The sequence below is a fragment of the Nannocystis bainbridge genome, from assembly GCF_028368995.1.
Lineage (GTDB): Bacteria > Myxococcota_A > Polyangia > Nannocystales > Nannocystaceae > Nannocystis > Nannocystis bainbridge.
Genome location: NZ_JAQNDL010000002.1, coordinates 1902135 through 1959805 on the forward strand (window position 1 = coordinate 1902135; position 57671 = coordinate 1959805).

Annotated in this window: 45 protein-coding genes (2 of these 45 cut by a window edge); 24 read left to right on the forward strand and 21 right to left on the reverse strand. The window is 72.1% G+C overall.

Features of this window, described 5'->3' with window-relative positions; translation table 11 throughout:
• A protein-coding gene (acs, locus tag POL25_RS25135; RefSeq protein ID WP_272088698.1) for an acetate--CoA ligase crosses the window boundary here: on the reverse strand, window positions 1-257 show its beginning. 1696 nt of this gene lie to the left of the window's left edge; only the first 257 of its 1953 coding nucleotides appear in the window; its start codon is at window positions 255-257; its stop codon lies beyond the left edge, outside the window.
• A 99-nt stretch (window positions 258-356) separates the two neighbouring features.
• The gene (locus POL25_RS25140) at window positions 357-1169 is read right to left on the reverse strand and encodes a DNA-processing protein DprA (protein WP_272088699.1); all 813 of its coding nucleotides are present in this window, start codon (window positions 1167-1169) and stop codon (window positions 357-359) included.
• Window positions 1170-1421: 252 nt separating this feature from the next.
• Here POL25_RS25140 and POL25_RS25145 point away from each other — a divergent pair, with 252 nt between their 5' ends.
• The 5 genes from POL25_RS25145 (at window position 1422) to POL25_RS25165 (ending at window position 11772) form a co-directional block, all read left to right on the forward strand.
• The gene (locus tag POL25_RS25145) at window positions 1422-1976 is read left to right on the forward strand and encodes a hypothetical protein (protein ID WP_272088700.1); all 555 of its coding nucleotides are present in this window, start codon (window positions 1422-1424) and stop codon (window positions 1974-1976) included.
• A 10-nt stretch (window positions 1977-1986) separates the two neighbouring features.
• The gene (locus tag POL25_RS25150) at window positions 1987-3099 is read left to right on the forward strand and encodes an S-(hydroxymethyl)glutathione dehydrogenase/class III alcohol dehydrogenase (protein WP_272088701.1); all 1113 of its coding nucleotides are present in this window, start codon (window positions 1987-1989) and stop codon (window positions 3097-3099) included.
• Window positions 3100-3313: 214 nt separating this feature from the next.
• Window positions 3314-7570 carry a serine/threonine-protein kinase gene (locus tag POL25_RS25155; protein WP_272088794.1) on the forward strand — a complete coding sequence of 1419 codons (4257 nt, stop codon included), beginning with the start codon at window positions 3314-3316 and terminating at the stop codon, window positions 7568-7570.
• A 94-nt stretch (window positions 7571-7664) separates the two neighbouring features.
• Window positions 7665-8501, forward strand: a complete 837-nt coding sequence (locus tag POL25_RS25160; RefSeq protein WP_272088702.1) for a hypothetical protein — start codon at window positions 7665-7667, stop codon at window positions 8499-8501.
• Between the two features lie 208 nt (window positions 8502-8709).
• Window positions 8710-11772, forward strand: coding sequence for an NAD(P)-binding protein (locus POL25_RS25165; protein ID WP_272088703.1), 3063 nt, complete (start codon window positions 8710-8712; stop codon window positions 11770-11772).
• A gap of 158 nt (window positions 11773-11930) precedes the next feature.
• On the opposite strand, the gene POL25_RS25170 is transcribed toward POL25_RS25165, so the two are convergent.
• Both POL25_RS25170 and POL25_RS25175 read right to left on the reverse strand, forming a co-directional pair.
• Window positions 11931-13661 carry a serine/threonine protein kinase gene (locus tag POL25_RS25170; protein WP_272088704.1) on the reverse strand — a complete coding sequence of 577 codons (1731 nt, stop codon included), beginning with the start codon at window positions 13659-13661 and terminating at the stop codon, window positions 11931-11933.
• Window positions 13662-13750: 89 nt separating this feature from the next.
• Window positions 13751-15955: a serine/threonine-protein kinase gene (locus POL25_RS25175; protein ID WP_272088705.1), complete on the reverse strand. Its 2205-nt coding sequence runs from the start codon at window positions 15953-15955 to the stop codon at window positions 13751-13753.
• 211 nt (window positions 15956-16166) lie between these two features.
• Between POL25_RS25175 and hutH the strand changes: the two genes are divergently transcribed.
• Both hutH and POL25_RS25185 read left to right on the forward strand, forming a co-directional pair.
• Window positions 16167-17720 carry a histidine ammonia-lyase gene (gene hutH / locus POL25_RS25180; protein WP_272088706.1) on the forward strand — a complete coding sequence of 518 codons (1554 nt, stop codon included), beginning with the start codon at window positions 16167-16169 and terminating at the stop codon, window positions 17718-17720.
• Between the two features lie 584 nt (window positions 17721-18304).
• A complete protein-coding gene (locus tag POL25_RS25185; protein WP_272088707.1) occupies window positions 18305-19096 on the forward strand; it encodes a hypothetical protein in 792 nt (263 codons plus the stop codon).
• A 342-nt stretch (window positions 19097-19438) separates the two neighbouring features.
• On the opposite strand, the gene POL25_RS25190 is transcribed toward POL25_RS25185, so the two are convergent.
• Window positions 19439-21124, reverse strand: coding sequence for a sodium-dependent transporter (locus POL25_RS25190; RefSeq protein WP_272088708.1), 1686 nt, complete (start codon window positions 21122-21124; stop codon window positions 19439-19441).
• Between the two features lie 103 nt (window positions 21125-21227).
• Window positions 21228-22829, reverse strand: a complete 1602-nt coding sequence (locus tag POL25_RS25195; protein ID WP_272088709.1) for an aldehyde dehydrogenase family protein — start codon at window positions 22827-22829, stop codon at window positions 21228-21230.
• 99 nt (window positions 22830-22928) lie between these two features.
• Here POL25_RS25195 and POL25_RS25200 point away from each other — a divergent pair, with 99 nt between their 5' ends.
• The gene (locus POL25_RS25200) at window positions 22929-23768 is read left to right on the forward strand and encodes an arylamine N-acetyltransferase (RefSeq protein ID WP_272088710.1); all 840 of its coding nucleotides are present in this window, start codon (window positions 22929-22931) and stop codon (window positions 23766-23768) included.
• Here the strand turns inward: POL25_RS25200 and POL25_RS25205 are convergent.
• Window positions 23758-24564, reverse strand: a complete 807-nt coding sequence (locus POL25_RS25205; RefSeq protein WP_272088711.1) for a hypothetical protein — start codon at window positions 24562-24564, stop codon at window positions 23758-23760. The genes POL25_RS25200 and POL25_RS25205 overlap by 11 nt on opposite strands.
• A gap of 260 nt (window positions 24565-24824) precedes the next feature.
• On the opposite strand from POL25_RS25205, the gene POL25_RS25210 reads away from it, so the two are divergent.
• On the forward strand, window positions 24825-26153 hold the full coding sequence (locus tag POL25_RS25210) for a hemolysin family protein (protein WP_272088712.1): 1329 nt from the start codon (window positions 24825-24827) through the stop codon (window positions 26151-26153).
• A gap of 64 nt (window positions 26154-26217) precedes the next feature.
• Here POL25_RS25210 and POL25_RS25215 read toward each other — a convergent pair whose 3' ends face one another.
• Window positions 26218-26736, reverse strand: coding sequence for an NUDIX hydrolase (locus tag POL25_RS25215; protein WP_272088713.1), 519 nt, complete (start codon window positions 26734-26736; stop codon window positions 26218-26220).
• A gap of 171 nt (window positions 26737-26907) precedes the next feature.
• Here POL25_RS25215 and POL25_RS25220 point away from each other — a divergent pair, with 171 nt between their 5' ends.
• Genes POL25_RS25220 through POL25_RS25230 form a run of 3 tightly spaced genes read left to right on the forward strand, consistent with a single transcriptional unit; the run spans window position 26908 to window position 28641 of the window.
• Window positions 26908-27714, forward strand: coding sequence for a hypothetical protein (locus POL25_RS25220; RefSeq protein WP_272088714.1), 807 nt, complete (start codon window positions 26908-26910; stop codon window positions 27712-27714).
• Complete coding sequence (locus POL25_RS25225; protein ID WP_272088715.1) at window positions 27711-28256, forward strand: RNA polymerase sigma factor; 546 nt, start codon at window positions 27711-27713, stop codon at window positions 28254-28256. The genes POL25_RS25220 and POL25_RS25225 overlap by 4 nt, the downstream gene beginning before the upstream one ends.
• Window positions 28234-28641 carry a hypothetical protein gene (locus POL25_RS25230; protein ID WP_272088716.1) on the forward strand — a complete coding sequence of 136 codons (408 nt, stop codon included), beginning with the start codon at window positions 28234-28236 and terminating at the stop codon, window positions 28639-28641. Before POL25_RS25225 ends, POL25_RS25230 begins: the two co-directional genes overlap by 23 nt.
• 43 nt (window positions 28642-28684) lie before the next feature.
• On the opposite strand, the gene POL25_RS25235 is transcribed toward POL25_RS25230, so the two are convergent.
• The 3 genes from POL25_RS25235 to POL25_RS25245 are packed head-to-tail and all read right to left on the reverse strand — an operon-like array spanning window position 28685 to window position 30952.
• On the reverse strand, window positions 28685-29536 hold the full coding sequence (locus POL25_RS25235; RefSeq protein ID WP_272088717.1) for an HTTM domain-containing protein: 852 nt from the start codon (window positions 29534-29536) through the stop codon (window positions 28685-28687).
• Window positions 29529-29978 (reverse strand): hypothetical protein, encoded by a 450-nt coding sequence (locus POL25_RS25240; RefSeq protein WP_272088718.1) that lies wholly within the window; start codon window positions 29976-29978, stop codon window positions 29529-29531. The genes POL25_RS25235 and POL25_RS25240 overlap by 8 nt, the downstream gene beginning before the upstream one ends.
• A 38-nt stretch (window positions 29979-30016) precedes the next feature.
• Window positions 30017-30952 (reverse strand): YihY/virulence factor BrkB family protein, encoded by a 936-nt coding sequence (locus POL25_RS25245; RefSeq protein ID WP_272088719.1) that lies wholly within the window; start codon window positions 30950-30952, stop codon window positions 30017-30019.
• A gap of 116 nt (window positions 30953-31068) precedes the next feature.
• Between POL25_RS25245 and POL25_RS25250 the strand changes: the two genes are divergently transcribed.
• Complete coding sequence (locus POL25_RS25250; protein WP_272088720.1) at window positions 31069-31941, forward strand: 23S rRNA (adenine(2030)-N(6))-methyltransferase RlmJ; 873 nt, start codon at window positions 31069-31071, stop codon at window positions 31939-31941.
• Between the two features lie 12 nt (window positions 31942-31953).
• On the forward strand, window positions 31954-32544 hold the full coding sequence (locus POL25_RS25255) for a hypothetical protein (RefSeq protein ID WP_272088721.1): 591 nt from the start codon (window positions 31954-31956) through the stop codon (window positions 32542-32544).
• A gap of 154 nt (window positions 32545-32698) precedes the next feature.
• On the opposite strand, the gene trpA is transcribed toward POL25_RS25255, so the two are convergent.
• Window positions 32699-33496: a tryptophan synthase subunit alpha gene (gene trpA / locus POL25_RS25260; RefSeq protein ID WP_272088722.1), complete on the reverse strand. Its 798-nt coding sequence runs from the start codon at window positions 33494-33496 to the stop codon at window positions 32699-32701.
• A complete protein-coding gene (trpB, locus tag POL25_RS25265) occupies window positions 33493-34809 on the reverse strand; it encodes a tryptophan synthase subunit beta (RefSeq protein ID WP_272088723.1) in 1317 nt (438 codons plus the stop codon). The genes trpA and trpB overlap by 4 nt, the downstream gene beginning before the upstream one ends.
• Before the next feature lie 259 nt (window positions 34810-35068).
• Between trpB and POL25_RS25270 the strand changes: the two genes are divergently transcribed.
• The 3 genes from POL25_RS25270 (at window position 35069) to POL25_RS25280 (ending at window position 38251) form a co-directional block, all read left to right on the forward strand.
• Window positions 35069-36514 (forward strand): ATP-binding protein, encoded by a 1446-nt coding sequence (locus POL25_RS25270; protein ID WP_272088724.1) that lies wholly within the window; start codon window positions 35069-35071, stop codon window positions 36512-36514.
• A 664-nt stretch (window positions 36515-37178) separates the two neighbouring features.
• Window positions 37179-38051 (forward strand): SPFH domain-containing protein, encoded by an 873-nt coding sequence (locus tag POL25_RS25275; RefSeq protein WP_272088725.1) that lies wholly within the window; start codon window positions 37179-37181, stop codon window positions 38049-38051.
• Window positions 38048-38251, forward strand: a complete 204-nt coding sequence (locus POL25_RS25280; protein WP_272088726.1) for a type II toxin-antitoxin system antitoxin — start codon at window positions 38048-38050, stop codon at window positions 38249-38251. The genes POL25_RS25275 and POL25_RS25280 overlap by 4 nt, the downstream gene beginning before the upstream one ends.
• A 135-nt stretch (window positions 38252-38386) precedes the next feature.
• Here POL25_RS25280 and ygfZ read toward each other — a convergent pair whose 3' ends face one another.
• The gene (gene ygfZ / locus POL25_RS25285; protein ID WP_506417451.1) at window positions 38387-39190 is read right to left on the reverse strand and encodes a CAF17-like 4Fe-4S cluster assembly/insertion protein YgfZ; all 804 of its coding nucleotides are present in this window, start codon (window positions 39188-39190) and stop codon (window positions 38387-38389) included.
• Between the two features lie 425 nt (window positions 39191-39615).
• Here ygfZ and POL25_RS25290 point away from each other — a divergent pair, with 425 nt between their 5' ends.
• The 4 genes from POL25_RS25290 to POL25_RS25305 all read left to right on the forward strand — a co-directional run bounded on the left by POL25_RS25290 (window position 39616) and on the right by POL25_RS25305 (window position 45237).
• Window positions 39616-41181 carry a TolC family protein gene (locus POL25_RS25290; RefSeq protein WP_272088728.1) on the forward strand — a complete coding sequence of 522 codons (1566 nt, stop codon included), beginning with the start codon at window positions 39616-39618 and terminating at the stop codon, window positions 41179-41181.
• 69 nt (window positions 41182-41250) lie between these two features.
• Complete coding sequence (locus POL25_RS25295) at window positions 41251-41886, forward strand: MlaC/ttg2D family ABC transporter substrate-binding protein (protein WP_272088729.1); 636 nt, start codon at window positions 41251-41253, stop codon at window positions 41884-41886.
• A 62-nt stretch (window positions 41887-41948) separates the two neighbouring features.
• Complete coding sequence (locus POL25_RS25300) at window positions 41949-43835, forward strand: hypothetical protein (protein WP_272088730.1); 1887 nt, start codon at window positions 41949-41951, stop codon at window positions 43833-43835.
• A gap of 121 nt (window positions 43836-43956) precedes the next feature.
• Complete coding sequence (locus POL25_RS25305; protein ID WP_272088731.1) at window positions 43957-45237, forward strand: protein-disulfide reductase DsbD family protein; 1281 nt, start codon at window positions 43957-43959, stop codon at window positions 45235-45237.
• A gap of 306 nt (window positions 45238-45543) precedes the next feature.
• Here the strand turns inward: POL25_RS25305 and POL25_RS25310 are convergent, their stop codons facing one another.
• Both POL25_RS25310 and POL25_RS25315 read right to left on the reverse strand, forming a co-directional pair.
• On the reverse strand, window positions 45544-47106 hold the full coding sequence (locus POL25_RS25310; RefSeq protein WP_272088732.1) for an N-acetylmuramoyl-L-alanine amidase: 1563 nt from the start codon (window positions 47104-47106) through the stop codon (window positions 45544-45546).
• A gap of 139 nt (window positions 47107-47245) precedes the next feature.
• Window positions 47246-47932, reverse strand: coding sequence for a glutaredoxin family protein (locus POL25_RS25315; RefSeq protein WP_272088733.1), 687 nt, complete (start codon window positions 47930-47932; stop codon window positions 47246-47248).
• Between the two features lie 58 nt (window positions 47933-47990).
• On the opposite strand from POL25_RS25315, the gene POL25_RS25320 reads away from it, so the two are divergent.
• The gene (locus tag POL25_RS25320) at window positions 47991-49691 is read left to right on the forward strand and encodes a C45 family autoproteolytic acyltransferase/hydrolase (protein WP_272088734.1); all 1701 of its coding nucleotides are present in this window, start codon (window positions 47991-47993) and stop codon (window positions 49689-49691) included.
• Between the two features lie 241 nt (window positions 49692-49932).
• Here POL25_RS25320 and POL25_RS25325 read toward each other — a convergent pair whose 3' ends face one another.
• A complete protein-coding gene (locus POL25_RS25325; protein ID WP_272088735.1) occupies window positions 49933-51189 on the reverse strand; it encodes a cytochrome P450 family protein in 1257 nt (418 codons plus the stop codon).
• 70 nt (window positions 51190-51259) lie between these two features.
• On the opposite strand from POL25_RS25325, the gene POL25_RS25330 reads away from it, so the two are divergent.
• Entirely contained in the window at window positions 51260-51841 is a 582-nt protein-coding gene (locus POL25_RS25330) for a TetR family transcriptional regulator (RefSeq protein ID WP_272088736.1), read from the forward strand.
• A 195-nt stretch (window positions 51842-52036) separates the two neighbouring features.
• On the opposite strand, the gene POL25_RS25335 is transcribed toward POL25_RS25330, so the two are convergent.
• The 3 genes from POL25_RS25335 to POL25_RS25345 form a co-directional block, all read right to left on the reverse strand.
• The gene (locus POL25_RS25335; protein ID WP_272088737.1) at window positions 52037-52651 is read right to left on the reverse strand and encodes a DUF6151 family protein; all 615 of its coding nucleotides are present in this window, start codon (window positions 52649-52651) and stop codon (window positions 52037-52039) included.
• 87 nt (window positions 52652-52738) lie between these two features.
• Window positions 52739-53359 carry a phospholipase D family protein gene (locus POL25_RS25340; RefSeq protein WP_272088738.1) on the reverse strand — a complete coding sequence of 207 codons (621 nt, stop codon included), beginning with the start codon at window positions 53357-53359 and terminating at the stop codon, window positions 52739-52741.
• A 264-nt stretch (window positions 53360-53623) separates the two neighbouring features.
• Window positions 53624-54817, reverse strand: coding sequence for a hypothetical protein (locus POL25_RS25345; RefSeq protein WP_272088739.1), 1194 nt, complete (start codon window positions 54815-54817; stop codon window positions 53624-53626).
• Window positions 54818-55011: 194 nt separating this feature from the next.
• Here POL25_RS25345 and POL25_RS25350 point away from each other — a divergent pair, with 194 nt between their 5' ends.
• Entirely contained in the window at window positions 55012-57321 is a 2310-nt protein-coding gene (locus POL25_RS25350; protein WP_272088740.1) for a spermidine synthase, read from the forward strand.
• Between the two features lie 263 nt (window positions 57322-57584).
• Here the strand turns inward: POL25_RS25350 and POL25_RS25355 are convergent, their stop codons facing one another.
• Window positions 57585-57671 carry the 3' portion of a hypothetical protein gene (locus POL25_RS25355; protein WP_272088741.1) on the reverse strand. 117 nt of this gene lie beyond the right edge of the window, so only the last 87 of its 204 coding nucleotides appear in the window; the start codon falls outside the window, past its right edge; its stop codon occupies window positions 57585-57587.

The following is a 57671-nucleotide window of genomic DNA, read 5'->3' on the forward strand; positions in this document are numbered from 1 at the left end:
GCGGCGTGGCGATCGACGCAGTTGTAGCTGACGTTGAGCTGGCCGCCGGTGAACCACGCGATCTCGCCGGGCCGCGGATCGGCCTCGCAGACCGCGTCGTAGGGCCGATGCCAGGCGATCCGCGCCGCCTGCTCGCCCCAGAAGCCGGCCGGGTCGTCGACGCTGCGGCGGTAGAGCTCGTCGTAGGCGGCGCGCGACGACACGAGGGCGCCGGCGGCGAACGAAGGCGACGGCGGGACGAGGGACGTCTCGGACATGAGCGGCAGGATAGCGGCTCGCCGCGGCGCGCGGAGGACTTCACGCAGGACGGCGTTGGCGGGGCGCGGGGGCCGATCGGGGCCGCCCGCCCGGGTCGGTCAGCCGACGCGGCGGTAGCGACCGGGCGGCGATTCGACGACGAGCCCGAGGCGCTGGGCCGTCAGCAGATCGACCAGGCGCGTCAGTGGATCGGGGATGGCGTCGAGGCCCAGGCCGTGCGGTCCGGCCGCTGCGAGCGCCGCATCGAGCCAGGCGAGCTCGGGCGGGAAGCGCCGCACCGACGCGGCCTCGCCGGCGAGCCAGCGCGTGAACGCCGGGGCGAACGCGTCCGGCTCGCCCGGCAAGCCCGTGGCGCCGCGAGCCACCAGATCGGCGCAGCCAGGGCTGCCGAGCACGACCGCGAGCCGACGCTTGCGCTTCAGGGCGCACAGCCCGGTGCCGTGGCTGCCCGAGCGCGCGGCGGCCTCGACCACCAGCACCGCCGCGGCGAGCTCGACGACGACGGCGTTGCGACTGGCGAACATCGGCCGGCAGAACTCGGTGCCGGGCGGGTGACAGAACAGCAGGCCCGAGCCCGCGGCCCCGGCGATCGACCTGTACCAGGGGACATGTTGCGAGGGATAGGGCCGATCGGCGCCGCACGGCAGGACCGCCAGCTGCGGCACGCCGGCCGCCAGCGCCGCGCGGTGGGCCGCGATGTCGACGCCGATGGCGCCGCCGGAGACCAGGGCGAGGCCGGCGGCCCGCATGGCGGCGATCGTCGGCTCGAGCAACGCGAGGCGATCACGCCGCGCGGCGCGGCTGCCGACGATCGCCAGGCGCGGCGCGGGCGGCAGCTCGCCGGCGAGGAAGTAAGGGCCCGCGCTGGCGAGGCCGAGGTCGACGGGAGGGACAGGTCGCGGCGTGAACACAAGGAGAGGTCGCTGCGAGGGCGCCTTCTTTTGCACGCGGCCGCGGGCGAGCTTTGGCAGGCTCGCAGGCTTCGCGCGAACGGGCGGCTCCGCGACGCGCCCGGATCCGCGTTGCGAGCGCGTGTCCGGCCCCCTGACAGGGATGTCCCAACGGCGGGCCGCTCGCCGCGGTGAATATCTTCATAACGCCGAGATCGTTGGATTTTTCCCAGCCGTTCGGCGCGCCCGTGACGTGCATCGTCAGCCCTCGTCATGGCTCGCCACGCCCGACTCCTCGTCACGCTCCTCGCGCTCGTACCTGCCTGCGCGGAGGCCACCGCCGGCGACTACGTCCAGGAAGGCGGCGACAGCTCCGCCACCGGCGATCCCGGCGAGGGCAGCGGCGGCGGGATGATGGAGCCGCTGCCGCGCCATCTGCTCGAGTGCGAGCTGGCGGCGCCGTGCGAGTTCCCGTTCCTCGGCTTCGACTTCGACAAGAGCCTGACGCCGCCGGGCTTCAGCCCCAGTGATCTCTGCGTGTTCACCAGCCTCGCGCGCGGCGAGCCGGGCCTCATCGAGACGGTCGCCGAGTTCAGCGACGCGACCGCGCGGCTCGACTACGCGGTGGTCGGTCCGGGCGTCGCGCTGCGCCAGGCGTCGGGCGAGAGCGACGCGGGCGGCCGCTGGCTGAAGGGCGTGTTCCGCTGCGAGCTGCAGCCCAGCGCCTGGTTCACCGCGTGCCTGCAGGCGCCCTCCGCGGACTGCCTCGACCCCGAGCAGTGGGTCGTGGACTGCGAGCCTCTCGACAACCTGGTCTGCCCGGGCTAATCGTCAGCGGGTGAAGGTCAAGGCTGCAGTCGCTCACCGGGCCGGCGCGCCCCTCTCGATCGAGACCGTCGATCTCGAAGGACCACGCGCCGGCGAAGTTTTGCTCGAGATCAAGGCGACGGGGGTGTGCCACACCGACGCCTTCACCCTGTCCGGCAAGGACCCGGAGGGCCTGTTCCCGACCATCCTCGGCCACGAAGGCGCCGGCGTGGTGGTCGACGTCGGCCCCGGCGTGACCTCCGTGAAGAAGGGCGATCACGCGATCCCGCTCTACACGCCCGAGTGTCGCCAGTGCAAGTTCTGCCTGTCCGAAAGGACCAATCTGTGTCAGGCGATCCGGTCGACCCAGGGCCAGGGCCTGATGCCCGACGGCACCAGCCGGTTCTCGATCGGCGGCAAGCCCCTGTTCCACTACATGGGCTGCTCGACGTTCGCCAACTACACGGTGCTGCCCGAGATCGCGGTCGCCAAGATCCGCGAGGACGCCCCGTTCGACAAGGTCTGCTACATCGGCTGCGGCGTGACGACCGGCGTCGGCGCGGTCATCAACACCGCCAAGGTCCGCCCGGGTGACAACGTCGTGGTGTTCGGCCTCGGCGGCATCGGCCTCAACGTGATCCAGGGCGCGCGTCTGGCCGGCGCCAACATGATCGTCGGCGTCGACCTCAACCCCGCGCGCAAGGACATCGCCGAGCGGTTCGGCATGACCCACTTCGTCGACGCCAGCCAGGTGCCCGGCGGCGAGCTCGTGGCCCACATCGTCAACCTCACCGGCGGCGGCGCCGACTTCTCGTTCGAGTGCGTCGGCAACGTCCACGTCATGCGCCAGGCGCTCGAGTGCTGTCACAAGGGCTGGGGCACCTCGGTGATCATCGGCGTGGCGGGCGCGGGCGAAGAGATCAGCACGCGGCCGTTCCAGCTGGTCACCGGGCGGGTGTGGAAGGGCTCGGCGTTCGGCGGGGCCAAGGGCCGGCGCGACGTGCCGAAGATCGTCGACTGGTACATGGACAAGAAGATCAACATCGACGACCTCATCACCCACGTGCTCCCGGTCGAGAAGATCAACGACGCCTTCGACCTGATGCACCACGGTGACTCGATCCGCACCGTCGTCACCTTCTGAGCCGCCGCGCGGCCCCGGCCGGAGCGGTCACGGACGGCCCCCCGCGGGGCCGTTTTCGCGTTTCGAGCGGACGTCCGACAGCGGTCCGCCCGCCCTGCACCGCCGCCGCGCGCGGGGGTGATCCGGCGCGCGGAGGTGGGTGGGCCCGCAAGTCTCACGGGCTCGCCGCTGCGGGTGAAACTCGCGGGCTGCTACACTGCGCGCGCTCGTGCCCATGACGCCGCAGATCTTCGGCCGCTACGCGCTGATCGAGCAGATCGGCGAGGGAGGCATGGCCGACGTGTTCCTCGCCGAGGCCGGCGTCGCCGAGGGCCTGAAGAAGCGCGTCGTCATCAAGAAGATCCGCAGCGACGTCGCCGACCAGCCCGAGTTCATGCGGATGTTCGTCGCCGAGGCGGAGGTCGCCCTCGGCCTCAACCACGCCAACATCGTCCAGGTGTTCGACTTCGGCCGCGTCGGCGGGGCCTTTTACCTCGCCATGGAGTTGGTCGAGGGCGTCGACTTGATGCGCATGGTCCGGCTGGTCGGCCAGCGCGGCGAGCGGGTGCCGATCGTCATCGCCGCGTACATCGCCCACCAGGTCGCGGCCGGCCTCGCCTACGCGCACGCCAAGCGCGACGACTTCGGCCGCCCGCTGGCGATCGTCCACCGCGACATCAGCCCGCACAACATCATGCTGAGCCTCGCCGGCACGGTGAAGATCCTCGACTTCGGCATCGCTCGCACCGCCGCCAAGGCGCGCCGCGACGGCGGCGCCGAGGACAGCACGATCCAGGGCAAGATCGCGTACATGTCGCCCGAGCAGGCCAACGGCTGGCCGCTCGACGCCCGCTCCGACATCTACTCGCTCGGCGTGGTCCTCTACGAGCTGCTGACCGGCGAGCTGGTGTTCCGCGACGCCGACCGCATGGCCGCGCTCGAGCAGGTCCGCACGCGCCCGCTGCCGCCGCTGCGCCGCGTCGCGCCCGAGGTGCCCGAGGTGCTGGCCGCGGTGGTCGACCGCGCCCTCGCGCGCGAGCCGGCCGAGCGGTGGGACAGCGCGCGCGCCATGCAGAGCGCGCTGGCGGCGTTTCTTCACCGCGCCGATCCGGTCGTCGACGACGAGGTGCTGTCGGCCTTCGTCGCCGCGCGCGTGCCAGAGCAACTGTACGACCGCGGCTCGGGCGACGCCGAGGTCACGCGCGAGCTCGAGGGCTCGCAGTCGCAGCTGCACGCGCCGCCGCGGCCCGAGGTGCGGCGCGTCGTGCTGCTCAAGGCCGCGCTGGCGCCGGCGCTCGGCGTCGAGGATCCGCTCGAGCCGGCCCGGTTCTTCGCGCTGGCCCGCGACATCGCCTACAAGCGCGACGCCCAGGTGAGCGAGCTCGGGGCGCGCGGCCTCTTGCTCGTGTTCGGCGCCGTGCTCGATCCCGGCGACGTCGACGAGGCGGCGCTGCGGGCCGCGCTGGCCCTGCGCGAGGCGGCCAGCGAGGCGGCGCCCGGGCACCAGATCGGCGTGGTCCTGGCCGCCGCGCCCTTGCCGATCCGACATGTCCCTTCGGGCATGCCCGCGGTCGAGGTCGGCCACGATCTGCGGCGTCACCTGCAGACGATGGCCGACGGCGTGCTCGACGGGCCGGTGCTGGTCGCCGGCGATCTGGCGGCGCGGCTGGCCGGGTCGTGGCAGTTCGGGCCGCCGCGGGCGATCGAGGTCGTGCGCCCGCGTCGCGCCGCCGACCTCACCGGCGGCGTGCTGCCGCCGTGGGCCAGCGCGCTCGCGCAGGCGGTGCCGCTGCTCGGGCCGGTGGTCGCGCCGCGGCTCGTGACCGTCGGCGGGCGCCAGCCGCTGTACGGCCGCGAGCTCGAGCTCAAGCTGCTGCGCGACAGCTTCGCCGAGGCGATCCGGGCCCGGGTCGCGCGCACGGTGCTGGTCGTCGGCGGCCCGGGGATCGGCAAGCGCGCCCTGCTCGACCGCTTCCTCGCCGCCCTGCCCCGCGGCGGCTGCGTGGTCCTGCGCGCGCGCGGCCAGTGGCGCCGCCGCAACGTCCCGTTCGGGGTGTTCCAGGAGATGCTGCGGCAGTTCCTCGACGCCGGCCCGGAGACCACCACGGCCGACATCGAGTCGCGCCTGGCCAGCGAGCGGGTGGTCGGCGCCGGCGAGCTGGCGCAGGCGCTCGCGCGCGCGCTCGGCGTGTCCCCCGGGACAGGTCTCAACGTACATGTCCGAACGGACAGCGACGGCGCCGGCGATCCGCGGTCGCGGCGCGAGCGGCTGTGGCGACCGATCCGCCGCCTGATCCGCGCCCTCGCCCAGCGCCGGCCGGTGCTGATGGTGGTCGAGGACCTCCACTTCGTCGACGCTCACAGCCTCGGCCTGCTGCACGAGTGGCTGCAGGAGCCGCACAGCCTGCCGCTCATGGGCCTCGCCACCGCCCGCCCCGGCCCGCGCGCCGACGAGCTGCGGGCGCTGCCGGGCGTGCACGCGATCGAGCTGCGCGAGCTCGACGACCACGCCCGCCGCGAGCTGGTGGTCCGCCGCTTCGACGACCCCGCCGAGGCCGAGGAGCTGGCCGCGGCGATCGTCGCGCGCACCGGCGGCAACCCGCTGTTCATCGAGGAGACCCTGGCCGAGCTGCTGCGCCGCGGCGTGGTCGGCCCCGGCGACGACGGTCGGATGTGGCGCGTGCACCAGCGCGGCGCTCGCATCGAGGTCCCGCCGAGCGTCGAGGACGCGCTGCTGGCCCGCCTCGACGCGCTCGACCCCGAGGCGCGCGCGCTGATCGACGGCGCGGCCGTGCTTGGCCTGACCTTTCGGACAGGTGAACTCGCGGCCCTGCTGCAGCGCCCGCAGGCCGAGCTCGTCGAACCTCTGGCCGCGCTGGTCGACGCCGGCCTGCTCGAGCGCCCGCCGCTGCCGGCCGGCACGCCCGCGGCGGCCCGGTTCGCCACCCTCAGCCTGCACGAGGTCGCCCGCGGCAACCTGTCCTCGGGGACATGCGAGGGCATGCACGCGCGGGCCGCCGAGCTCAAGGCGGCCCGCGCCGACTACCAGCCCGGGCGCGACGACGGCCCGATCGCCGATCACTGGGCCCAGGCGCGCCGGCCCGAGGCGGCGATCGAGCCGGCCCTGCGCGCGGCCCGGTTCGCCCGCGACGTCGCCGGCAACGTCGAGGCCTACTACTACCTGTCGCTGGCGCTGCGCTCGATGCGGCCCGAGGCCGATCCGCGGGCCTGGGACGCGCTGCGCGAGCGCGAGGCGATCCTGGCCGCGTGGGGCCGCCGGCGGGCCCAGGGCGCCGATCTTCGGGCGCTCTTGCGGCTCGCGCTCGGCACCAACGAGCGCGAGGTGTTCGCGCTCGGCCGCCTGCTCCGCTTCTACCTCGACTGTGGGCGCATCCAGCGGGCCCAACAATTGTTCCCGCGCCTGGCCCGTCAGACCGAGGCCCTGCCCGACGCCGACCCGCACCGCGGCCTCGTCGGCGAGCTCGGCTCGGCGCTGATGCTGGCGCGCGACCGGCCCGAGGAGGCCGAGCGCCTCGCCGCCGCCGGCCTGGCCCACTGCCCGCCCGAGGCCGCCGCCCAGCGCTGCCGCCTCCACGCCGCGTTGGGCCGGGCTCAGCTCGCGCAGGGTCGGCTGGCCGAGGCGGTGGTCAACTTCGAGGCCACGCTGCACCTGGCCCAAAAGACAGGTCTCCTGCGGCTCGAGGGCGAGGCGCTCAACAGCCTCGGCGAGGTCGCCGGCCGCGGCACCCGCTATCAGGAGGCGGTCGACTACTTCCGCGCCGCGCTGCAGGTCGACCGCGACCTCGGCGACCGGGCGGCGACCGGCACCAAGCTGGCCAACCTCGGCATCGTCTACACCGCGATCGGCCTCTATCGCCGCGCCGAACGCTACCTCCGCAAGGCGCTCGAGCTGCACGAGGCGATCGGTCACCCCGGCCTGCTGCTCGAGGTCGTCGTCAACCTCGGCGAGGTCTCGGCCGAGCACGGCGACGTCCAGGCCGCGCGCGCGCTGCTGCTGCACGCCGCCGACATGGCCGCCGCCCGCGGCGACGCCCGCACCGAGCTGCGGGCCCGCGCCCGCCTGGCCCGCGCCCTCGTCGACGGCAGCCCGCCCGACCTCGAAGAGGCCCGGGTCCTCGCCGAAGCCGTGCTGGCCCGCGCCCGCGGCCTCGGCCTGCGCACCGCCACCTGTCGCGCGCTGCATGTCCTTTCGCGCCTGTCCGAACAGACAGGCGACCTCACGACCGCGCGCGCGCTCGAGGAGGAGGCGGTCGAGCTGGTCCGCGCCGGCGCGGCCCCGATCGACGGGGTGCTTTCGATCCACCACCTCGGCCACCTGCTGGCCGAGGTCCGCCCGGCCGAGTCGGCGGCCCTGCTCGCCGACGCCGCTGCTGCCGTGCGCGCCCGCCTCGAGGGCCTGCGCGACGAGGACCTGCGCCGCGGCTACCTGGCCCAGGCGAAGGTCCAGGAGATCCTCGGCGAGGCCGAGTGAGCGCCCGCGTTCGCGTCGTGAGGACATGACTGATGGGACAGGTCCGCGAGCCGGCTCTCGCGGCCGCGACCCGACTCGCCTATCCTCGGTCTGCGTGATGCGTCCCTCGGACCTGCTCGACCACGCCGAATTCTGGCGCGCCCATTACTCGTTCTGTCTGTCTCCCGCCGCCCAGCAGGCGCTCTTTCCGGGCCCCGACCAGGACACGCCGATCGAGCGCACGCCCTTCTACCTCGACCTGTTCGGCCTGACGAAGCAGGCCGCCGAGCTCCGCGTGCAGCAGATCCGCGCCGCCGGGAGCGTCGAAGCGGCGATCGAGCGCGCCCTCGCGGCCGACCCCCTGTGCGACCTCTGGCCCGAGCTTACCGACGCGATTCGGGCCGACTTCCGCGACGCCGAGGCCCGCGCGCGTGAGCCCGACGCCGCGCTCGTGCTGCGCTTCCCGGCGGGCTGGTCGATCGAGGTCCGCTACCACCCGGGCGCGGTGAAGTTCGTGCTCTCTGGACCTGGACGCAGCGCGCCGCTCCTGCTCGGCGCCGACGCTGGAGATGGATCGATGCCGATGTTGCGCTGGGAAGAGCTCGAGCTCCTCACCCGCCGGGTGCAACGGATCGACGACGCCTCGCCGAGCGACGTCGCCGGCATGAGCGGCAGAGTCCTGGCGATCGGCGCGTGCGGCTCGATCACCGACGACCCGGCGGCCGCCGAGGAGCTCGTGGCCGGCTTCTGGGGCGGTGCTCCCGACGCCGCAGCCCTCGCGCGTGAGCTCGTGCGACGGCCTCACTTTCGCTGGTCCGAGGACGCGGAGCTGGGTTGGCTGTGCGAGGGCCGCCACGGCCATCGCCAGCGCCCCGCCGTCGACCGACCCGGTTGGTCGACGCGCGAGCTGACGTTCGTGCGGTCGTTCTTCCGCGCGATCGAAGGCGCGTAGGAGCCTCGCCCCTTCGTCTTCGGCCTGCATCTCGGCGACCACCTCGATCGCAGACAATCCGAGAACTCTCGATCGACCGGTGAAACTTCCCTGCCGGTGCTTCCGTGCGCGGCAACACCGGCCGCTCCGGTTCGCGCCGTGCGAGCGGACTTTCCTCGCGTCTCGCCGCGCTGATCTGCCAGCCCACGGCGCGCCGCTGACTCCGGCGATGGTTATTCACATAAATAAGCCCGAGCGGATCGTGATCGTCGGTGGTGGCATGGCGGCCCTCACCACCGCCTTCGAGTTGACCTCGCGTCCCGACTGGCGCGAGCGCTACGACATCACCGTCTATCAGATGGGCCATCGGCTCGGCGGCAAGGGGGCCAGCGGGCGCGATCAGGAGCGCTTCGATCGCATCGAGGAGCACGGCCTCCACCTCTTCTACGGCTTCTACGACAACGCCTTCTCGGTCCTGCGCCGCTGTTACGACGAGCTCGCGCGGCCCGCCGGCGCCCCGCTGCGGACCCTCGAGGACGCGTTTCATCCCCACTCGCTGGTCGTGTTCGAGGAGCAGCGCGGCGGGCAGTGGCACCACCAGCCGCTGCTGTTCCCGCGCAATCACGAGCGCCCGGGCCTCGGCGCCGCCACCCCGACCCCGGCGGCGCTGATCCCCAAGATGCTCACCTTCCTGCTCGATCTTTTCGACGAGCAACCACTGCTCAAGAACCCCGCCGCCACTCGCAGCGATCGCGCCGCGCTGCGGCTGCTGCGGCGCGGCGTCTCCGGCCTGCTCGGCGAGCTCGGCGAGTTCCTCCAGCGCCCCGGCGACGGCCTCGTGGTCGTGCGGCGCGAGGCCTTGCTCGGCCGCCTGCTCGCGTTCTCGCGCTGGACCTGGCGCCTGTGCGCGCCGCTGCTCGCTCGCCGGCCCGACCTGCGCGTCGCCTGGACCGCCGTCGACGTCACCCTGGCGATGATCCGCGGCATGATCGCCGACCGCCTGGTCGAAGAGACAGCCGTCGACTGGCTCCGCCTCGACCACGAGGACTTCCGCGCCTGGCTGCGCCGCCACGGCGCCAGCGACGAGGCCGTCGCCGCTTCCACCGTCGCGGGCGTCTACGCCGGGGCCTACATGGCCGACCAGGAGCTCGGCGCCGGCACGGCCCTGCACTGGACGCTGCGCATGCTCTACACCTACCGCGGCGCGCTCTTCTACAAGATGCAGGCCGGCATGGGCGACGTCGTGTTCGCGCCGCTGTACCTGGTGCTGCGCGCTTGCGGCGTCAAGTTCCGCTTCTTCCACCGCGCCGACGCGCTGCGCCTGTCGGCCGATCGCAGCCGGATCGACGAGGTCGTGTTCGGGCGCCAGGTCGCCGTCAAGGGCGGCCGCGACTACGAGCCGCTCTACGACGTGAAGGGCCTGCCGTGCTGGCCGAGCGAGCCGCTCTACGACCAGCTCGAGCACGGCGACGCGCTGGCGCAGAGCGGCGAGAACCTCGAGGACTGGGGCACGCAGTGGCCCGACTCGCAGGAACCGCTGGTGCTCGCGGCCGGCCGCGATTTCGACCGCGTGCTGCTCGGCATCGGCCTCGGCGCGGTGCCGGCCCTGTGCGCCGAGATGATCGCCGACCCGAACAACCCGCGCTTCGCCGCGATGGTGCGCGCCGTCAAGACCACCCACACCGCGTCGGCGCAGCTGTGGTTCCGCGGCGACCTGGCCTCGACCGGCTGGCGCTTGCCGCCGCCGGTGATGATCCCCCACGCCATGCCGCTCGACACCTGGGCCGACATGAGCCACCTCCTGCCGCGCGAGAGCTTTCCGGGACATGTCCCTACGGCCAGCTGCGCCTACCTCACCGCGGCGATGGACGACGACGAGACGCCGCCGGTCCGCCGCGAGGACGCCGAAGGTTATTGCGCACGCCAGACCGCGCGGATCCGGACCCTGCTCGCGCAGCACCTGCGCACCAACAGCGCGCACCTGTGGCCGGCCGCGCAGAAGCCCGGCGGCGGCCTCGATCACCGCTGCCTCGTCACCACCGACGCCGGCGCCGATCCGCTCGACTGGCAGCACGTCAGCCCGTGCCTCAATCCGTCCGACCGCTACGTGCGATCGATCCGCGGCAGCACCCTCCATCGCCTCGACGCCGGCGCCTCCGGCTACGACAACCTGGTCCTGTGCGGCGACTGGACCCTCAACCCGATGAACCTCGGCTGCGTCGAGGGCGCGACGATGTCGGGCATTCGCGCGGCCCAGGTCATCAGCGGCGAGGCCATCGCCCTGCACGACGACTGGCTGGCCGCGCGCCACCCGGCCCTGCGCACGCCCGCGCGCGAGCGGCCGCGCTACATCCAGCGGGCGCTCAACGAGTCGACCTCGCCGCCGTACGAGGCGCGGGCCACCGCGATGTACGCCTCGGTCCTCGCCGCCGAACCCGAGCGCCTCGCCGACCTGTGCCAGCGTCACCTCGGCCTCAACCCCGAGCGCTGCTACCTCCCGCTCGGCCCCTCGGTGGTGTTCTACGCCCAGCACAACCACGCGCTGTCGGCCGTCGACGCGCCCGGCGTGGTCCCCGAGCGCGACTTCGGCTTCCTCGTCCCCGTCGCCGTGTGCGAGCGCCGGGCCGGCAAGCTGACGCCCGTCGGCGTCGCCGTCTACATGCCGTACCTCTGGGTCGACCTCGGCGCGGCGCTGCTCGGTGGGCGCGAGGTCCTCGGCTTCCCCAAAGGCCAGGCGACGCTCGGCTTCCCCGGCGCGCCCACCGGCGCCGTCGAGCTGCGCGTCGATGCCTGGATGCCGCCCGCGAGCGGCCGCGGCGACGCCTGGCGCGAGGAGCGGCTGATCGACGCCCGCCTCGACGACAGCGCCAGGAGCCGCGTCCGCTCGCTCGCCGACGCCCTGCGCTCCGGCTTCGACCCCTCCTGGCTGGCCAGCCGCGGCGTCGACCTGGCCGGCCAGCTCTGCCTGCTGCGCGCCATCACCATGACCCTTCGGACAGGTGGCCTGCGTATGGTGTTCCTCAAGCAGTACCGCGACGCCGCCGCCTGCGATCGCGCCTGCTACCAGGCGATCGTCGAGGCCCCGTGCACCCGCGCCGGCACCCCGCGCGTGGCGGCCCAGCTGCCCGGGGCGCTGCAGCTCCAGATCTTGCGCCGCTCCGGCCTGCTGGCGGAGCTCGGCCTGCGCACCAGCGGGGGCGACGCGGAGCGCGCCCGGGTGCCGGCGCTGGCGACGTTCTACACCGAGCTCGACTTCACGATCGGCGCGGCCGACGTGGTGTGGGCGGCCTGACGCGCCCCAGCGGGCATGCCCTTCACGACATGTCCCCGTGCCCCCTGCCTGGAGCTAGTTCTACCGCCCGCCCCACATGGCACAAGGGGCATGTCCTCTCGAACATGCCCCTTCCAACAGGCCCTTTCAGACATGCCCTTTCGGACCTGTCCGAAGCCTCAGCCGCCCATCTTCTTGAACGGATCCTTGAGCCCGAACTTGGTCCCGCTGCCCGGGTTCTCCGGCTGCGGCGTCTCGACCGGCGGCTTCTTGGCGCCGGGGTCCTTGGGCGGCTTGGTCGTCTTGGCGACGCCCTGCTTCTTGGCCTTCGGCTTGAGCGTGAACTCGAACTGCTGGCCCTCGGCGGCGTCCTTGAGCTCGATGGCCAGGTCCTCGTGCTGGGCCGCGCGCAGCAGCAGCTGGTGCGGGCCGGCCCCGGTGAGGGCCACGCCGACGGCGCCGCTCATGCCGAGGCGCGAGGTCCCGGCGGCGTCGAACACCTCGGCCGGCGTGTTGGTGGTCAGGACCACGCGCACCGGCCCGGGCGCCACCGGCGGCGCGTCGACCTTGGTCGGCGTCTCGCCCAGCGGCGGCGGCTCGACCTTCGGCGGCGCCTCGACCGGCGCCGGCCCGGCCACCACCTGCGGGGTCGGCGAGGGCATGTCCTTCGGGACAGGTTGCTCCGTCGCCTCCGCGGCGTTCATGCCGTACAGCGCCACCGCGCCGCCACCGAGCATCGCCGCGATGGCCAGGGCCACGCCGAACACCCCGCTGCGGCGGCGCGTCGGGGTCTCGACCGTCGGCAGCGTGATCGGGGCGGTGCGCGGGCGGAACTGCGTCGGCCCGGTGTTGGGTCGGCTGCGCCGCTCGGGCACCACGAGCACCGGCGCGGCGTCGGTGCCGACGTCCAGGATCGCGTCCATCAGCTCGCGCAGGCTCTGGAACCGCAGCCCGCGGTCCTTCTGCATCGCCTTGAGGATCAGCGCCTCGACCTCGGGCAGGACCCCGGCCTCGGGCGCCGCCTCGCTCGGCGCCGGCGGCTCCTCGAACATGTGCTTCGTCAGGATCCCCATGAAGTTGTCGGCCGTGAAGGGCACCTTGCCGGTCACGAGCTCGTAGAGGATCACCCCGACCGCGTACACGTCGGAGCGGTGATCGACGCGCTCGCCCTGGGCCTGCTCCGGGGACATGTACGTCGGCGTGCCGAAGATCATCCCGGTGCTGGTGAGCCGGCCCGAGCTGCCGTCCTCGGCGGTCAGCTTGGCGATGCCGAAGTCGAGCACCTTGATGAAGTCGGGGTTGCCGCTCCGCTCGATGCGGTAGCAGTTCTCCGGCTTCATGTCGCGATGGATGATGCCCTTGTCGTGCGCGGCCTGCAGCGCGCGGCAGATCTGCATCGTGATGCCGGCGACCCGCGACCACGGCAGCGGCGCCGAGCGCTTGATCGTCTCCGACAGATCCTCGCCGACCAGCATCTCCATCACGAAGAACACCGAGCCGGTCGGCGTCGCGCCGAAGTCGGTGATCTCGACGACGTTCTCGTGCCCGATCATCGAGGCCGCGCGGGCCTCTTGCAGGAAGCGCTCGACCAGCTCGCTGCGGTGCGCGAACTCGGGGTTCAGGATCTTGATCGCGCAGCGCTTCTTGATCGTGACGTGCTCGGCCTCGTAGACGGTGCCCATGCCGCCGACGCCGAGCTTGCGCAACAGGCAGTAGCGGTCGAGCAGCAGCGTGCCGGTCAGGTCGGGCGCCGCGGGCATCACTGGCAGCGCCGGGTCGGACAGCGCCTCCAGCGGGCTCGCGGGCGCCGAACCGATCAGGCTCGTCAGCGATGGAACGAGCGGGCTGTCCTCAGAGACAGCCTCCGAACCGCTCCTGCCGTAGATCAACGTCGCCGCCTGTTTTGACACGTCCGCAATGCTCCGGCTGTCCGCGTGCTTACCACCTTACTGCCCGAGCCGGGTACTGGGCCGTTCGCCCCCGGACTCACGCAGGCCCGTCACTTCTTCTTGGGAAACGGGTTCTTCAGCTCGCCGATGTCACTCTCGTCGGCCTCGGACTCCGCCGGCTTTTGCTCCGGTTGAGGCGACGGGGTGGTGTCCGACGCCGGGGTCTTGGACGCGGACGGCGGCTTGGGATTCCCTCGCGGCGGCTTCACACCCGTCTTTGCATCGGCGGGCGACGGCAGCGGCGAACTCGGCGGCAGCGTCGGCGACTCGACCTCGCCCGCGGGGCTCGGCTCCACGATCGGGCTCGCTGGCGGCGCCGGAGGCGGCAGGGGTCGCATGACCACGCGTACCTTCTCGTGAGACTTGCCCGGTGCGACCTCGGTCGCCGTGTCCTGGTGATCTGCGAGGCGAAACACGTATCGGCGCAGCGGCCCCTGGGGATCGACGGCGAGCACGAACGGCGTCACGCCGAGCTCCTCGACCCCGTCGCGCAGCACCTTGGCGCCCGGCGGATCTGACTCGAAGGTCAGGTTGATGCGCTCGGGCGGCTGCGGCAGCACGGCCGGCGCGGCCACGGCCGGCGGCGCCTGCGGCTTGCGGTAGTACTGCTTGTAGAGCGTCACCGTCAGCGCCGCGCCGATGCTCGCCGCGGCCGCGACGATCAGCAGCGTCGGCGGCGCGCTGCTGGCCGCTCGCGGCGCCGGCATGAAGTTGGTGATCGGCGCTCGCGGGATCTCGCCGGTCGGCGCCCTCGTCGGCGGCGCCGCGATCCGCTCGACGTGCGTACCGTGCTGCACGATCACGCTGGGCCGCCGCTCGATCCGCCCCGACGGCGACACCGCGCGGGTGGTCGCAGCGTCGCCCGGCTCCTCGTCCGCCGATTCCGGGACCGCCGGCGGCACCGGCGTCTCCCCGCGCGCGGTGGTCGGCGCGTTGCCCTCGGCCACGCCCCACGAGCCGAGCGTCACTGTCGGCCGCCGCCCGCGCGGCGAGTTCGACGAGGTGTCGAGCTCGGCCGCCGCCCTGAGCAGGCTCAGCGCCTCACCGGCGGACTGCGGCCGCTCGTCGCGGTTCTTCGCCAGCAGCAAGCGGATGAAGCGCTCGATGTTCGGCAGATCGGGCGAGGCCGGCTCGACCTCTCGCAGGCCCGGCGGCGTGTCGAAGATCTGCGCCGACAACACCATCGCCACCGTCGCCAGCTTGAACGGCACCCGCCCGGCCAGCATCTCGAACAGGATCACGCCGAACGCGTAGAGGTCGGACCGCTCGTCGGCGTCCTGGCCCTGCGCCTGCTCGGGCGACATGTACGCGGGCGTGCCGATCAGCGCCCCGTTGGCGGTGAGGCGGGTCTTCTTGTCGCGCAGCCGGGCGATGCCGAAGTCGAGGATCTTGATCTGCACCCCGCCGTCGGGCCCGTCGCAGAGGAAGATGTTCTCGCTCTTGAGATCGCGGTGGATGATCTTGCCGGTGTGCGCCGCGTTGAGCCCGGCCAGGATCTGCGCCGCGACCTCGAGCGCCACCTGCGGCTCGAGCCGACCGCTGCGATCGATGCGCGCCGCCAGCGTCTCGCCGGTCAGGAACTCCATCGCGTAGTAAGCGGTGCCGCCGGGGATCTGGCCGTAGTCGCTGATGTCGACGATGTTCGGGTGCTTGACCCGCGACGCCACCTGGGCCTCGAGCAAGAAGCGCTTGATGATGTCGGCCTGTGTCGCGTGCTCTTGACGCAGCAGCTTGATCGCCAGCGGCTTGTCGATGATGACGTGGCGCGCCTTGTAGACCACGCCCATGCCGCCGAACCCGATCGGCTCCTCGATGCGGTAGCGCTGATCGAGCACGCGACCGACCAGCGCTTCCTCCTGCGGGGCCGCCTTGATGGACTCGCTCTTCGGCCGCGACAGCCCGCCCGCGGGGAAGAACGCGCCGTTCGGCAGCGCCTGATCGACCGGCACCGCCGCGGCCGTCGGCGCCTGCAACAGGCCCGCGACGCCGCCGCTGCTGGCCTTTGCGCCCTGCCCCTGCGGACCTGGCCCGACGGGCGGGCGCAACGCCAGCACGGTGCGCGCCGGCGAGCGGGAGTCCATCAGCGGGACCGGGGCCGGCGCCTCCGCGGGCGCACTCTCGGGCGCCCGTGCAGGGATTCGCCAGTCCTGGTTCGTGCGCCCGCTCGAGTCCTCGGCCGACAGCGGGCTGCCGTCCATCGGGCAAAAGCCTTGAGACACGGGGTACTCCGTGCCGCAGACCGGGCAGCGCTTCATGTCCGGCCCAGCCTAAGCGGGCGGCGAGGCGCGGTCAACGCAGACAGGGCCCTGCCCGAGCGCCGCCGCCGCCGCCCGCCGGGCCCCGGCGGCGCTCGCCAGGGCGCCGCGAACGTGCATCCACTGCGCTGGCGCGTGCACGTCTCCACGTGCGGCACCTCCCTGGCGGGCCGACACGCGGTTCGGGGTCGTCGGGAGTAGGCTCCGCGCCATGACCTCCGGGAGCCCTGTTTCGGTCGTGATCGGCCACACGATTGCCCTGCGCGACGTGGACGCTGTCGCCCGCCGCGGCGCCGCCGTCTCGCTCGCCGCCGAGGCGCGGGACGAGCTGCGACAGACGCGGGATCACCTCGAGCGAGCGCTGGCCGCCGGCGCGATCATCTACGGCGTCAACACCGGCTTCGGCGCCCTGTCCGACGCGAAGATCGCCCCCGACGAGCTCGGGATCTTGCAGCAGAACCTGCTGCGCAGCCACGCGGCCGGGGTCGGCCCGGCGTTCTCCGCCGACGTCGTGCGCGCCCTCTTGCTGCTGCGCGCCCACACCCTCGCGCTCGGGGCCAGCGGCGTGTCGCCCGGCGTGCCCGAGTTCCTGCTGCAGATGCTGGCCCGCGATGTCCTCCCGGTCGTCCCGTGCCAGGGCAGCGTCGGCGCCAGCGGTGACCTGGCCCCGCTGGCCCACCTCGCCCTGGTCGCCATCGGCGAGGGGTTCGCCTGGTCCGAAGGACAGATCATCTCCGGCGCCGACGCCCTCGCGCGCGCCGGCCTGACCCCGCTGCGCCTCGGCCCCAAGGAGGGCCTGAGCCTCATCAACGGCACCCAGGTCACCACCGCCGTCGGCGCGCTCGCGCTGTGCGACGCCGCCGAGCTGATCGCCGCCGCCGACATCCTCGGCAGCCTCAGCCTCGACGCGCTGCTCGGCACCGTCACCGCCACCGACCCGCGGATCCACGCCGGCAAGCCACACGTCGGCCAGCGCGAGAGCGCCGCCGTCTCGCGCGCCCTGCTCGTCGACTCCCCGCTCCGCGCCTCGCACAGCGACTGCGGCGAGGTCCAGGACGCCTACGCCCTCCGCTGCATGCCGCAGGTCCACGGGGCCGCGCGCGACGCCCTCGCCTACGTCGCCGGCGCCGTGCAGGTCGAGCTCAACAGCTTCACCGACAACCCGCTGGTGCTGGCCCGCGCGGACGGCGGCTTCGACGTCCTCAGCGGCGGCAACTTCCACGCCGGCACCGTCGCCCTCCCGCTCGATCACATGACCGCCGCGCTCACCACCCTCGCCACCATCAGCGAGCGCCGCACCGATCGCATGCTCAACCCCGCGACCTCGCGCGGCCTCCCGGCCTTCCTGGCCGAAAGGCCAGGTGTCGAGAGCGGCCTGATGATGGCCCACGTCACCGCCTCGGCGCTCGCCAGCGAGTGCAAGTCGCTCAGCTTCCCCGCCTCCGTCGACACCATCCCGACCTCGGCCGGCAAGGAGGACCACGTCAGCATGGGCCCGATCGCCGCCCGCAAGCTGCGCAGCGTGGTCGACAACCTCGCCCGCGTGCTCGCCATCGAGGCCATCGCCGCCGCCCGCGGCCTCGACCTGCGCGGGCACCCGACCAGCGCCCCGCTCCAGCGCGTCCACGCGGCCATCCGCGCCCACGTCCCGCCGTGGACCGGCGACCGCAGCCCGGGCGGCGACACCGAGGCCCTCGCCGCCGCGATCCTGCGCGGCGAGCTGCGCCGCGCCGCCGAGGTCGCCTCCCCGCTCGATCGCGGCTGAGCAGCCGCGCAACGGCGCGCCCGGAGAGCGCATCACCGGGCAGTCATTCATCGTGGCGCTCGCTCTCGTGTCGCCACACGAAAGGACATGTCCAGGCCACCCTGCCCTCATGGACATGTCCTTCTCGGCATGTTCCATTGAACATGTCCGTACAGACATCCTCACTACGGAGCGGGTCCGCGACTCCTTCGGCCCTGCTCTCGACTGTCGGGAGCAGCGAAGTGCCGGCGCAGCAAAGATTCGGCGCAGCGAACAGCCATCGCCGATCGAGCTGCCCCGGCTCGAAGCGACCTCACGGACCTCGCCTGTCCGACTCGTCCGCTCGCGCCCGCCCTCACATGTCCTCAAAGACAGCCGACGAGCGTCGGCGCCCCTCACTCCGGCCGAGCGGCCCGTCGACGCTCCTTCACTCGCCTGAGCCCGCCGTGCGGCCACACGTCCTCGACCGCTCCACTCACTCGGCGTCCCCGCTCCCCATCGTCGTCGGGCCGTCGGCTGTCGCTAGCCCATCATGTTCGCCCCGACGCGAACCGCCGCTCCTCCCCCGCCTTGCGACCCGGTCCGCGGCCGCCTACGCTCCCGGCATGCGCTCGCTTAGCTTCGCCTCCGTCCTCGCCGCGCTGCTCGCCTGCACCCCGACCGAGCCCGGCACCACGGACACCGGCACCGCCTCGGGCACCGCCACGAGCACGACCACCGGCACCACGGCCGGCACCACCGCTCCGACCGGCGACCTCACCACCAGCACCACCGGCGGCACCGCGACCGGCGGCATGACCACCGCGCCGACGACCTCGACCTCCACCACGTCGACGACCTCGACCGCCACCACCGAGCCCGCGACTTCGACGTCGACCACCTCGACCACGAGCCCCGGCACCGCGACCACCGACGACACCGGCGCCGTCGACCCGCAGTGCGCCCCGGCCACCGGTGACTACGGCGACTGCGAAGCCGTGCTCGGCTTCGCCTTCGACGGCACCGAGTGCACCCTGCGCTCCGGCTGCGGCTGCGGCCCCGACTGCGACAAGTTCTTCCCCAGCGCCTCCGCCTGCGCCCTCGCCTGCGCCGCCGCCGACCACTGCAACCCGGACGAGTTCGACGGCGCCGGCCTCGTCAAACCGCCGATCCAGCCGGGCACCCACTGCGACGGCGTCTACGTGTGCCCCGGCGCCGACGCCGAGCTCAAGCAGGCCTACGTGGACATCTTCGGCCTGCTGACCTGCGAGCCGGGCGATTTCCCCTGCAGCGAGAACGGCGAGGTCTGCACCGGCCTGCTCGCGGGCACGCTCGGCCCCGAGGAGTGGGCCAAGCTGTGCGCCGCCAGCCTGCTGCCGAACTCCGGCCCCTTCATCTGCACCGTCTTCGGCCCCTGAGCCCGCGAGGGCGACCTGTCCCTACGAACAGGTAGACGCTCCGCCGGCGACCTGTCCCTACGAACAGGTAGCGGGCTCCGCTCCGACCCGTCCCCACGAACAGGTGCCGGATCCGCCCGACGGCCTGTCCTTGCGAACAGGTAGCGGGCTCCGCTCCGACCTGTCCCCACGAACCAGCTCCGCCCCGCGACCTGTCCCCACGGACAGGCACCATCCGGCGGCGGGTTCCTGCCCCGCCCCCTCACGGCCGGGGCGGCGTGCGCAGCACCTTGGCGACGAGATAGATCGTCATCCCTCCGACCAGCAGCCACGTGCAGCTCAGCATGATCCACGCGCTCGTGCTCACGAGGCACCTCCTTCGGTCTTCGGCGGGTGTTGCGTGCTCGCCTCGATGTTGCGGCCGCGGAACGCTCGCCACACCAGCGCCGCGATCAGCGTGAACACCGTCAGCAGGACCACCCGCGTCAGGTCCTTGACGAACATCGGCGTGATCTTGCCCGCATCGTCGAAGTAGCCGCCCGTCTCGCCGACGTGGAGCAGCTTGCCGAGCACGCTGTCGGCCGCGAACGGCCAGCTGCCGGTGCTCAGCAGCTGCGACATCGCCTCGCCCCACGCCACGCTCGGCTTCACCATCGCGCCGAACAGCACCACCAGGATGAACAGCGGCGTCACGTACTTGATGACGTACTTGTAGATGCCCGGCAGGCGCAGGTCGGCGCCCCGGTTGAGCTCCGCCCAGCCGCGCTCGATGCCGAAGATCCAGCCGAAGATCAGCACCTCGGCCAGCGCGAACACGATCAGCGAGAACGTCCCGGTCCAGAAGTCGAACTCGTCGAAGGTCCCGCCCGGATACAGGATGACCACCATCGAGCCGAGCAGCAGCGTCGCCAGACCGCAGAGGAGCGCCGCCTTCTCGCGGCTGACCTTGAACTCGTCCTGCAGGAACGCCAGCACCGGCTGGCCCATCGCCAGCGACGAAGTGATGCCGGCGAAGAACAGCAGCCCGAACCACATCGCCCCCGCGATCGGCCCGAACCAACCCCATTGGTTGAACAGCGTCGGCAGCGTCAAGAACCCGAGGCCGAAGCCCGAGCCGCCGGCCGTCGCCGCCTGCACCGCCGCCAGCCCCAGGTACGCCGTGGCGATCGGGATCAAGATCGATCCGCCGAGGATGACCTCGACGAACTCGTTGACCGTCCCGGCCGTGGTCGCGTTGAGGGCGATGTCGTCGCGCTCGCGCAGGTAGGCCGCGTAGCAGTGGATCGAGCCCATCCCGACCGACAGCGTGAAGAAGATCTGGCCGGCCGCCGCCAGCCACGTGCTCGGATTGAAAAGGCCCGAGCCCTGCGGCTCCCACACGAAGTTGAGGCCGACCAGCGGGCTCTCGACCACCCCCGGGTCACCTGGCCCGAGCATCAGGCCCTTGATCGCCAGCACCGCGCCGAAGCCGAGCAGCAGCGGCATCCCGATCTTCGCCGCCAGCTCGACCCCGCGGACCAGCCCGCGCGACAGCAGCCACACGTTGAGCGCCAGCGTGGCGAGGAAGAACCCGGCCGCCTCGTACGGGATCGCGGCGATGTCGTCGGACGTCGTGCCGAGGTACTCCGGGAAGAACGTCGTCGGTGGGGTCGCCTCGAACGTCCCGCGCAGCGAGTGCCACACGTACGCCAGCGTCCACGACTCGATGTAACAGTAGTAGGCCGCCACCGTCAGGTTGGTGAACAGCCCGAACACGCCGACGTACTTGAGCCAGCGCGCGCGGCCGAGGCGGGCGAACATCCCCGGCGCGCTGTGGTGGCCGTACTGCCCGCCGTGGCGGCCGATCGCCCACTCGACCCACAAGAGCGGCAGGCCCATCAGCACGAACGAGATCAGGTACGGCACCAGGAACGCGCCGCCGCCGTTCTGCGCCGCCTGGGCCGGAAAGCGGAGGAAGTTGCCGAGGCCGACGGCGTTGCCGGCGACCGCCAGCACCAGCCCCACGCGGGTGCCCCACTGCTCCTTCTTCGCCCCTGGACCTGACGCCATCGCCGCGAAGGTACCCCGGGGAGCCCGGCTTCTTCAACCGCCGGCGCCGGTCCGGCGCGGCCCCGACCTGTCTTCCAGGACAGGCGGCCGGCCCGCGCGCCTGTCACTTCGGCCGCGTCATCTTCTTGCGGAGGCCGAGGAAGCCCTTCACCAGGCTACCCAGGCTGCTGCCTGCGATCCCCTTGAGCAGCTCGAACCCGTGCGAGACCTTGCCCGCGTACGGGAACCACAGTGGTTCCTGATTCAGCCAGCCGCGGTCGACCATGATCCCGCGGGTGTTCATGAACGCCAGGATGCCCTCGTCGCCGTGGTAGCGGCCGATCCCCGACGAGCGCACCCCGCCGAACGGCAGCGCCGGGTGGCCGACCGACTGGATCACGTCGTTGATCGACACTTGCCCGCTCTCGAGGCGCGAGGCCAGGCGCAGCCCCTTGTCGATGTCTCGCGTCCACACGCTGCCGGCCAGCCCGTACTCGCTGGCGTTGGCCAGGCGCACCGCCTCGTCCTCGTCGCGCACGCGGATCACCGGCAGCACCGGCCCGAACGTCTCCTCGCGGAAGATCTCCATCTCCGGCGTCACCCCGGTGAGCAGCGTCGGCGCGAAGAACTGGCCCTCGCGCTGCAACCTCTCGCCCCCGAACACCAGCTTGGCCCCCGCCGCCACCGCCGAGTTCACGTGGCGCTCGACGATCCCCAGCTGCGCGGCCGACGTCAGCGGCCCCATGTCGGCCTGCTCTTCGGGCCCGCCGACGGTCACCTTCGCCACCCTCTCGCGCACCATCTCGACGAAGCGGTCGTGGATCGCGTCGACCACGAAGATGCGCTCGACCGACACACACGCCTGGCCGCAGTTGACGAGCGAGCCCCACACCGCCGCCTCGGCCGCGCGCTCGAGGTTGGCGTCGGCGCACACGATCATCGCGTCCTTGCCCCCCAGCTCGAGCTCGACCGGGATCGGGCGCTGGGCCGCCGCCGCCATCACCTTGCGGCCGGTCGCCACCGACCCGGTGAAGAACAGCATGTCGACCTCGGCCCGCGTCAGCGCCGCCCCCGTCGAGCCGTCGCCGTGAACGATCTCGACCACCCCGGCCGGTAGCCCGATCCGGCTGAAAAGGTCCGCGACCACGCCCGCCACGATCGGGGTGATCTCCGACTGCTTGAGCACCACCGTGTTACCGCCGATCAGCGCCGACAGCACCGGCGCCACCGCCAGCTGGAACGGGAAGTTCCACGGCGAGATGATGCCGACGACCCCCCGCGGGAAGTGCTCGATGAACCCCGCCTTGCCCGGCAGCACGATCGGCGTCGGCACCTTGCGGCGGCGCAGCAGCACCGGCGCCCGGCGCAGCATGTAGTCCAGCAGCAGCGGCACCGCGCCGATCTCGGTCACCGTCGCCTCGAAGGTCGGCTTGCCGGTGTCCTCGCTGATCTTGCGGGCGTAGTGCTCGCCGTGCTCGGCCAGCACTTGCTTGACCCGGCCCAGCAGCTCCACGCGGGTCGCCAGCGGCGTGTCGCGCCAGCCGGGGAAGGCCGCCCGGGCCCGGGCCACCGCCGCGGCCACCTCGGCTTCGTCGGCGACCGGAAAATCGCCCAGCTTGGCGCCGCTGACGGGGCTCAGCTTCTCGATCAGCCGGCGCGGCGAAACGGCCTTGTCGGGCCCGGCAGGGGTGGATGACGCGGGGGCGGGAGTCTTGGAGGCGCTCATGTGCAAAGCCTTCGATCACGGGCGAGGGCCCGCGCGGGGGTGAGTTTAGCAAACGGGCCCCCCGATGCGACCGCGCGCGGGCCCGCGGATACTGCTACCATGCCCAGTGCCGCCATGACGACCAGCCGCCGTGACGACCTGTTCCGCCGCTACCTCGGGATCCTCGGGTGGGTCGGAGACCCTGGGCTCCACGAGCTCGTCAGCAGCCACCTGATCAAGGTCCCGTTCGAGAACGTGTCCAAGCTGCTGCGCCCGGCCGACGCGCCGAAGAACGCGGTGCAGCCGATCGACGAGTTCCTGCGCGGCATCGGCGAGCAAGACCTGGGCGGCACCTGCTACGCCCTCAACGCCCACTTCGCCGAGCTGCTGCAGTTCCTCGACTACGACGTCGAGCTGCTGGCCGCCGACGCCGGCGGCGTCCCGCGGGCCCACGCCGTCTGCCGCGTCACCTTCGAGGATCAGCAGCACCTGGTCGACGTCGGCTACGGCGCCCCGTTCTACCACCCGATCCCGCTCGACTCGCTGCCGCTGCAGATCCCGCACGGCGCCGTCAGCTACGCCCTCGATCGCCACGCCTCGCACCGCGAGGCGGTCGAGGTAGCGATGGTCCACCAGGGCGCCCGGATCCACAACTACGTCGCCAAGCCGCCGGCCATCGGCTCCGACGTGTTCGCCGCCGCGATCGAGCGCTCCAACGCGCCCGACGCCCACTTCATGCGGCGGCTCAAGATCATCCGCTTCTTCGCCAGCCGCGTGCTCGAGATCGACAACAACCGGCTCGTCACCACCCACCACAACATCACCACCGTCACCCCGATCCGCGACATCGACGAGCTCGAGGCGGTCGTGCACGAGGCGCTGCAGCTGCCGCGCATGCCGGTGCGCGAGGCCGTCGAGGCCCTCGCGGCCCGCGGGATCGACGTCTTCGCTACTGCTTGATCCCGCACAGGCCGACGTCCTCGAGCCCCGGCGGGGCCATGCCCGCGTCGTAGAACGGCAGGCACTCCTGCTCCGGCGCCCCCGAGCACATCGCCGGCATCGACTCGGCCAGCGCGAGATCGCAGAACTCGGTGCAGCAGCCCGGCGTCCCGCAGCCCGGCACGTTCGGCCCGGCCGAGCACAACAAGCCCGGGTCGCACACGTTGAGGAACTCGCACGGGTCGCCATAGAAGCCGGCGTCGCCGCTGACGTCGCCGTCGCACACGAACCCGCCCGCCGCGCTCGGGATGCAGATCTGTCCGCTAGGACAGGTCGGCGTCAGCGGGTTGCAGCTCGTCAAGCACAGCGCGAGCAGGCCACCCGTCGACACGTCGCACACCAGCCCGCCCGCGCACGTCGGCGCGGCCGGCGCCCCCTCGCACATCGGCGTGCAGGTCCCGAGGCCGTCGGCGTCGAGCAGCCAGCACAGCAGACCGGCGTCGCAGTCGTCGAGGCCGACGATGCCGCCCTCGGCCTGGCACGGGTCACCCGCCTTGCCCGCGGGATCGGCGATCTCGACGCAGCGCGTGTCGTCGACCACGCCGGTCCCGGTCGAGTCGAACGGCACGCACTTCGCGCCCGCCGGACAATCTTGCATCCACACGTCGCACTCGCCGGCGATCGGCCCGCCGCTGGTGGTCGGCGCCGACGACGAGGTCTGCGTGTCGTCCGTCGTCGCCGCGGTCGTCGTCGTCTCGGGACCTGCGGGAGGACCGCCCCCGGCCTCGCTGTCGGTCCCACCTTGCTCGAACTTCACGCACCCCGCGAGTGTGAGAAGCACGACGAACCGCGACGCTCCGGGCCTGATCACCGCACCAGCCTATCACGCGCGCAGGGCCGCGCAGCGCCTCTGAGGCGGCTTCCGGGGCCTCGTTGTCCGGCTCGCGCGTTCTCCGCTGCGGGCGAGCCCGGCGGCGCTCGTCGCGGACAAAGCTTGCTACACTGTGCGGACCCTATGGGTGACCCCCCCAGTAAGGCCCACGGCCGCTTGGACGGGCCGAGGAGCAGCGAACGTCGATGAGCGACCTCCTGCGACTCGTCTCTCTGTTCTTCCTCGTCCTGATCAACGGCTTCTTCGTCGCGGCCGAGTTCGCGCTCGTCAGCGTGCGACGCACGCGGATCGAGCAGCTCGCCAACGAAGGCAACACGCTCGCGCGCCTCACCCACAAGGTGCTGCAGGACCTCGACCTCTACATCGCCGCCACCCAGCTCGGCATCACGATGGCGAGCCTGCTGATCGGCTTCATTGCCGAGCCCGCGATCGAGCACCTCGTCGCGCCGAGCCTGCTCGAGTGGGGCTACCAGCCCGAGAACGTCAAGACCATCTCGTTCGCGCTCGCCTTCGGCATGTCGACCGCCCTGCACATCGTGTTCGGCGAGCTGGCGCCCAAGTCGCTGGCGCTGCAGCGGGCCGAGCAGGTCTCCCTGGCGATCTCGGTGCCGATGATCGCCTTCACGACGCTGTTCCGCCCGGTCATCTGGGTCCTCAACGTCACCGGCAACGGCGTCGTCCGCATGTTCGGCCTCCGCCCCGTGCCCGGCCATCACTCGGCCCACTCCGAAGAGGAGATCCGCATGATCGTGTCGGCGTCGCGGCAGGAGGGCGTGCTCGAGGAGCAGGAGAAGGAGTTCCTCAACAACGTGTTCGACCTGTCGGACACGCCGGTGCGCGCCATCATGACCCCGCGCGTCGACATGATCGCGCTCGACGAGACCGTCTCGCTGCGCCGCTTCATGTCGCTCAACGAGGAGCACCAGTACTCGCGCGTCCCGATCTACCGCGACACCAACGACAAGGTCATCGGCATCGCCTACGTCGGCGACGTGCTCAAGCACCTCGACCACCTCGACGAGGTCACCGTCGGCAGCGTCGCCCGTCCGGCTGTGTTCGCCCCCGAGAACATGAAGGTCATCGACCTGTTCTCGCTGTTCCAGAAGAAGAAGACCCACATGGCGATCGTCGTCGACGAGTTCGGCGGCACCGCCGGCGTCGTCACCCTCGAGGACGCGCTCGAGGAGGTCGTCGGCGAGATCTACGACGAGAACGACGAGCCCGACGACGAGAAGCAGGTCCGTGACATCGGCGACGGCACCTTCCTTTTCGACGCGATGATCAACGTCTCCGAGGTCGAGAAGACCCTCGCCGTCGACCTCGACGACGAGATCCAGGGCAACTACGAGACGCTCTCGGGCTTCCTGTTCCACAAGTTCGAGTACATCCCGCAGGTCGGCGAGGAGGTCGAAGCCGAGGGCTGGACCTTCCACGTCGCCGAGGCCGACGAGCGCCGCGTCATCAAGATCCGCGCCTTCCGCAAGCAGCCCCCGCCGGCCGAAGCCCCGACCTGAGCCGGCTCCGGTCGGACCGACCTGGCCTTCGTGACATGTCCCGAAGGCCACCCGCTCGCCCGCGCTACCGATCGAGCGCCGCCAGCGCCCGCCGCAGCGCCAGCTCGGCCAGCGCGTGCGCGACCCGCCCCTCGGCCAGCATCGCCTCGACCTCCGCGCGCCCCATCACCACCGGCGCCACGACCTCGTCCGCGTCCGCGTCCGGCGCTCCCACCCGCACCGCGCCGCGGACCAGGAAGAAGTGGCAGCGGTTGTCCTGCAGCACCGGATTGGGGTGCGTCGAGCCCAGCGGCTCGGCCGTGGTCCCCGCGTAACCAGTCTCTTCGCGCAGCTCTCGCAGCGCCGCGCTCGCCGGCGCCTCCCCGGCGTCGACCAGCCCCCCGGCGGGCTCGATCGTCTCCGCCGCGATGCCGAAGCGGTGCTGGCGGACCAGCACGAACTGCCCCGCCGCGTCGACCGCCACCGCCATCACCCAGTCGGGCATTCTCAGCAGCGTCACCGGCGACCCGCGCCCCGCGAGCTCGACCGTCTCGACGCGAAAGAACCCGGCGTCGAACACCTCGCGGCGACGTACCTCGCGCATCGCCCGGTGATACCACGGCCTCCGCCGCGGCCGTCACCTCACGTGCCCGAAAGGACATGCCCGAAGGGACATCCTGCGCCCCGGGCGCAGCCCGTCGCCGCGGTCCGAAAATAATTTCGAAGACTCGCCGGGCCCACGCGTAGAGCCCCATCGACCCTCCCGGAGCCCGACATGCCGCGCCCTCACCCCCTCCTCCTCCTCGCCTTCCCCCTCGCGCTCGCCTGCCAGGCCCCCGCGGCCGCCCCCGCCCCCACGGTCCCGGCAGCTCAGGCGCCTGCCGCCGCGCCCGAAGTCAGCGACGAGCCGCAGCTCCGCACCTACGCCGTCCCGCCCGGGCAAGCGCGCTCGATCGAGAACGCCCTCTCGAGCGCCCTCTCGACCGGCAAGGGCCTGCCGCCGCTCGGCACCGTCGAGCGCTTGCCCGACGGCCGCCTCGTCGTCGTCGCCCCGCCGCAGATCCAGGACGGCATCGCCGACCTGATCGCCGGCCTCGATCCCGCCAACGCCCCGCCCGTGCGCACCGCCGAGCTCGACTACTGGATCGTCATCGGCGAGCCCGCCGTGGCCGCCGAGGGCGTCGACGCCGTCCCTGCCATCGCCCCCGCGCTGCAGGCCATCGTCGGCAGTCAGGGCCCGATGCGCTTCCGCCTCCACGAGGCCATGCACCTGTCCTCGCTCATCGACGACGGCGCCGAGGCCGACGGCGCGCGCATGCGTGCGCGCCAGCTCGTCTCCGAAGTCGGCGGGCGGCTCGTCGCCGACCTCGACATCGCCGTCGCCCAGACCGCCAAAAATCGCGGTCACCTCGTCGTCTGCGCCGACGGCTGCCTGCAGTTCAAGTCGCGCGTCCACGTCGAGCCCGGCCAGCTCCTGGTCGTCGGTCAGGCCAGCTTCGACGCGACCGACGCCAAGGCTCCCTCTGCCCCGCAGACCCTGTTCTACATCATCCGCGGGCAGATCCGGTCCGGAGGCGCGTGACCGATCCGGCGCCACCTCCCGGCCTGACGGCCGGCGACGTCGAGCAGCTGTTCCTGCAGATGGAGCGCCCGCTCTTCAACGTCGTCTACCGCTGGTTGTGGGACCGCGACGAGTCCGCCGAGCTGGTCCAGGAGACCTTCGCCCGGCTCTGGCAGGCTCGCGCTCGCGTGCGACCCGACACCGCCGGCGCCTTCGTCTACCGGATCGCCGTCAACCTCGCGGCCAGCCGCCGCCGCTGGCGAGCGCTGCGGCGCTTCGTCGCCCTCGACGACAGCTCGCCCGACCTCGGCGTCCAGCCCGACCTCGCCATCCTCGGCGCCGAGCGGGCCGCCGCCGTGCGGGCCGCCGTCGACGCCTTGCCCGAGAAGCTGCGGCGCGTGCTCGTCCTCTGCGAGCTGTCCGACCTCACCTACGCCGACGTCGCCGCCGCCCTCGAGATCCCCGTCGGCACTGTCGGCTCGCGCCGCCACGCCGCCGCCGAACAAGTCCGCCGCCACCTCCAGGCCCAGGAGCACCGCCGTGAAGCCACCGTCCGAAGATGACCTGAAGGACATGTTCGTCGTCCTCGACCCGCCGCCCGGCGGCCTCGCGCGCCTGCGAGCCCGCCGCGACGCGCCTGTCCGCGCCCGCTGGCCGTGGCTGCTCGCCGGCGCCGGCCTCGCCACGGCCGCGGCCGTGCTCGCCCTGTCGCTCCGCCCCGTCGAAGTCCCGGCGCCGCTCCCCGCGCCCGTGGCTGCACCGGTCGACCTCATCGCCGGCCGCACCGACCTCCACCCCGCGTGGATCGGCCTCGGCCGCGTCGCCCCGCCCACCGAGCCGCTGCAGCTCGCCCCCGAGCTCGGCGGCGCCCTCGCCTCCCGCCGCGTCGCCCTGCCGCGCCAGGACGTCGTCCTCTACATGCTCGACCCCAAGGGACATGCCCCATGAACCATGTCCGAAACGACATGTCGCATTCGACATGTCCCCATGTTCACGCGCCCCGCTCGCCTGCGTCCCCGCGCCGGCCGAAGAACAGCAGCAGGTGCAGCAGCATCAGCGCGTGGAACAGCAGCGACACCCGCATCGATCCGGCGATCCCCGCGTGCAGCAGCACCAGCCCCGCCGCCGCCGCCGGGCGCGTGCGGGCGAACCACAGCCCGAACCCGATCGCCAGCTCGAGCGCGATCGTCGACCACGCCAGCAACAGCGCCAGCCCGGGCGTCAGCGGCAGCCACGCCGACAGCAGGTGCTGGCCCTGGTGCGCCGAGCGGAACACCAGCACCACCGCCTCGCCGGTCCACCAGGATGTCCCTCCGGCCAGCTTCGACAGCGCCGCGAACACGTACACCGCCGACAGCTGCAGCATCATCAAGCGCGCCGCCCAGCGCGGCCCGCGGGGGCCAGTCGGCGCCGCTGCCACGAACCCCCACTGCAGCGCCGCCAGCTCCGCGTAGGCCCGCGGCGCGCTCGCCTCGAGCCCCACCAGCAGCGCGAACACGGCCGCCGTCGCCACCCGCGCCGCCCGGCCTCCGCGCCCGGCCGCCACCGTCGCCGCCGCCGCCAGCAGCACCACCAGCAGCCCGGTGACAAGCTCCGGCGGCGGCACCCAGCCGCCGAGCACCGCGTCGAGTCGGCCGTCGCGCAGCACCGGCCGGCTGTAAAGCTCCACCCGGTGCGGCCACTGCGTCAGCGCGTACGCACCTGTCCACAAGGCCAGGCCGCGAGCGAACCGCTGCGTCCGCCCCGTCGCCTCCTCGGCGAAGAAGAACCGCAACAGCCGCCCCGGCTCGCGCCGCGGCCGCTCGGGCCCCGCGAACACCGGCAGCTCCGCCGCCTCAGCCACCGTCCACCTTGTACTGCCCGATCGTCGCCGCCCCGGTCGACTCGTCCCGCAGGTCGCGCCAGCGCCGGACCAGCCGCACCTTGTCGATCGGCTGCCCGTCGGCGGCCATGCGCGCCGCCAGCCACGTTGCGAACGTCTGCCGCCCGGCCAGGCGCCCCGGTTCGAACACCGTCGCGCTGTACTCGTACGCCCGCTCGCCCGTCGCCCCGCGCGTGTGCTCGAAGTACTGCTCGAGCGGGATCGGCACCCACGTCCCGTCGGCCGTGCGCCCCTCCGCCGTCAGCGTGCGCTCGACCGGCGACGGATCGCTGAACATCCGCCACGGCAACGGCGCCCCCAGCGGCGGCGGCAGCGGCAGCAGCCCGCGCACCAGCGCGAGCGCCTGCACCGCCAGCCACACCGCGACGACCACGACCGCCAGCCTGTGTGGTTGTTCGGACATGTCCCGAAATTCATGCCCCTACGGGCAGGTCAGGCCGCTCAGCCCTGCTTGACGCCGATGGTCTCGCTCTCGGGCGCCGCCTCGTACCACGGCAGCCCGGCCTCTTCGCTGTGCTGCAGCTCCGAGATGATCTGCGCCCCGAGCAGGATGATGAGCGTGCCGATCTCGAGCGTCAACAGGGCGATGATCACCGTGGCCAGCGAGCCGTAGACCACGTTCACCAGCGAGATCTTGGAGAAGTAGACCATCAGCGCCCGGCGCAGCACGTCCCACAGCAGCGCCGCCGCCACCCCGCCGGTCAGCGCCCGCCGCCACGACACCTCGGTGATCGGCATGACGCGGTAGGCCGCGGTGAACATGAAGATCAGCGTGACGATGCCGCTCAGCTTGAGCACGAACGCCGGACCTGACCCGAGAGCCAGCTGATAGCCGAACAGCATCAACTCGGCATCCGCCAGCCGCTCGAGCAGCGCCACCAGGATCGTCAAGATCAGCAGGCCGCCGGCGATCGCTACGATGAAGATGTAAGGCAACAGCGCCGACATCCAGAAGCTGCGCTTCCGGCGGGCCCGGCTGCGGGCGAAGATCACCGCCAGCGCGCCCTCGAGCATCTTGAACGCCCACGTGCTGAAGAACAGCATCACCCCGAGCCCGATCCCGCCGACCAGGTCGCGGTTGTCGAGCAGGCTGACGACCTCGCCGATGATCACGTCGGCCTGGTTGGGGATCAGGAGGTTGAGCTCGTGGCTGACGATCTCGGTCAGCTGCTCGACGTCCCACACGTGGGTCAGCGCCACCAGCACCACCGCCATCATCGGCACGATCGAGAGCAGCGCGTTGTAGGCGACCCCGCCGGCCAGCAGCAGCGCCTTGTTCTTGCCGAGGTGACGCAGCACCCGCAGCAGAAAATGGCCGAGCCGCCGGGACAGCAGCGAGGCGGCTGCGAGCGCAGCGGAATAGCGGCCTTCAGGCATCGGGCGCGGCTACCATACGCCGTTTTACGCGGTTCGGGCACCGCGCCGGGTCACGCCGTGACCGGGCGGGCGGGCTTTTCTCCGCCCGCGCGGCCTGCTATGCCGCGCCCCGGCGCATGAACTACCGTCATGAATTTCACGCGGGCAACGCCGCGGACGTGTTCAAGCACGTGGTCTTGCTGCAGCTCGTGCGCCGCCTCCAGCACAAACCCGCCCCGCTCTGCTACGTCGACACCCACGCCGGGCGCGGCCGCTACGTGCTGGATCAGGGGGGCGCCGCGCGTTCGCGCGAATTTCAGCGCGGCATCGCCCGGCTGTGGGCCTCGCGCGGCGCGGCGGACCTGCCGCCCGAAATTGCCGATTACCTCGCGCGCGTCGCCGAACTCAACACCAGCGGCGCACTCGCCACCTATCCTGGCTCGCCGCGGCTGGTCCGGTCGATCTTGCGACCTGACGATCGCATGATCCTGTGCGAGCTCCAGCCCGCGGAGGCCGCCGCTTTGCGCGACGAGTTCAGCGTGCGCGGCGACCACCGCCCGCGGCGCGATCCGCAGGTGGCGGTCCACGAGCGCGACGGCTACGAGGCCCTCGCCGCCTTGTTGCCGCCGACCCCGCGCCGCGGCCTCGTCCTCATCGATCCGCCGTACGAGCGCCCCGACGAATTCGCCGCCGCCCTCGCCGCCCTGGAGCTCGCGCGCCGGCGCTGGCCGCAGGCCTGCGCCGCCTTGTGGTACCCGATCAAGGGTCCGCTCGCCGCCACCTTGCTGCACGCCGCCGTGCTGCGCGCCGGCCTGCGCGACGTCCTGAGCGTCGAGCTGCGGACGAGGCCTGACGACCCCGCCGTGCTCAGCGGTTCCGGGCTGATCCTCGCCGGCGCCCCCTGGCAGACCGACACCGTGCTCGGCGCGCTCTTGCCCCGGCTCGCCGCGCTCCTGGCCGAGGACGAGTTCCCCGGCGACGCCCGCGTCGACTGGCTGGTCCCGCCCTGATACGGTGCAGGCATGGACGTCGCCCCCTGTGCGTTCTGCGAACTCCCGCACACAAGTGACAACCTCCGCCGCGACTACGAGCTCGACTTCTGCGAACGCTGCGCCGAAGGCCACGCCGAGGTCGCGCTGCGCGAGCGAGGCCACACCATCGTGTCGCGCGAGTGGCAGACGCGCGAGCGCGTCGGCAGCGACTTCTACACCTTCTATCACTACTCGATCACCGCACGCCCGCGCGTCAGCCTGTCGTTCCGCGCCAGCTTCGCCCGCGAGAGCACCCTCGATCGCATGATCAAGGTGTTCCGCCGCGACCTCACCGTGGGCGACCCGCTGTTCGACGACTTCATCTACATCAGCACGCGCGACCGGGCCCAGGTCACCCTGATGCTCGACAGCACCGGCACCCAGGCGACCTTGATGGACCTCGTCAGCCGCTTCAGCAGCGTGTTCTTCGACGGCGGCGCCTTCGAGGTCCGCGAGCGCGGCACCGAGTCGATCAGCCCCGACCTCCCCGCCATGCTGTCGGTAGCCGCCATGCTCGTCCACCTCGAGCGCGCCGCCGAGGCCGCCGCCGCCCCGCCGACCGCGACGCCCGCTGAGACCTGAGCCTGCCGGCATGTCGCCCGGGACATGTCCTCGGGCCCATGTACGAACGCGCATGTCCGCAAGGACATGCCCGAACGCGCATGTTCTCCAGGACATGCACGAACGAGCATGTCCGCGAGGACATGCTCGTTCCGTCAGGCCCCTCGAGGCAGGCTCAGACCCGCCGGGTCCCGCCGCGCAGCGCCGCCACCAGCTCGCCCAGGGCCGCCGGGCCGCGCTGTCCGGCCTCGACCAGCGCCGAGCCGACCACCACGCCGTCGGCGTGCCGGGCCAGCGCGCGCACGTCCTCGGCCTTGCGCACGCCGAAGCCGACCACGATCGGCAGCGAGCTCGCGCCGCGCAGCGTCGCCAGCCCCGCGTGCAGGCCGGCGTCGCTCGCGTCGAGCGGCGCCCCCGTCACGCCGGTGAGGCTCACCGCGTAGACGAACCCGCTGCTGGCCGCCAGCACGCGCGCGCGGCGGGCCGGCGTGGTCGTCGGCGCGACCAGCCCGATCCATCCGAGCCCGCGGGCGCTCGCCGGTCCGCGCAGCACCTCCGCGTGCTCCGGCGGCATGTCGACCACCAGCAGCGCGTCGACCCCCGCCTCGGCTGTCTCTCGGGCCAGGCGCTCCGGCCCGAAGCTGACCAGCGGGTTCGCGTACGAGAACAGCACGATCGGCAGCTCGAAGCGCTGACGGATCTCCGCCGCCAGCGCCAACGAGCCCGCCATGGACGCCCCGCTGGCCAGCGCGCGGGTCATCGCCGCCTGGATCGTCGGGCCGTCGGCCGCCGGATCGGAGAACGGTACCCCGAGCTCGAGCACGTCGAGCCCGGCCTCGCAGGCGGCGAAGATCCGCTCGCGCGAGCCGGCGCGATCCGGATCGAACCCGGTCAGGTAACCGACCAGGGCCGCGCGGTCCTCCGCGCGCGCCCGGGCGAACGCAGCCGTGACGCGATCCACTCCGGCGCTCATGTCCCCTCCTTGCGCTCGCCGCTCGCCGCGGCCGCTTGATGGGCCGCGCGGGCCGCCTTGCGCCCCTGCTCCGCCTCCTCGATGAGCGACAGCGTCGCCGGATCGAGGTGCGTCATCACCGTGTGCATGTCCTTGTCACCGCGGCCCGAGACGTTGACGAGCACCACCGCCTCCGGCCCGAGCTCGCGGATCACCGCCGGCAGGGCAGCGATCGCGTGGGCGGTCTCGAGCGCCGGGATGATGCCCTCGGTGCGGGCCAGCAGCTCGGTGGCCGCCAGCGCCTCGCGGTCGGAGATCCCCAGGTAGCGCGCGCGCCCGGTCGCGTGCAGGTGCGCGTGCTCGGGGCCGATTCCCGGGTAGTCGAGCCCGGCCGAGATCGAGTGGGCCTCGAGCAGCTGGCCGTCGTCGGTCTGCAGGACCAGGCTGCGCATCCCGTGGAACACGCCGATCCGGCCCTTCGCCATCGTCGCCGCGTGCCGGCCCTGCAGCCCCTCGCCGGTCGCCTCGACCCCGAACAGCTGAACCGCCTTGTCGGGCACGAACGCCGCGAACAGCCCCATCGCGTTCGAGCCGCCGCCGACGCACGCCACCGCCGCGTCGGGCAGGCGGCCGATCCGGTCGAGGATCTGCGCCCGCGCCTCGTCGCCGATCACCCGCTGCAGCTCGCGCACCATCAGCGGGTACGGGTCGGGGCCCATCACGCTGCCGATCACGTAGTGCGTGTCGGCCACGCTGGCGACCCAGTCGCGCAGCGCCGCGTTGATCGCGTCCTTCAAGGTCGCCGACCCGCTCGTCACCGGCCGGACCTCGGCTCCGAGCAGGCGCATCCGCACCACGTTCAGCGCCTGGCGGGACACGTCCTCGGCGCCCATGTACACCGTGCACGGCATCCCGAAGTACGCGCAGGCCGTCGCCGTCGCCACCCCGTGCTGCCCCGCCCCTGTCTCGGCGATGATGCGGGTCTTGCCGAGCCGACGGGCCAGCAGCACCTGGCCGATGCAGTTGTTGATCTTGTGCGCCCCGGTGTGGTTCAGGTCCTCGCGCTTGAGGAAGATCCGCCCGCCGCCGACCGCCGCCGGCAGCCGGCGCGCCTCCGTCAGCGGCGTCGGTCGACCCACGTAGTCGCGGAGGATCGCCCGGTACTCGTCGACGAACGCCGGATCGGTCCAGGCCTGCGGCCACGCGCGGGCCAGCTCCTCGACCGCCGGCATCAGCGTCTCGGCCACATAGCGCCCGCCGAACTCACCGAATTCACCCAGCAGCTCGGGCGGGCCGCGGAGCAGGTTGTCATCCTCGGGGTGTACCGCGGTCATGCGCCGGGGGATGGTAACACCGATCGTGAAGCCCCCTGCGCGGGCGCTATCGCCACCGCCGCGCTGGCCCGCGCACTCACCTGTCCCAAAGTTCAGCTCGTACCCGTGACCACCGCCAGCGGTCCAGGCGCCAGCTCTGCATTCGGGGTCTATCAACCTCGCAAAGAGGCCGATAAACCCCAGGGCGAATCGCGGCTGGACCTCGGGGTCTTGCCGGCGTCGCCTCTTCTACCCGCGTGAATGGGATATCGTAGGACCGATGCGTGAGGCGGCGTCGAGCGACAGGGTCTCCGCCCTGCCCGCACCCGCGGGCCCCGAGCGCGCGACGCCACGCCGGAGCGTCGGCCCGCTGCTGGTGCTCGTGCTCGGCGTCGCCGGGCTCGCGCTGGCCATCAGCCTCGCCATCGGTGGTCAGCCGCCGCTCCACACCGCCAGCGCGTTCGCCGCGGCCACGGCCTTGGTGTGGTGTGCTCGCGCCCTGCAGGTCCGCGACAACCTCATCCACGACCTCACCGCCGAACGCATGGTGCTGCAGGCCTCGCGGCAACAGATCGACTCGGTCAGCCGCGCCAAGAGCGATTTCATCGCCAACATCAGCCACGAGATCCGCACCCCGCTCGGGGGTGTGCTCGGCACCACCGCGTTGCTCGCCGACACGTCGCTGAACGACGAGCAGCGGGCCTATATCGGCGCCATCCGCGGCGCCGCCGAGGGCCTCATGGCGCTGCTCGGCGACATCCTCGACATGTCGAAGATCGAGGCCGGCCACCTCACCTTCGAGCGCTCGCCGTTCGACCTGCGCAAGCTCGCCGAGGAAGTGATCGCCATGTTCGGCTACGTCACCCGCGACAAGGGCCTGGTCCTGAACCTCGCCTACCCCGAGGGCACCCCGCGGGTGTTCTTCGGCGATCCGCTGCGCATTCGTCAGGTCCTGACCAACCTCGTCAGCAACGCCGTGAAGTTCACCGCCTCCGGCGAGGTTCGCATCGAGATCCGGGCCCGCCCGACCGTGCACGACGAGGCCCACGTCGAGCTGCGCGTACACGACACCGGCATCGGCATCACCGCCGAGCAGCTGCCGCGGATCTTCGACAGCTTCGTCCAGGCCGACGCCTCGACCACGCGCCGCTTCGGCGGCACCGGCCTCGGCCTGGCGATCTGCCGCGCGCTGGTCCGCGGCATGGGCGGCAGCCTCGACGTCGAGAGCCAGCCCGGCAGCGGCTCGACCTTCACCGCCGTGGTCCCGCTGACCGTCGCCAGCGAGCACGACCTGTCCGAAAAGCCAGGCAAAACCACGACCGGCGGACGCCGGCTCACGATCGTGCTGGCCGACGACAACCGGATCAACCGCACCGTCGTGCTCGCCCTGCTCGAGCGCGCCGGCCACACCGTCGTCCCGGTCGAGAACGGCCTCGCCGCCGTCGCCGCCGTCGAGGCCCAGGCCCCCGACATCATCTTCATGGACTGCCAGATGCCGGTGATGGACGGCTACGAGGCCACCATCCGCCTGCGCGAGACCGGCTACACCGCCCCGATCATCGCCCTCACCGCCAACGCCCGCGCCGACGACCGCGACCGCTGCATCGCCGCCGGCATGACCGACTACCTCACCAAACCGATCCGCCCCGAGGACCTCCACCTCGCGCTCCAACGCCACGCCCTCGCGCCCCCACGACCCGCGAGCGAGGTCTCCGCGGCGCAGTGAGCCCCGGCGCAGCCCAGCCCAGGCCCGCGCCCTGAGCCCGACACTCGCGGTCGGGGCCATCCAAGCACGAGCGTGCCGCGCCCTCCGGCCCACCTCGTGCCGCACCACCTGTCTCTCGGACCAGAAGGTCCACGCACCAAGAATCTGTCCCTCGGGCCAGGTCCCATCGGAGCGGGTCTCTCGGTTGGATACCGACTGACCTGCCCCGCGAGTCAGAACGTCCCACGCCGACGACCTGGCCCTCGGGACAGCCCCGGGCGTACCGCCCACTGTCCGGCCCGCAACCTATCCCTCTGGCCAGGCTCGCCCGAACTCACCTGTCCCGCGGGCCAGCCTCACCCGCGAGCTCGCCCTCCTCTGTCCCTCTATCCCTCGGGCCAGACTCACCCGCGAGCTCTACCTCACCTGTCCCTCGGGCCAGCCTCGCCCGAAATCACCTGTCCCTCGGGCCAGCCTCGCCCGCGAGCTCGACCTCCCCAGTCCCCTCGGGCCAGCCTCGCCCGTGAGCTCGACCTCCCCGTCTCGCGCACCGGCGCCCGGACGCCTCGCGCCCCTCTCCAGGATCGCCTCACGCGCATTCGCAGACCCAGACCGCTTCGCTGAAACTCGCTTGGCGCGCCGGGCATCATAGTGATATCATCACGACATCAATCCGGAGCCCCGCATGACCTCGATCCAGCAGAAGCGCGCTTTTTCGCTCAATGGTTTCATCGCTCTCTTCGTCTGGCTGGCCCTCGCCGCGTACGGCGCCAGCATGGTCGTCGATATCGCTCAGACCCAGGATGCCGACCGCGTGTGGCAGCCGATCGTCCTCGGCCTGGCCCTCCTGCTCGCGCTCGGCGGCTTCTTCGTCAACCAGCCCAACGAGGCGCGGGTCCTGGTCTTCTTCGGCCGCTACGTCGGCACCGTCGCCAGCGCTGGTTATCACTTCGCCAACCCGTTCGCCGCCAAGCACCCGGTCAGCTTGCGCGTCCACAACTTCAACAGCGAGAAGCTCAAGGTCAACGACGCCCGCGGCAACCCGATCGAGATCGCCGCCGTCATCGTCTGGCGCGTCACTGACAGCGCCAAGGCCTTGCTCGAGGTCGAGAACTACCGCGGCTTCGTCGCCATCCAGAGCGAGACCGCCATCCGCGCCGTCGCCACGCGCTTCCCCTACGACTCGCACGACGGCGAGGTCGCCCTGCGCAGCCACCAGGACGAGCTCAACGCCGGTCTGCAGCAGGAGGTCCAGGCCCGCCTCGACGTCGCCGGCCTCGAGGTCGTCGACTGCCGCCTCTCGCACCTCGCCTACGCCCCCGAGATCGCCCAGGCCATGCTGCGCCGCCAGCAGGCCGAGGCCGTCGTCGCCGCCCGCCGGCAGATCGTCGAGGGCGCCATCAGCATGGTCGAGATGAGCCTCCGCCGCCTCGACGAGCACGGCATCGTCCGCCTCGACGAGGAGCGCAAGGCCTCGATGGTCAACAACCTCCTGGTCGCCCTCGTCGCCGACCGCGAGGCCCAGCCGGTGATCAACACCGGCAGCCTCTACTCGTGAGCCTCCCCATGGTCGAGAAGAAGCGCTTCCTGCTGCGGATCGACCCGGAGCTCCACGCCGCCCTCGAGCGCTGGGCGGCCGACGACCTGCGCAGCATCAACGGCCAGATCGAGTTCGTCCTCAAGGAGGCGCTGCGCGCCGGCGGCCGCTTCAAGGACCGCCCGGCCGACCCCTACCGCGCCAGCGTGGACGACGACTGACGCACCGCCGGACCGCCGCGCGTGGCATGTCCCGAAAGACATGTCACTGCGCGCGCGGTCTGGTCTGACCTGTCCTTTCGCGCATGTCTCCTCGCGCTCCTGCGAGCGCGACGCGCGGGGGCTGAGCGGCGCGCTCTACTTTCGCCCTTTGACCCCGGGATCGTCCCCCAGCGGCCCCGAGCGGACCTCGACCGGCCCGATCCCCGCGCCTTCCAGCACCGTCCCCGGCGCCGCCGCGCTGCGGTGCACGATCGCCAGCCCGCTCGCCCCCCCGCTCGGGTCGGGCGCCCAGGTGTCCGCGCGCCCGGCCTGCGGGCGCTCGGGCGCCGCCAGCTCCACCGGTCCTTCCGGACATGTCCCGGCGTGCACCCGCACCAGCACCCGGTTGACCTGCCCGCGCGCGTGGATGCGCGCCAGCGGCTCCTGACCCATGAAGCAGCCCTTGTCGTAGCTCACCGCCGCGACGAAGCCGACTTCGGGCGGGAACGTCCCCGCCGTGATCTCCCGGCCCCACGCCGGCGCCGCCGCCTCGATGCGCCGCGCGTCCCACGTGGTCGAGTTCGCCTCGGTCGCGTTCGCCAGCGCCGCCGCGACCGCCGCCGGCGCGCCGAACACCAGCCAGCCCGGGCCCGGGTAGAGCGTCTCCAGACACTCGATGCCGGCGCCCGCGATCGGCTCCGGCCAGATCATTGCGAACTCGACATCATCGGCGCGCTCGAGCGCGACGTCGTCCATGATGATGTGGCGATCCAGCAGCGCGATCGCCTCGTCGGCGGCCTCCGCCGGCAGCGCCAGGTGCAGCGCACCATCGGCGCACGCCAGCACGATCGCCTCGGTGACCAGCTTGCCCTTCACCGTCAAGATCGCGGCCGGCAGCGCGTAACCCGGGCGAGCCGCCTCGACGTCGGCCGACAGGATCCCCTGGAGGAAGCGGCGCACATCGGATCCCGACAGGCGTAGCAAAATGCGACGCCCGTGCGGCAGCGCGGCGAGGCGGACATATGTCAGGCCCTGCGGGCCCGCGGACGACTGGAGCGGAGTCACGGCGGAAACCATGGCAATTCACCCCCGTCCCGCGCAAGCGCGAGCACACCGCGGCGAACGCACCCCGCGTTCGCGCCGTGCCCCTTGATCGCCCCGTGGCCCCCCTTTAAAAGAGTCCCGTGCCGCGGCCGAGCGCAGCAGGGTTTTTACGCACGCTTGTGAGCGTCCTCGTCGCGCTGGCGGTCGCGCAGCCCGTCGCCGCCGCTCCTCCCCCTGCTGCGCGCACGCCCGCTGCCCTGGCGCCCGCGCCTGTCCCTTCGACCACGTCCCAACAGACAGGTGCGAAGGGCCAGCCAGAGTCGGAGCCTGCCTCTTCGGCCATGTCCCCAAGGACAGAGCCGAAGAGCCCGCCGCCGCCCTCGCCCGAGCAGCCGTTCAACCTCCCGGTCGCCGTGCGCACCGACGCCTACGGCCCGCGCCCGTCCGGCCTGCCCGAGCTGACGCGCGAGCAGATCGTCGCCTACGGCCTGCAGAACCCGCTGGTGAAGGCCGCCGACGCGCAGATCGAGCAGATGGAGGCCACGCTCCAGCGGGCCAAGTTCTCGTGGGTCCCGGTCATCAGGACCACCACCGCGCTCGCGCCCGGCGTCTACACCCGCTGCGAAGACGTCCAGCTACAGACGACCGGCGGCGCCGACCCGGTTGACTTCCAGTACTGCCGCCCGGCCGGCCGAAACGGCGCCTCCGACATCGTCGACGTCGACACCATCAGCGGCTACTTCCGCCAGCTCAAGGAAGCGGGCATCGCTGTCCGCTTCGGCGCCGACTTCATCATCCCGGTGTTCACCTCCGGCAAGATCAAGCACGGCAAGGAGATGGCGGCCGCCGGCGTCGCCCTGGCCCGGCTCGCCAAGGAGCGCGCGCGTCAAGAGACGGTCCTCCGCGTGTATCAGGCCCACACCGCGCTGCTGCTCGCGCGCGAGAGCCTCGCCATCCTCGACGAGGCGTGGAAGGTCGTGCAGGAGGCCAAGGGGCAGATCCTCGTCGACCTCGGCGAGGACGAGGACGCCGATCCCGACGAGAGCAACCCCGACCGCGACCCCGCCGACCTGCCGCGCGTCGAGCTCGGCGAGCTGACCCTGATGGAGCGCGCGCTCGAGGCCCGCAAGATCGAGTCGGTCGCGCTCGCCACGCTGTGGACGATCGCCGGCGAGGCCGCGCCGGTCGGCTTCGACATCGCCGAGCGCTCGCTCGTCACCGACGGCGTCGACGGCGGCCTGCGCGAGCTGCCGCATTACCGCGATCTCGGCGCGCAGCAGCGGCCCGAGGCGAAGATGGCCGCCGGCCTGGTCGAGCTGCGCAAGGCCGGCGAAAAGTTCGCGCGCTCGCAGTTCTTGCCGGACTTCGGCGTCGCGGTGTCGGTTCAGATCTCGTACATGAACCAGGCCGACCGCGACATGAAGGCGCTCTACTACTTCGACCGGTACAACTACAACCGCGTCATCTTCGCCTTCGCGATGAACTGGAACCTCGACTTCCACAACAGCTACTTCGGCCTCAAGAAGGCGCGCGCCGAGCGACGTGAGGCAGAGCACCAGCGGGAGGCCGCGCGCTACCTGCTCGCGCTCGAGGTCGAGAAGGCCTACCGCGACCTGCAGCACGCCGGTCGATCGGTCAAACTGACCGAGCAAGCCACCCGCAAGGCCAAGCAACTGGTCGTCGACCAGCAGGTCAAGCAGACCGTCGGCGGCGGCAACTTCGTCGAGCTCGAGCGGGCCTTGACCCGCTGGGCCGAGTGGCGCTTCAAGCAATTCGAGGCCATTCACGCCCACAACGTCGCCCTCGCGGCCCTCTCGCGCGCGGTCGGCTCCTCCCTGGGGGTCGCCCCCAAGGCTACGGCGGCCGCCGCGCCCCCGAACGCCATTTCCGTGACCTCAAGCCCTTGAAACTGGCTCGTAACCGGCTGAATGTCGCACTCCGGGTCGCCGTCCGAGCGCCCACCTCCGAGGCCGAAAATGCCCAATTCCGCTCGTAGTCTCATCGCCGGGTTCGCGCTCTCCTTCGTCTCCGCCGTCGCCTTCCTCGGGCACGCGCCCGCCGCTGCCGCGGCGACCCCCACGGTCACCCCGTCCGCCGTGTTCAAGGAGCGCCACAGCAAGGTCCTCGAGCTGGTGAAGAAGCGCGCCGACCCCGAGACCCTCGCCAAGGAAGTCGACCAACTGCTCGACTACAAGGCCCTCGCGGAGGCCTCGCTCGGCGGCCCGGCGCGCTACGCCAACAAGTGCGCCCCGCGCTGCGCCGAGTTCGAGGCGCTGCTGACCAAGCTGATCCGCGAGAACTACCTCAAGCGGCTGCGCAGCGACAAGAAGTACGAGCTGACGATCGTCGGCGAAGAGGCCAAGGTCGGCGGTGACATGCGGGTCATCACCAACATCGCCCTGACCCGCGACGGCAAGGCCGAGGTCGTCGAGGTCGTCTACGTGATGCACGCCGTGGGCGACACCTGGAAGGTCGAAGACATCATCACCGACGGTGTCAGCCTGGCCAAGAACTACAAGTTCGAGTTCAACAAGATCATCCGCGACAAGGGCGTCGACGAGCTGATCTTGCGCCTCGACAACAAGCTGGTCGAGCTGGCCAAGAAGAACTGAGCCGCACGCCGGTCGCCCGCTGTCCGCGGGCGCCCGGGTCCGTCTGTGTTAGCCTGGAAGTCGTGCCCCGCGCCGCCTTCACGTCCGGACCGAGGCGCCCCAGCCTGACGCTGGCGGCGCCTCTCCTCGTCGCGGCGCTGACCGCCTGTCCGCAGGACGAGATCGTCATCGTCGGCGAGTTCGGTCGCCCGCTCGCGCTCGGCAGCGGCGACGCGTCTCCGCTGCCGCGCCTCGTCTACCGCCCCGATGGTTGCCCCGGCGAGGCCGCGGCCGGCGGCTGCAGCTCGGTCTGCACCACCGCGCCCGAGAGCTGCCCGCCCGACGCCTGCTTCCCGCTCGTCATCGACAGCGGCAGCCCGATCACCACCCTCGTCGGCGAGGGCGAACCGGTCGCGGTGCGCAGCTGCTTCGAGGTCCGCACCGGCGAGGACGCGCTCGCCGAGGCCCCGATCGAAGGCGCGGCCGACGACGCGATCGCCCGCTTCCGCTTCGACTCGACCCCTTTCATCCGCCTGCCGTGGGCCACAGACGACGTCTCGTGGGGCTGGCAGGTCGGCGACGCCAGCGCCGCGCCGTTCGTCGGCGGCGTGCTCGGCGGCAACGTCCTGCGCCAGATGGCCGTGCGCTTCACCGACGCGCGCGGCAGCGACGGCCCGCAGATCACCTTCTACCGCGAGTTCCCCGGCGTCGAGAGCGTGCTCGCCGATCAGGGCATCGCCGCCCTCCCGCTGCAGTTCCCCGGCCTCCTGCTCGGCAAGCTGATCGACGACGTGTGCCAGCAACCCGACGGCGAGGACTGCGACCTCACCAGCTTCGGCGTGTTCGATCGCAACCGCCCCGAGAGCGCCCTGCAGTCGACCCGCATGGTCCTCGACGCCTGCCTCGGCACCCCGCCGGCCGCCGTCGTCTACAACGCCGGCAGCAACAGCTGTGAGCTGGCCTCGGGGCCAGGTAAGCCCGGCAGCTATCGCTCGCCCACCGGCGTCGCGCGGGCCGACCTCCGCTCCGGCTGCGACCTGCAGGACGTCGCGGCGAGCTCCGGCGACATCGATCACGGCCACGACGCCTCGGTCCTGATCGCCACCGGCCTGCCTGGCCTGGTGCTGTTCGAGGACAGCGCCCAGCGCATGTTCGGCGGCCTCGATCTGCCGCCGTGCGTCGGCGACGGCGGCCTCTCGAGCGGCAGCAAGCGCGACACGCCCGCCTGTATCATGGGTCGGACGGGCCTCCTGCGCGCCCCGGGCTGGCCGCCCGCAGGCACCGCCGAGCAGCCGTTGCTCGAGCTGCGCGTTCGCAGCCTCGCCCTCGTCCCTGGTCTGACGCAGACCACCGGCCAGACCGCCTGCCAGCGGCTCGAAGTGCGCCTCCGGGCCCTGCGCTCGCAGTGCAACATCGCCGCCCGCGAGAAGGTCCCGCGCAGCGCGGCCAACGGCTGTCGCGCCGCCACCGATCGCCTGACCCCGAGCTCGGCCGGCTTCACCTCCGCCGCCGTGGTCGGCCAGGCCTTCGTCGCCAGCGACAGCCGCGTCGATCCCAGCCGGTGGATCCCGACCGTCATCGTCCCCGCCGATCACCCGCTCGTCAGCGCCGTCCGCCGCGACACCAGCCCCGAGGCGCTCCAGCTCGACGGCCTGGTCGGCACCGCCCTCCTGAGCGGCACCGACGTCGTGCTCGACTACACGGACCCGACCCCGAGCGTGCGCGTCGCCTGCAACGACCCCGACGACGGCAGCTGTCTGGCCTTGCCCGCCTGCGTCCCGCGCGAGGATCCGCGGGCGGTCGTGCCCGCCTGCTGCTACGGCCTGCCGGAGGATCTGCTGGTCAGCCTGATCCGCGACCACAGCGCCTACGGCTGCTGCGAGGCGCTCTCGCCGGCCACCATCGACGAGCTGAACAACGCCGAGGCGATCGCCGGGCGCGAGCTTCCCTGCCCCGTGCGCGGCCGCTAGGAGAGGCTCGGCGCCGTTCCACAACGCGCGTTGGCGCGTGACCGCACGCTCGCCGCGGCGCGCGCCCGAGCGCGGCACGCGGCGTCGCGCTGCGTCACGTCGTATGGTTCAGGTCGCCACCATGTCTCCGACCGACGCGTTCGACGCTGCCACCCTCAGCACCTACGCCTGGGCATTCGGCCAGGGCGTCCTCGTCGACCTCACGCCCTGCGTCTATCCGCTGATCCCGATCACAGTCGCCGTGTTCGGGGCCAAGGGCGTGTCACGCGGACGGGCGCTGTTCCTCGCCGCTTCCTACGTGCTCGGCATGGCCGCGCTCTACACCACGCTCGGCGTGGTCGTCGCGCTGTCCGGCGGCCAGTTCGGCGCCTGGCTCGGCGAGCCGGTGGTGGTGCTGCCGATCGTCGGCGTGCTGCTGGCGCTCGCGGCCAGCATGTTCGGCGCCTTCGACCTGCAGCTGCCGGCCGCGGTGCAGACCCGCCTCAACGCCGTCGGCGGCACCGGCCCGGTCGGCGCCTTCCTCATGGGCCTCGTCAGCGGCTTCATCTCCGCGCCGTGCACCGGCCCGGTGCTGCTGTCGCTGCTCGCCGTCATCGCCAAGGGCGCCGCCGAGGGCGACAGCCTGGCCTACGGCGCCTCGCTGCTGTTCACCTACGCGCTCGGCATGGGCACCCTGTTCTTCGCCGTGGCCCTCGGCGCCAGCCTGTTCCGCCCCGGCCGGTGGATGGAGTACGTCAAGAGCGTCTTCGGCGTGGCCCTGCTGGTGATGTCGCTGTGGTTCCTCGCCCCGCTCAGCCCCGAGCTGCGCCGCTTCCTCGCCGACCCGGTCTGGGGCGTGTGGCTCGGCCTGGGCATGGCCCTGCTCGGCCTGGCCGCCGGCGCCATCCACCTCAGCTTCTACGGCGAGCTCGGCGAGAAGCTGCGCAAGGCCGCCGCCGTCGCCGTCGCCGTCGTCGGCATCCAGGTGCTGATCAACAACACGGTCTACGTCCCGTCCGGCTCGTGGAAAGAGGTCCACACGATCGCCGAGCTCGAGGAGGCGCTCACGCGCGCCCAGGACCGCAACCTCCCGGTCGTCATCGACTTCGGCGCCACCTGGTGCGCGCCCTGCCTCGAGATGGAGAAGCTCACCTTCCATCACGAGGAGATCGAGCCGGTGCTCGAGCGCCGCTTCGAGCTGATCAAGATCGACGTCACGCAGGAGACGCCGGAGAAGCAGACCATCAAGCGCGCGTTCGCCAGCGAGACCCTGCCGAGCGTGCTGGTGTTCCCGTCGACGGTCCGCTTCAGCGAGCACTTCGGCGCCCTGCGCAGCGGCGACGCCATGCCCGAGCCGACCCACCACCTCCACAAGTACACCCCGGCCGACCAGTTCGCCCCGCTGATCGCCGACGTGCAGTGAGCTGACTGCAGGGACATGTCCCGCGGGCCATGTCTCCTGCGCCACGGCTCATCCCCGGCTCGCAGCGCCGCCCTCGACGCGGGCAGCCGGGGTAGCGCTACGCTGACGCCTGCCCACCAGGACATGCCACAAAGGACATGTCCATGACGACATGTCCTCGAGCGCATGCCCACAAGCGCATGCCGCAAAGGACATGTCCTCATCTTTGCCAGCGCCCGCCCCCGCGCAGCACGCCCCCGCGTGCCCCGCGTCAGTGTTCGGCCTGGTCGCGCTGACCCGGCTGCCGCTGGCGCCCCGTGCCCCGCGTCAGCGCCGACGCCGACGCCGGATGCCCACGAGCACCAGCACGCTCGCCAGCCAGCCCTCGCGCCCGCCCGCGCTCGAGCGGCACGCGCAGCCGTCCTCGCCGTCTTGCCCGTAGCCCTCGGGCAGGGCCGCCCCGCTCAGCACCGGCGGGCCGGCCTCGTCCCCGCCGGCCTCGGCCTCGCCGCCGTCGTCCCCGGTGGTCGGCTCGCCGCCCTCCGAGCCGGTCGTCGGCGCTCCGGACGGATCGGGCAGCCCCGTCTCGCCGACCTCACCGCCGACCTCGCCGCCCGTCTCACCCGCGCCGGTCTCCCCGGCCCCGCCCGTCTCGCCGTTGCCGCCCGTCTCTCCGCCGCCGGTCGGGTCGGGCGGATCGGGCGGATCGACCGCCACCGGGTCGACGGCGATCGCCACGCGCACCCCCGGATACACCGCCAGGTCGACGATCTCCGCCGCCGGCTCGTAGAGCCCCGGCCCGGCCACGTCGACCGCGTGCGCGCCGGCGCCGACCGGCGGCAGGGCCACGAGACCGTTGGCGTCGACCGCCTGCCCCGGCCCGCCGTCGAGGCTGACCGTCGCGCCCACCGCCGCCATCGCCGCCGGCGCGCACATGGCCGTGAAGTGATTGGGATCGACGAACGCGACCGCGTCGAGCCCGTTGACGCCCGCGCACGGCCCCTGCCCGGCCTCCATCAGCAGTCGCCGGCGCGCCCCGATCGGCGCCGACGCGTGAAGGTAGGTCACCTTCGCCCCGGCGGCGATCGGGCACAGCTCGGGCGCGGTCAGCAGGTCGATCGACTCGGCGGTGCGCTGCAGGTACGTGTTCGTCGTCGCGGTGATCGTACACAGCTTGCTGCGATCGACCACGGCCACGTGGATCTGGCCCTGCGGCACCACGTCGTGCACCAGCCCCATGTACATGTCCCAGTTCCAGCCGCCGCCCGGGTCGGTGTGGCTCTGGTTGGGCAGCTCGACGTGGCCGACGATGTGATCGCGGTCGACCGGGATGTCGTGGCGCGTCGTCAGCCAGCGCGTCAACCTGGCCGAAGAGACATACGTCTCCCACGTGTACCACTTGGCCGGATCGTCGACGTAGCCCTCGTGCTCGATGCCGATCGACGTCGCGTTCGACGAGCCGACGTGCCACGCCTTGTCCTTGTCGAGGACCATCTGCGTGACCTCGCCGTCGACCGAGCGCATGATGTAGTGGCACGACACCTGCGCCTGCGGGTTCTTGAACCACGACTTGGTGCCGGCGTAGCTGCCCTGCATCGTGTGCACGACGACGTGCTGGTACGAGGTGATGCCGCCCGCCGAGTGGTTGCACGCGCAGGCCGGGTCGAACGCGGCCGCCAGCGGATACTCCGGATCGGCGCCCAGCGGCGGCGGCGGCTCGATCGCCCATGACTCGAGCTCGGCCGGGCGCCAGTGGTCGTCCTCGCGCTCCGGCTCCGGCGGGGCGTCCGCCAGCGGATGCGCCGCGGCTGTCCCTGCGGACAGGCCGAGCACCGATGCGCCGATCCACAGCGCCGCGCGGCGCTTCCAGTCCGTGGAGACACCCGTCATGAGACGACGCTAGCCCCGGCGCCGTCCCCACGCAACCGGCTGTTTCGCGCCTGTGCGCCCCGCTACGGCGACCGCACGACCGGCGAGGCCCGCTGCGCCGACGCAGGACGCGCGCCCGGGAACGCGGGCTCTCGCGACCTCAGAGCAGCTGCTCGAGCCGCGCGCGGTTGAACCCGACCATCAACTCGCCGCGCACGTCGATCACCGGCACGCTCCCGGTCTGCACGCCCTTCTCCTTGGCCTTGGCTCGCAGCTCGCCCGCGGCGGTCTGGTCCTTCTCGATGTCCTTGGCGACGTACTTGACGCCCTTCTTGTCGAGGTACGACTGCACCTGCTTGCAGACCCCGCACCACTCGGTCTTGTAGACGATGACATCGGCCTCGCGCGGGGCCACCACCGGCGCCTCGAGCCCGGGCGGCAGCTCGACCGCGCTGCTGCGGCCGAGGCCCAGCGCCAGCTCCTCGAACTGGGCCCGCGGCACCGTCGAGAGCTTCCACGACCCGTCGGCCTCGGGCGTCTTCAAGTTCGCCGCCCACACCGTCCCGTCGGGCGGCTGCGGGCCCTGCAGCAGCGTCACCCGCACCAGCCCGCGCGCCTCCTCGGGCACGTCGGCCGGCTTGCCCGTGTCCTTGAACTGCCCGCGATCGCCCGCGAACGTCAGGACGGCGTCCTTCGCGTCGGCCGGCAGCACCGCCGCGCCGGTCTCGCCGGCCTCCGCGGTCGCCGGCGCCGCCTGCGGCCTCGTCGGCGCGGGCGGCTTCTCCGGCTCGCAGCCGCCTGAGCACAAGATCCACAGTCCGAGCAAGCTCGCGCACCTTCGCTTCATGACGGCGCGAGTATAAGCCGCCACCGCGCCCCGGGCCTGGTAGGCTCGCGCCCGCGCCATGGTGAGACTCGCATCCGGAGGGCCGCCCGAGGGCCGCAGCGTGCTCGCGCTGCTGCGGGCCGTGATCGCCCTCGTCGTCACCCTCACGATCCTCACCTTCGCGCTCTACTCCGGCTATCTCTCGTACACCGACCTCTCGCCGGAGGAGGTCCGCGTCCCGACCGCCGAGCTCACGGTCGACCGCGCCGGCCGCCGCGTCACCTACGGCCGCTCGTCGCTCACCCGCGAGAGTCGGCTGTGGTTCCTCCACCTCGAGGGTCCGCCGGAGGAGATCGGCGACGCCCACGGCCGCCTCGCCGCCCGCCTGTGGGGCGAGCTCGACCGCGACGTCGCGCGCCTGCTGCGCAACCGCTACCCCGAGGGCCTCGAGCGCTGGACCGCCGACATGGTCATGCGCTGGGACTTCCGCGAGTCCGACCACAGCCTCTCCCCCGGCGTGCGCCGCGAGCTGGCCGCCCTGGCCGCCGCCATGCCCGAGGCCGGCGGCGAGCGGCTCTCGAGCTACCACCGCCTCTTCCTCGACCAGAGCTTCGTCGAGCTGACGCGCCGCCTCGACGACGTCCTGCTCGAGGGCACCATGTTCGCCGCCGCCGCGCGGCCCAAAGGCGGCGGAGAGCGCGGCAACCTCGTCATCGGCCGCAGCTTCTTCGCCGACCTCGGCCTCGACGTCGAGCCCGACCGCCTCGTCACCATCGTCCACCCCGACGGCAAGTACCCGTTCGCCTCGGTCGGCTGGGCCGGCCTCATGGGCGTCGTCACCGGCATCAACGCCCGCGGGATCTTCGTCGCCCTCGACCCCACGCGCACCGACGACGCGCTCGAGGAGGGCGTGCCGCTGCCGCTGATCCTGCGCCAGATCCTCGAGGACGCCGACACCCTCGAGCAGGCGCTCGAGATCCTGCAGACCGCCCCGGCGCGCACCTCGGGCGCCGTGCTGGTCGGCGACGGCCGCCAGCGCCGCGCCGCCGTCGTCGAGCTCGCGCGCGACCGCGACGATCGCAAGCCGCGCGGCGAAGACCAGGCGCTGGTGTGGGCCACCAATCACATGCTGCGCGAGTCGTTCGAGCGTGACGCCCAGAACGACCGCATCCGCCGCTTCACCTCGAGCGGCTACCGCTACGATCGCCTCGGCGAGCTGCTGGCCGAGGCGCCCGTCGACCCGGCGCGCGCGGTCGCCATCCTGCGCGACCGCAAGGGCCTCGGCGGCGAGGAGCTCGGGCTCGGCAACCGCAACGCGGTCGACAACCTCCACCTCACCCACGCGGTCGTCGTCGACGCCACCGCCATGGTCATGTGGGTCGGCGAGGGCCCGTCGTCGCTCGGCCGCTTCCGCGCGATCGACCTCCGCCACGCCCTCGGCCGCCGCCAGGAGCGCCCGGCCCCGCTCGACGACTTCCCCGCCGACCGCCTGCTCCACGGCGAGGAGTACAGCGACTACAAGGAGGCCCTCGAGGCCCTCGACCACGCCCGCGGCCTGCTGGCCCGCGGCCTGCCCGAGCAGGCCCTGGCGTCCGCCAGCGTCGCCCTGGCCCTCGCCCCCGACGTCGGCGAGCTGCACCGCCTGCTCGGCGACATCGAGCGCGAGCTCGGCGACCTGCCCGCCGCCCGCCGCCACTACGAGCGCTACCTCGAGCTGGTCCCCGGCCGCCTGCGCGACCAGGAGCGCGTCCGCGGCCTGCTCGAAGAGCTGCGCGAGTAAACACGCCGGGACATGTCCTTACGGGCATGTCCGACAGGGCATGCCCCTGAGGACATGCCCGTTCGAGCATGTCCTCCAGGACACCATGCACACGGCCGCCGGCGAGCTGCCCGTGCTCGCCGCTGCCGCGCGACGCGTGCCCGCGATGACCGTCCGAAGGGACATGTCGACTCGACCACGCCCTTCCAGCGAGTCCCGAAGGCCGCTCCCGACGCGCGGTCCGTGCCCGCGCGCCCCGTCGCTACCCGACGGCCAGCGGCAGCGACGCGAGCCCTCGCAGCCCCATGTTGGCGCGCCAGCGGACCTGGTCCGCCGGCACCGCCAGCCGCAGCCCCGGGAAGCGCTGCAGCAGCGCCGGGATCGCCACCCGCGCCTCCACGCGCGCCAGCGGGGCGCCGAGGCAGTAGTGGGCGCCGAAGCCGAACGACACGTGGCGGTTGGGGCTGCGGGTGATGTCGAGCCGATCCGCGTCGGCGAACGCGGCCTCGTCGAAGTTGGCCGACGCGAGCAGCAAGGTCAGCGTGCTGCCCCGCGGGATCTTGAAGCCGGCGATCTCGAGGTCCTCGCGGACGAACCGCGGCGCCACCGTGCCGACCGGGTTGGTGAACCGCAGCAGCTCCTCGATCGCGCTGTCGATCAGCTCCGGGCGCTCACGCAGCCGCTGTAGCTGTTCGGGGTGCTGCAGCAGCGCCAGGACGCCGTTGCCGATCAGGTTGACCGTGGTCTCGTGGCCCGCGAACAGCAGCAGGAACACCATCGAGATCATCTCGTCCTCGCTGAAGCGGTCGCCGCCGACATCGGCCTGCACGAGCGCCGTGACCAGGTCGTCGCCCGGCTGCTCGCGCCGCAGCTGCACCAGCCGCCGCAGGAACCGGTTGAGCCGGACCATGTTGGGGTAGTTGAAGATGAACCCCGTGAGGCTCATGCCGTCCGGATCGAGCACCTTGCCGATCAGCGCGCGGAACTCCATGCGCTCGGGCTCGGGCACGCCGAGCATCTCGGAGATGACGGTCAACGGCAGCGGCAACGCGAGGTCGGCGATCAGATCGAAGACCGGCTTCCTGGCCGCCGCGTCGAGCAGCTCCGCCGTGATCTGCTCCACGCGCCCCGTCAGGTTGTCGACCATGGCCGGCGTGAACGCCTTCTGCACGAGGTTGCGCAGGCGCCGGTGATCCGGCGGATCTTTCATCACCATGCTGCCGAGGAACAGCTTCATGATGCTGGGCGTCCACCAGCGCTCGAGCGGCCCCTTGCCGCCGTCGCCGAGGGTGCGGCGGTCGTTGGCGACCCGCGGATCTCGCAGCACGTTCATCACCTCCTCGTAGCGGGTGATGACCAGGCTGTCCTGCGTCCAGGTGCGCCAGCGCAGCACCGGTCCGAGCCGCCGCAGCCGCGCGTAGGCGGCCGACGGGTCGAGCCGCGCCTCGGGCCGCTCGAGCTCGCGGCGGACATCGAGACGAACAGGCTCCAGCGGCGGCGACCCAAATGCAGTGCTCATGGTAGGTGGTCCTTCGCGCCGCTTCGGCGGCTCCTTTCCCTTTATGGCATCGAGTGCCAAAATGCAAACCGTGACGAAGCGAGGGCGCCCGCCGGAGACCGATGCGCGCCAGATCGCGCGCGTCGCGTTGGGCCTGTTCGCGCGCCATGGGTTCGACCGCGTGACCATGGACGACATCGCCGAGGCCGCGTCGGTGAGCCGCCGGACCCTCTTCCGCCTGTTCCCCGCGAAATCGGACCTCGTGTGGGACGGCCTCGACGACGTGCGGGACTTCGTGCGCCGGCGCGCCGCCGAGCTGGGGCCCGCCGGGCTGCGGGCCGGCGGGGTGCTGCGCGAGTTCGCCGAGCCGTTCCTGCGCGCGCTCGAAGACCCCGAGGCCGCCGCGCTCGCGCGTCAGCGCCTGCGACTGCTGGCGGCCGCGCCCGCGCTGCTCGCCCACCCGACCCTGCGCGAGATCGAGGCCGTGATCGTCACGACGCTGGCCCCGAGCGAGCCGGGCCAGGCCCCCCCGCCGCTGGTCGTGCGCACGCTGATCGCCGGCACGTTCGCCGCGCTGATGTGGTGGGCCGAGCACGGCGACGGCATGAGCGCGCTGGAGGCCACCCGCGCGGCGCTGCGGGCCCTCGCCGACGACCGCGACCCCTGCGCCTGAGCCCGCGCACGTCCATGGTCTTCGGACCATGCCCTTTGAGACATGTTTATAAAAACATGCGCAACAGGACATGCTCGTTCAGACATGTCCTCCGGAGCTCCTCTCCCGCAGGGGATCATCACGCCGAAGCCAGGCACCAGTCCGTTTCGCCGTGTCCACGTCGACGCTTCGGCGCGGCGCCCCGCACAGGACCTTTCAGACAGGCCCGAGTACCGCCCGCTCGGCCGCCGTCAGCACCTGCGGCGTCACACGCGGCGACTTCGCGCCCCGCGCGAAGAACGGCGACGGCTGGGCGCGCCTCCCGATCAGCCCGCGGGCGAGCAGCCGCAGGACCCGGCCCATGGCCGCCACCGGCACTTTCTCGTGGGTGCCGGGCGGCGTCGGCCCGGTCGCGTCGCGGCCGAACGTCCGCAGCGCCACTGGCCCGAGCGCGCGCTCGTGGGTCGCCGGCTCGGTCGCGGGATCGACGAACGCCGCCGACAGCCCCGCGAACGGCATGCGCGCCGAGGTCAGCGTATTGGCGACCGGCGTGCGGCAGCAATCGACATACCAGCGCAACATCCCCTTGTCCGACAGGCGCATGCAGCGGAGCTGCTCCTGCCCTGACCCGAGCACCAGCTGCGCCGGCGTCAGCTGCAGGATCTCCGCGCCGCCCGCCCCGTCGAGCAGCCCCTCGCCGCCGAGGAACCGCGCGAACGCCTGGCAATCGCGGCAGTAGCAGACCAGGTGGATCACCGTCGCCGGCGACATGTCCTTCGCCACGCCTCGCACCGCGCCGCAGCGACACTTCAGTCCGAGCGTCTCGCTCATGTCGCCGCGACAGTACCACGGCCGCGGAGGCCGCCTCGCTGCCGCGCGCTCCTGCTTTCGTTCGCCCGCAGCCCGCCTCGCGGCCGGCTACTTGTTGCCCGCCGGCGGCTTCGGCTTCACCGCCAGCGGGCGGTCCACCAGGTCGAGCGGCGCCTCGCAGCCCGAGTTTCGCAGCTTGCACGCCTTGCACATGCGGCCGCTCCAGATCGCCTCGTACATCGCCTGCACCTGGTCGATCACGTCCTCGTCCTCGGTCAGCATCCCGACCTCGAAGTTGCGGCGGCCCTCGCCCTTCGCGCCCAGCCCTGCCCCGGTCCAGTTGGCGCTGCCGAGGTAGCACAGGCGGCCGTCGACGATCACCGTCTTGAGGTGCACGCGCGGGCACTGGCGCAGCTCGAGCCCGCCCTCGTAGAGCCGCGCCCGGCGGTCGAAGCTGCGGCGGAACGGCCCGGACGGCGGCGCCGCGTGCAAGATCCGCAGCTCCACCTTCTGCTGCGCCAGCGCGCTGAACACCTCGAGCACCGAGTGGAAGCGGTCGCGCGAGCGGGCCGTCGCGCGTGGGTCCTCCACCAGCAGCTCCTTCAGGTTCGCCGTTGCGATCCACACGCTCGTGCGCGCCGCCCGGACCGCCGGGATCACCGCCTCGTAGTGCCCGCGCCCCGCCACCAGGCGCATGCGGATCGGTCGCTCCGGCAGGACGAAATCCACGGCCTCACTCCGTCGCCGCGCGCACGCGGGGTCTGTCGGGCTCGTCGGGTCGCTGCATCGCGGTCGGCGGATTGTACTCGCCGGGCCTGCGGCTGTCGCCGCGGCGCTCCCGCAGCCGCGTGCAGCCACGGGCTGGCGCCTGTTGCGCCGGATCATCCGAGCCGCGCCCGTGCGCCGTCCCGAGACATGTCCCCGCAGACATGCCCTTACGGACATGCCCCCGAGGACATGCCCCCGAGGACCTGTCCTTTCAGCCCAATCGCATCACATCGGCGGCACGAACTCGTCGCACGTCTGCGCGATCAGGCCGACCGCCTCGGAGAAGAACGAGTCGTAGCTGGGCGCGCACACGCTGCCGGAGATGCCCTGATCGCCGAAAGAGTTGACGAACTCGCGGATGCGCGGGCTCGGCTCGGCGCCGGAGCTGTCGACCAGCGGCCCGCAGATGCTGTTGGGCTGGTCGTTGTCGCCGTACAGGCCGAGGACCACCAGCGCCTTCTCGTCGCCCTTCTTGGCGGCCACCAGCGACGCCTTCCAGCCGGCCGGGTTGCCGGCCGAGCCGTCGCCGAAGTTGTCGTCCTCGTCGGTGACGATGGTGACGACCAGGATCGCGTCCTGGCGCAGGAACCCGTTGTTGCACTGGAACGCCGGGCCGCTCGGCGCGACCGCCTGGACCATCGCCTCCATCGGCCGCTCCGGGTCGGAAGTCGAGCCGGTGCCGACCTGGGCCGCGCAGGCGAACGTCGAAGTCAGGTCGGGCTCGCTCACGTCCATGTAGCGGAAGCCGGTCGAGAAGTTGCAGTCCTTCGAGCTCGACTGCAGGCCGCGCGGATGGGTCACGCCGGCCCCCAGCACGTCCTCGCATTCGAGCGGCGGCGTGCCGCAGGTGTAATCGAGGCCGGCCACCGGGCAGGTGTTGCCGAACAGCGGGCAGATCAGGTTGCAGCCGCCGAACACCCACGGGTCGGTGTCGATCACCATGATGTGATAGTCCTGGGCCTCGTCGAGCTGATCCTGGATCGACGAGATGAAGCCGGGGAAGCTGTCGATCAGCGACTGTTGCTCGTCGCTCATCGACCCCGAATTGTCGATGATGAACAGGAAATCGACCTTGCGACAGCCCATCTCGTCGCCGTCGGTCGTCACCCCGTCGGTGGTCTCCTCGACCCCGACATCGAGCTTGGGGGACCCGCCCGTGCTGGTCGGATCGCTCGTCCCGGTGGTCGTCGGGGCCGACGTCTCGCTGTCGCTGTTGCTCTCGCTGCCGCTGGCCTCCGACGTGGCCTCGGTGCCCGACTGCGACGAACCGGTGGTGCTCGTCGTGTTCGTACTATTGGTGGTCGGCGCCGTCGTCACGCCGGTGGTCGCGTTGCTGTTCGATGTCTCGACGTCGTCACCGCATGCGGAGAGGATCGAGAGCGTGGCGAGAAGGGTGCAGGTACGACGAAATCGGGTCATGGCAGCATCGTCCTTATATACGAGGCCAGTCCCCCACCGCTGCCCGGGCGCCGCGCGCTGCCGTCAGTTGTCGCACGCCAACACGCCCGGCGGCTGGCCACCTTCCGGACACACGTCCTTCGGAGGCCCGAACGCCATGACGGTCCCCCCGCAGCGGGTGTTACGCTCGCGGCGACGACACCGTCCCCACGCCCGTGCTGCTCTTCGCCCTCACCATCTTTCTCAGCGCATTCCTCCTGTTCCAGGTCCAGCCTCTGATCGGCAAGATCATCCTGCCCTGGTTCGGCGGCACGCCTGCGGTGTGGACCACGTGCATGCTGTTCTTTCAGGTGCTGCTGCTGGCCGGTTATGCGTACGCGCACGCCGTGATCGCCCTGCCTGCGCGGCGCCAGGGCCTCGTGCACCTGGCCGTGCTGGTCGCGGCGGTCCTTGCCGGCGCGCCGACCATCTTCCCGCCCGAAGGTTACAAGCCCGAAGGAGACGGCGTCCCGCTGCTGCAGATCTTGCTCGTGCTGACGGTGAGCGTCGGTCTGCCGTACTTCGCCCTGTCGACCACCGGCTCGCTGGTCCAGGCGTGGTTCTCGCGGCTGCACCCGTCGCGCTCGCCCTACCCGCTCTACGCCCTGTCGAACATCGGCTCGCTGCTCGGCCTCCTGACCTTCCCGTTCCTCGTCGAGCCGCGGCTCGGCTCGGTCACCCAGGCCTCGCTGTGGTTCTTCGGCTTCGTCGGCTTCTGCGTGCTGTGCGGCGTGATCGCGGTCCAGACCACCCGCGCCGGCGCGGCCGAGCCCGCGGCCGCGCGCGAGGCCGATGTCGCCGTGCCCGCGCCGACCTGGGGTCTGCGGGCCGTGTGGGTCGCGCTCGGGGCCTGCGCCTCGATCATGCTGCTGGCGATGACCAACCAGATGGCGATCGACGTCGCCAGCGTCCCGTTCCTGTGGGTCATCCCGCTCGCGCTCTACCTGCTGAGCTTCATCCTCTGCTTCTCGTCCGAGCGCTGGTACCCGCGGGTGCTGTTCTACCCGCTGTTCGTCGGGGCCACCGCGGGTGTCGTCGGCCTCATGCTGGCCGGGGCCGACGCCGGCATCGAACAGCAGGCCCTGGTCTACTGCGCCGCGATCTTCATCTACGCCATGGTCTGCCACGGCGAGCTGTACCGTCTGCGCCCGCACCCGCGTCACCTCACCGCCTTTTACCTGGCGCTCTCGGTCGGCGGCGCGCTCGGCGGGGTGTTCGTCGGCGCGATCGCCCCGCTGGTGTTCTCCGCCTATTACGAGCTGCACATCGGCCTCGTCGCCACCTCGCTGCTGGTCCTGCACGCGTTCCGCCGCGACCAGCGGCTGGGGCTGCGCGGCCGCCCGGTCGCCGCCATCGTGCTCGTCGGCGCCGCCGCCGTCGCCTACGCCCTGTGGCGGGTCCGGACCGACAGCCCCGACTCGTTCCGCTACATCGGCCCGCTCGCCGGCGCCCTGCTGTGCATGCTGCTGTTCGGGTTCCTGTGGAGCCTGCGCGTTCGCACAGGTCTTTCCGACCCTGTCCCTCAGGACAGCCCGGCCGGCCCGCGCTGGATCGACGACGGCGCCCGCATCAACCACGGCCGGGCCCGCCTGGCCTGGCTGCTGCCGCTCGCCGCCATCGTCCTGCTCGCCGTCAACCTCGGCATCGAGGCCCGCTACCGCACCAGCGAGGCGTTGACGATCGAGCGCGGCTTCTTCGGCGTGCTGCGGGTCGCCGATCGCTACACCCACGATCCGCTGCTGGCCCGGCGGATCCTGTTCCACGGCGCCATCAACCACGGCTTCCAGTTCCGCGACCGCGAGCGCCAGATGTGGCACAACTCGTACTTCGCCGAGGAGAGCGGGATCGGCACCGCGCTGACGCGCCACCCCAAGCGCAAGCGCGGCGAGCCGCTCAAGATCGGCCTCCTCGGCCTCGGCTCCGGCACCCTGCTGACCTACGGCCGCCCGGGCGACACCATCCGGATCTACGAGATCGATCCCGAGGTCGAGCCGCTCAGCCGCGAGTACTTCACCTACTTCGAGCGCACCGAGGCAAAAGCCGAGGTCGTGCTCGGCGACGGCCGCCTCTCGCTCGAGCGCGAGCCCGATCAGGCCTACGACGTCCTGATCCTCGACGCCTTCAGCAGCGACGCCATCCCGATGCACCTGCTGACCCGTGAGGCGTTCGTGACGTACTTCCGCCACCTCGCGCCCGACGGCGTCCTCGCCGCCAACATGAGCAACCGCCACGTCGACATCCGCCCGGTGCTCAAGCAGCTGGCCCAGCATTTCGCGTGGGAGTTCGTGTGGATCGAGAACCACAGCGACGAACCCCGCGGCGTCTATGCGGCCGACTGGGGCCTGCTCACCCGCGACCAGGCGTTCCTCGCCGACCCGCTGGTCGAGATGCGCAAGGGCGACACCAGCGGCGTCTCGACCGACCTCCGCATGTGGACCGACGATTACAGCAACCTGTTCGCGGTCCTCAAGTGGTTCCACGGTTAGCGGCGCGACGCCGTGAAGACGGGTGGCCCATGGTGCGGTGATTCGCGCCGCACGTGTTCGCTACTCCCGGAGCCGCGCACGCGGGCGAACCGTGTGCGGTGATTCACGCCACCCGGCCCGGACGCGCATCGAGCCGCAGCGAACACGGGCGACCCGGGTGCGGTGATTCGTGTCGCACCCGCTGCGGTGATTCGCGTCATGACCCCGAGCCCGTTCTTGTCCGCCGGAAGCGCGAGCCGGGGCTCCGCGCCGCCGTGAGGCCGCTACGCGCAGCGACCGCCGCAGAACTCGTCCGCCTGGCCGACGCACGTCGCGTCCCACCGCGAATCGCAGCAATACGCGTCGCGCTC

Bases quoted from the DNA above. Each gene is read 5' to 3' on its own strand.
- POL25_RS25145 (WP_272088700.1), top strand. From the start codon at position 1,422: ATGGCTCGCCACGCCCGACTCCTCGTCACGCTCCTCGCGCTCGTACCT.
- POL25_RS25315 (WP_272088733.1), bottom strand. From the start codon at position 47,932: ATGAAGCGAAGGTGCGCGAGCTTGCTCGGACTGTGGATCTTGTGCTCA.
- POL25_RS25295 (WP_272088729.1), top strand. From the start codon at position 41,251: ATGCCCAATTCCGCTCGTAGTCTCATCGCCGGGTTCGCGCTCTCCTTC.
- POL25_RS25175 (WP_272088705.1), bottom strand. From the start codon at position 15,955: ATGAAGCGCTGCCCGGTCTGCGGCACGGAGTACCCCGTGTCTCAAGGC.
- POL25_RS25165 (WP_272088703.1), top strand. From the start codon at position 8,710: ATGGTTATTCACATAAATAAGCCCGAGCGGATCGTGATCGTCGGTGGT.
- POL25_RS25250 (WP_272088720.1), top strand. From the start codon at position 31,069: ATGAACTACCGTCATGAATTTCACGCGGGCAACGCCGCGGACGTGTTC.
- POL25_RS25200 (WP_272088710.1), top strand. From the start codon at position 22,929: ATGCCCAGTGCCGCCATGACGACCAGCCGCCGTGACGACCTGTTCCGC.
- POL25_RS25215 (WP_272088713.1), bottom strand. From the start codon at position 26,736: ATGCGCGAGGTACGTCGCCGCGAGGTGTTCGACGCCGGGTTCTTTCGC.
- POL25_RS25345 (WP_272088739.1), bottom strand. From the start codon at position 54,817: ATGACCCGATTTCGTCGTACCTGCACCCTTCTCGCCACGCTCTCGATC.
- POL25_RS25255 (WP_272088721.1), top strand. From the start codon at position 31,954: ATGGACGTCGCCCCCTGTGCGTTCTGCGAACTCCCGCACACAAGTGAC.
- POL25_RS25290 (WP_272088728.1), top strand. From the start codon at position 39,616: ATGTCCCCAAGGACAGAGCCGAAGAGCCCGCCGCCGCCCTCGCCCGAG.
- POL25_RS25335 (WP_272088737.1), bottom strand. From the start codon at position 52,651: ATGAGCGAGACGCTCGGACTGAAGTGTCGCTGCGGCGCGGTGCGAGGC.
- POL25_RS25220 (WP_272088714.1), top strand. From the start codon at position 26,908: ATGCCGCGCCCTCACCCCCTCCTCCTCCTCGCCTTCCCCCTCGCGCTC.
- POL25_RS25270 (WP_272088724.1), top strand. From the start codon at position 35,069: ATGCGTGAGGCGGCGTCGAGCGACAGGGTCTCCGCCCTGCCCGCACCC.
- trpB (WP_272088723.1), bottom strand. From the start codon at position 34,809: ATGACCGCGGTACACCCCGAGGATGACAACCTGCTCCGCGGCCCGCCC.
- trpA (WP_272088722.1), bottom strand. From the start codon at position 33,496: ATGAGCGCCGGAGTGGATCGCGTCACGGCTGCGTTCGCCCGGGCGCGC.
- hutH (WP_272088706.1), top strand. From the start codon at position 16,167: ATGACCTCCGGGAGCCCTGTTTCGGTCGTGATCGGCCACACGATTGCC.
- POL25_RS25245 (WP_272088719.1), bottom strand. From the start codon at position 30,952: ATGCCTGAAGGCCGCTATTCCGCTGCGCTCGCAGCCGCCTCGCTGCTG.
- POL25_RS25310 (WP_272088732.1), bottom strand. From the start codon at position 47,106: ATGACGGGTGTCTCCACGGACTGGAAGCGCCGCGCGGCGCTGTGGATC.
- POL25_RS25320 (WP_272088734.1), top strand. From the start codon at position 47,991: ATGGTGAGACTCGCATCCGGAGGGCCGCCCGAGGGCCGCAGCGTGCTC.
- POL25_RS25275 (WP_272088725.1), top strand. From the start codon at position 37,179: ATGACCTCGATCCAGCAGAAGCGCGCTTTTTCGCTCAATGGTTTCATC.
- POL25_RS25190 (WP_272088708.1), bottom strand. From the start codon at position 21,124: ATGGCGTCAGGTCCAGGGGCGAAGAAGGAGCAGTGGGGCACCCGCGTG.
- POL25_RS25325 (WP_272088735.1), bottom strand. From the start codon at position 51,189: ATGAGCACTGCATTTGGGTCGCCGCCGCTGGAGCCTGTTCGTCTCGAT.
- POL25_RS25195 (WP_272088709.1), bottom strand. From the start codon at position 22,829: ATGAGCGCCTCCAAGACTCCCGCCCCCGCGTCATCCACCCCTGCCGGG.
- POL25_RS25155 (WP_272088794.1), top strand. From the start codon at position 3,314: ATGACGCCGCAGATCTTCGGCCGCTACGCGCTGATCGAGCAGATCGGC.
- POL25_RS25305 (WP_272088731.1), top strand. From the start codon at position 43,957: ATGTCTCCGACCGACGCGTTCGACGCTGCCACCCTCAGCACCTACGCC.
- POL25_RS25210 (WP_272088712.1), top strand. From the start codon at position 24,825: ATGAGCGACCTCCTGCGACTCGTCTCTCTGTTCTTCCTCGTCCTGATC.
- POL25_RS25240 (WP_272088718.1), bottom strand. From the start codon at position 29,978: ATGTCCGAACAACCACACAGGCTGGCGGTCGTGGTCGTCGCGGTGTGG.
- POL25_RS25185 (WP_272088707.1), top strand. From the start codon at position 18,305: ATGCGCTCGCTTAGCTTCGCCTCCGTCCTCGCCGCGCTGCTCGCCTGC.